The sequence below is a fragment of the Celeribacter baekdonensis genome (assembly GCF_900102315.1).
In the GTDB taxonomy this organism is placed as follows: Bacteria; Pseudomonadota; Alphaproteobacteria; order Rhodobacterales; family Rhodobacteraceae; genus Celeribacter; species Celeribacter baekdonensis.
The window spans coordinates 169696-224894 of sequence record NZ_FNBL01000003.1; the positions used below are offsets into that span (position 1 = coordinate 169696).

57 protein-coding genes, 1 tRNA gene and 1 pseudogene (1 of these 59 running past the window's edge) are annotated in these 55199 nt (G+C 57.8%); 36 read left to right on the forward strand and 23 right to left on the reverse strand.

Translation table 11 applies throughout. From position 1 onward, the window contains the following. Positions 1-156 precede the first annotated feature (156 nt). The 7 genes from ihfB to BLT54_RS07355 all read left to right on the forward strand — a co-directional run bounded on the left by ihfB (position 157) and on the right by BLT54_RS07355 (position 4702). Positions 157-438, forward strand: a complete 282-nt coding sequence (gene ihfB / locus BLT54_RS07325; RefSeq protein WP_009572065.1) for an integration host factor subunit beta — start codon at positions 157-159, stop codon at positions 436-438. A 27-nt stretch (positions 439-465) separates the two neighbouring features. Then, entirely contained in the window at positions 466-813 is a 348-nt protein-coding gene (locus BLT54_RS07330; RefSeq protein WP_074642935.1) for a LapA family protein, read from the forward strand. Between the two features lie 18 nt (positions 814-831). After that, positions 832-1473, forward strand: a complete 642-nt coding sequence (locus BLT54_RS07335; RefSeq protein ID WP_074642938.1) for a phosphoribosylanthranilate isomerase — start codon at positions 832-834, stop codon at positions 1471-1473. A gap of 99 nt (positions 1474-1572) precedes the next feature. Beyond that, a complete protein-coding gene (gene trpB, locus BLT54_RS07340) occupies positions 1573-2823 on the forward strand; it encodes a tryptophan synthase subunit beta (RefSeq protein ID WP_074642941.1) in 1251 nt (416 codons plus the stop codon). Positions 2824-3040: 217 nt separating this feature from the next. Beyond that, on the forward strand, positions 3041-3550 hold the full coding sequence (locus BLT54_RS22515) for a hypothetical protein (RefSeq protein WP_074642943.1): 510 nt from the start codon (positions 3041-3043) through the stop codon (positions 3548-3550). A 108-nt stretch (positions 3551-3658) separates the two neighbouring features. After that, on the forward strand, positions 3659-4141 hold the full coding sequence (locus tag BLT54_RS22520) for a PepSY domain-containing protein (protein WP_176832841.1): 483 nt from the start codon (positions 3659-3661) through the stop codon (positions 4139-4141). A gap of 39 nt (positions 4142-4180) precedes the next feature. Beyond that, positions 4181-4702 carry a helix-turn-helix transcriptional regulator gene (locus BLT54_RS07355; RefSeq protein ID WP_074642949.1) on the forward strand — a complete coding sequence of 174 codons (522 nt, stop codon included), beginning with the start codon at positions 4181-4183 and terminating at the stop codon, positions 4700-4702. On the opposite strand, the gene BLT54_RS07360 is transcribed toward BLT54_RS07355, so the two are convergent. The 4 genes from BLT54_RS07360 to BLT54_RS07375 all read right to left on the reverse strand — a co-directional run bounded on the left by BLT54_RS07360 (position 4699) and on the right by BLT54_RS07375 (position 7334). Beyond that, positions 4699-5079, reverse strand: a complete 381-nt coding sequence (locus BLT54_RS07360) for a DUF2237 family protein (protein ID WP_074642953.1) — start codon at positions 5077-5079, stop codon at positions 4699-4701. The genes BLT54_RS07355 and BLT54_RS07360 overlap by 4 nt on opposite strands. 58 nt (positions 5080-5137) lie before the next feature. Then, the gene (gene pth, locus BLT54_RS07365) at positions 5138-5824 is read right to left on the reverse strand and encodes an aminoacyl-tRNA hydrolase (protein WP_074642955.1); all 687 of its coding nucleotides are present in this window, start codon (positions 5822-5824) and stop codon (positions 5138-5140) included. A 30-nt stretch (positions 5825-5854) separates the two neighbouring features. Next, positions 5855-6592, reverse strand: coding sequence for a glycerophosphodiester phosphodiesterase (locus BLT54_RS07370; RefSeq protein ID WP_074642958.1), 738 nt, complete (start codon positions 6590-6592; stop codon positions 5855-5857). A gap of 121 nt (positions 6593-6713) precedes the next feature. Next, positions 6714-7334, reverse strand: coding sequence for a 50S ribosomal protein L25/general stress protein Ctc (locus BLT54_RS07375; RefSeq protein WP_074642961.1), 621 nt, complete (start codon positions 7332-7334; stop codon positions 6714-6716). Positions 7335-7557: 223 nt separating this feature from the next. Between BLT54_RS07375 and BLT54_RS07380 the strand changes: the two genes are divergently transcribed. Further along, entirely contained in the window at positions 7558-8715 is a 1158-nt protein-coding gene (locus tag BLT54_RS07380; protein WP_074642964.1) for an MFS transporter, read from the forward strand. Between the two features lie 15 nt (positions 8716-8730). Here the strand turns inward: BLT54_RS07380 and BLT54_RS07385 are convergent, their stop codons facing one another. The 4 genes from BLT54_RS07385 to BLT54_RS07400 form a co-directional block, all read right to left on the reverse strand. After that, positions 8731-9894: an alpha-hydroxy acid oxidase gene (locus BLT54_RS07385; protein WP_074642966.1), complete on the reverse strand. Its 1164-nt coding sequence runs from the start codon at positions 9892-9894 to the stop codon at positions 8731-8733. A gap of 227 nt (positions 9895-10121) precedes the next feature. Beyond that, positions 10122-11009 carry a hypothetical protein gene (locus tag BLT54_RS07390; protein ID WP_143026771.1) on the reverse strand — a complete coding sequence of 296 codons (888 nt, stop codon included), beginning with the start codon at positions 11007-11009 and terminating at the stop codon, positions 10122-10124. A gap of 124 nt (positions 11010-11133) precedes the next feature. Next, entirely contained in the window at positions 11134-12378 is a 1245-nt protein-coding gene (locus tag BLT54_RS07395) for a saccharopine dehydrogenase family protein (protein ID WP_074642971.1), read from the reverse strand. A gap of 43 nt (positions 12379-12421) precedes the next feature. Continuing rightward, positions 12422-13531: a carboxynorspermidine decarboxylase gene (locus BLT54_RS07400; protein ID WP_074642974.1), complete on the reverse strand. Its 1110-nt coding sequence runs from the start codon at positions 13529-13531 to the stop codon at positions 12422-12424. A 228-nt stretch (positions 13532-13759) separates the two neighbouring features. On the opposite strand from BLT54_RS07400, the gene BLT54_RS07405 reads away from it, so the two are divergent. Next, on the forward strand, positions 13760-14230 hold the full coding sequence (locus tag BLT54_RS07405; RefSeq protein WP_074642976.1) for a GNAT family N-acetyltransferase: 471 nt from the start codon (positions 13760-13762) through the stop codon (positions 14228-14230). 19 nt (positions 14231-14249) lie between these two features. On the opposite strand, the gene trpA is transcribed toward BLT54_RS07405, so the two are convergent. Beyond that, positions 14250-15041 carry a tryptophan synthase subunit alpha gene (gene trpA, locus BLT54_RS07410; RefSeq protein ID WP_074642979.1) on the reverse strand — a complete coding sequence of 264 codons (792 nt, stop codon included), beginning with the start codon at positions 15039-15041 and terminating at the stop codon, positions 14250-14252. A 126-nt stretch (positions 15042-15167) separates the two neighbouring features. Here trpA and ychF point away from each other — a divergent pair, with 126 nt between their 5' ends. After that, positions 15168-16265 (forward strand): redox-regulated ATPase YchF, encoded by a 1098-nt coding sequence (gene ychF, locus BLT54_RS07415; RefSeq protein WP_074642982.1) that lies wholly within the window; start codon positions 15168-15170, stop codon positions 16263-16265. A gap of 58 nt (positions 16266-16323) precedes the next feature. Here the strand turns inward: ychF and BLT54_RS07420 are convergent, their stop codons facing one another. Continuing rightward, positions 16324-17721 carry a coniferyl aldehyde dehydrogenase gene (locus tag BLT54_RS07420; protein WP_074642984.1) on the reverse strand — a complete coding sequence of 466 codons (1398 nt, stop codon included), beginning with the start codon at positions 17719-17721 and terminating at the stop codon, positions 16324-16326. Between the two features lie 384 nt (positions 17722-18105). Here BLT54_RS07420 and BLT54_RS07425 point away from each other — a divergent pair, with 384 nt between their 5' ends. The 4 genes from BLT54_RS07425 to BLT54_RS07440 all read left to right on the forward strand — a co-directional run bounded on the left by BLT54_RS07425 (position 18106) and on the right by BLT54_RS07440 (position 20895). Continuing rightward, positions 18106-18324: a hypothetical protein gene (locus BLT54_RS07425; RefSeq protein WP_074642987.1), complete on the forward strand. Its 219-nt coding sequence runs from the start codon at positions 18106-18108 to the stop codon at positions 18322-18324. A 194-nt stretch (positions 18325-18518) separates the two neighbouring features. Then, complete coding sequence (locus tag BLT54_RS07430) at positions 18519-19685, forward strand: nucleotide sugar dehydrogenase (protein ID WP_074642989.1); 1167 nt, start codon at positions 18519-18521, stop codon at positions 19683-19685. Positions 19686-19696: 11 nt separating this feature from the next. Continuing rightward, positions 19697-20707, forward strand: coding sequence for an NAD-dependent epimerase/dehydratase family protein (locus tag BLT54_RS07435; protein WP_074642992.1), 1011 nt, complete (start codon positions 19697-19699; stop codon positions 20705-20707). Between the two features lie 98 nt (positions 20708-20805). Further along, positions 20806-20895, forward strand: a tRNA-Ser gene (locus tag BLT54_RS07440). Positions 20896-21161: 266 nt separating this feature from the next. On the opposite strand, the gene BLT54_RS07445 is transcribed toward BLT54_RS07440, so the two are convergent. From BLT54_RS07445 to BLT54_RS07460, 4 genes are all read right to left on the reverse strand, one after another. Then, on the reverse strand, positions 21162-21890 hold the full coding sequence (locus BLT54_RS07445; protein WP_074642994.1) for a plasmid recombination protein: 729 nt from the start codon (positions 21888-21890) through the stop codon (positions 21162-21164). 181 nt (positions 21891-22071) lie between these two features. Further along, positions 22072-22317 carry a hypothetical protein gene (locus BLT54_RS07450; RefSeq protein ID WP_143026772.1) on the reverse strand — a complete coding sequence of 82 codons (246 nt, stop codon included), beginning with the start codon at positions 22315-22317 and terminating at the stop codon, positions 22072-22074. Positions 22318-22473: 156 nt separating this feature from the next. Further along, complete coding sequence (locus BLT54_RS07455) at positions 22474-23067, reverse strand: hypothetical protein (RefSeq protein WP_074642999.1); 594 nt, start codon at positions 23065-23067, stop codon at positions 22474-22476. A gap of 77 nt (positions 23068-23144) precedes the next feature. Then, complete coding sequence (locus BLT54_RS07460; protein ID WP_074643001.1) at positions 23145-24104, reverse strand: DUF927 domain-containing protein; 960 nt, start codon at positions 24102-24104, stop codon at positions 23145-23147. 307 nt (positions 24105-24411) lie between these two features. Here BLT54_RS07460 and BLT54_RS07465 point away from each other — a divergent pair, with 307 nt between their 5' ends. The 5 genes and pseudogenes from BLT54_RS07465 to BLT54_RS22145 all read left to right on the forward strand — a co-directional run bounded on the left by BLT54_RS07465 (position 24412) and on the right by BLT54_RS22145 (position 27226). Next, entirely contained in the window at positions 24412-24780 is a 369-nt protein-coding gene (locus BLT54_RS07465) for a DUF6362 family protein (protein WP_245707975.1), read from the forward strand. 424 nt (positions 24781-25204) lie between these two features. Next, positions 25205-25417 (forward strand): annotated as a pseudogene (locus tag BLT54_RS07470) (ParB N-terminal domain-containing protein); the annotation flags it as partial. A gap of 17 nt (positions 25418-25434) precedes the next feature. Continuing rightward, positions 25435-25899 (forward strand): hypothetical protein, encoded by a 465-nt coding sequence (locus BLT54_RS07475; RefSeq protein ID WP_074643004.1) that lies wholly within the window; start codon positions 25435-25437, stop codon positions 25897-25899. Between the two features lie 23 nt (positions 25900-25922). Next, positions 25923-26747, forward strand: a complete 825-nt coding sequence (locus BLT54_RS22140; protein WP_143026774.1) for an RHS repeat-associated core domain-containing protein — start codon at positions 25923-25925, stop codon at positions 26745-26747. Further along, the gene (locus BLT54_RS22145) at positions 26747-27226 is read left to right on the forward strand and encodes a hypothetical protein (RefSeq protein WP_143026775.1); all 480 of its coding nucleotides are present in this window, start codon (positions 26747-26749) and stop codon (positions 27224-27226) included. Before BLT54_RS22140 ends, BLT54_RS22145 begins: the two co-directional genes overlap by 1 nt. 78 nt (positions 27227-27304) lie before the next feature. Here BLT54_RS22145 and BLT54_RS07480 read toward each other — a convergent pair whose 3' ends face one another. The 5 genes from BLT54_RS07480 to BLT54_RS07500 all read right to left on the reverse strand — a co-directional run bounded on the left by BLT54_RS07480 (position 27305) and on the right by BLT54_RS07500 (position 33173). Continuing rightward, on the reverse strand, positions 27305-27748 hold the full coding sequence (locus tag BLT54_RS07480; RefSeq protein WP_074643006.1) for a hypothetical protein: 444 nt from the start codon (positions 27746-27748) through the stop codon (positions 27305-27307). Positions 27749-27894: 146 nt separating this feature from the next. Beyond that, complete coding sequence (locus tag BLT54_RS07485; protein WP_074643536.1) at positions 27895-30321, reverse strand: Tex family protein; 2427 nt, start codon at positions 30319-30321, stop codon at positions 27895-27897. Positions 30322-30459: 138 nt separating this feature from the next. Then, entirely contained in the window at positions 30460-31512 is a 1053-nt protein-coding gene (locus tag BLT54_RS07490) for a TRAP transporter substrate-binding protein (protein WP_074643009.1), read from the reverse strand. Positions 31513-31622: 110 nt separating this feature from the next. Further along, positions 31623-31937, reverse strand: a complete 315-nt coding sequence (locus BLT54_RS07495; RefSeq protein ID WP_074643012.1) for a 2Fe-2S iron-sulfur cluster-binding protein — start codon at positions 31935-31937, stop codon at positions 31623-31625. A gap of 60 nt (positions 31938-31997) precedes the next feature. After that, positions 31998-33173 carry a cytochrome P450 gene (locus BLT54_RS07500; protein WP_074643015.1) on the reverse strand — a complete coding sequence of 392 codons (1176 nt, stop codon included), beginning with the start codon at positions 33171-33173 and terminating at the stop codon, positions 31998-32000. A gap of 136 nt (positions 33174-33309) precedes the next feature. On the opposite strand from BLT54_RS07500, the gene BLT54_RS07505 reads away from it, so the two are divergent. After that, a complete protein-coding gene (locus BLT54_RS07505) occupies positions 33310-34224 on the forward strand; it encodes a LysR family transcriptional regulator (RefSeq protein WP_074643019.1) in 915 nt (304 codons plus the stop codon). A gap of 42 nt (positions 34225-34266) precedes the next feature. Here BLT54_RS07505 and BLT54_RS07510 read toward each other — a convergent pair whose 3' ends face one another. Beyond that, positions 34267-35874, reverse strand: coding sequence for a XylR N-terminal domain-containing protein (locus BLT54_RS07510; protein WP_074643021.1), 1608 nt, complete (start codon positions 35872-35874; stop codon positions 34267-34269). Positions 35875-36112: 238 nt separating this feature from the next. On the opposite strand from BLT54_RS07510, the gene BLT54_RS07515 reads away from it, so the two are divergent. The 8 genes from BLT54_RS07515 (at position 36113) to BLT54_RS07550 (ending at position 43256) form a co-directional block, all read left to right on the forward strand. Beyond that, a complete protein-coding gene (locus BLT54_RS07515; RefSeq protein ID WP_083351737.1) occupies positions 36113-36628 on the forward strand; it encodes a 2,4'-dihydroxyacetophenone dioxygenase family protein in 516 nt (171 codons plus the stop codon). A gap of 28 nt (positions 36629-36656) precedes the next feature. Then, positions 36657-37493: an SDR family NAD(P)-dependent oxidoreductase gene (locus BLT54_RS07520; RefSeq protein ID WP_074643024.1), complete on the forward strand. Its 837-nt coding sequence runs from the start codon at positions 36657-36659 to the stop codon at positions 37491-37493. A gap of 113 nt (positions 37494-37606) precedes the next feature. Continuing rightward, the gene (locus BLT54_RS07525; RefSeq protein WP_074643026.1) at positions 37607-38905 is read left to right on the forward strand and encodes an ABC transporter substrate-binding protein; all 1299 of its coding nucleotides are present in this window, start codon (positions 37607-37609) and stop codon (positions 38903-38905) included. Positions 38906-38914: 9 nt separating this feature from the next. Continuing rightward, on the forward strand, positions 38915-39643 hold the full coding sequence (locus BLT54_RS07530) for an ABC transporter ATP-binding protein (protein ID WP_074643029.1): 729 nt from the start codon (positions 38915-38917) through the stop codon (positions 39641-39643). Further along, positions 39640-40374 (forward strand): ABC transporter ATP-binding protein, encoded by a 735-nt coding sequence (locus BLT54_RS07535; protein ID WP_074643032.1) that lies wholly within the window; start codon positions 39640-39642, stop codon positions 40372-40374. The genes BLT54_RS07530 and BLT54_RS07535 overlap by 4 nt, the downstream gene beginning before the upstream one ends. After that, a complete protein-coding gene (locus BLT54_RS07540; protein WP_074643035.1) occupies positions 40361-41221 on the forward strand; it encodes a branched-chain amino acid ABC transporter permease in 861 nt (286 codons plus the stop codon). The genes BLT54_RS07535 and BLT54_RS07540 overlap by 14 nt, the downstream gene beginning before the upstream one ends. Positions 41222-41232: 11 nt before the next feature. Continuing rightward, the gene (locus BLT54_RS07545) at positions 41233-42243 is read left to right on the forward strand and encodes a branched-chain amino acid ABC transporter permease (RefSeq protein WP_074643037.1); all 1011 of its coding nucleotides are present in this window, start codon (positions 41233-41235) and stop codon (positions 42241-42243) included. Next, a complete protein-coding gene (locus tag BLT54_RS07550) occupies positions 42240-43256 on the forward strand; it encodes a zinc-dependent alcohol dehydrogenase (protein ID WP_074643040.1) in 1017 nt (338 codons plus the stop codon). Before BLT54_RS07545 ends, BLT54_RS07550 begins: the two co-directional genes overlap by 4 nt. Before the next feature lie 92 nt (positions 43257-43348). Here BLT54_RS07550 and BLT54_RS07555 read toward each other — a convergent pair whose 3' ends face one another. Continuing rightward, positions 43349-44260: a LysR substrate-binding domain-containing protein gene (locus BLT54_RS07555; RefSeq protein WP_074643042.1), complete on the reverse strand. Its 912-nt coding sequence runs from the start codon at positions 44258-44260 to the stop codon at positions 43349-43351. Positions 44261-44424: 164 nt separating this feature from the next. Here BLT54_RS07555 and BLT54_RS07560 point away from each other — a divergent pair, with 164 nt between their 5' ends. The 3 genes from BLT54_RS07560 to BLT54_RS07570 all read left to right on the forward strand — a co-directional run bounded on the left by BLT54_RS07560 (position 44425) and on the right by BLT54_RS07570 (position 48302). Continuing rightward, on the forward strand, positions 44425-45717 hold the full coding sequence (locus BLT54_RS07560) for an NAD(P)/FAD-dependent oxidoreductase (protein WP_074643044.1): 1293 nt from the start codon (positions 44425-44427) through the stop codon (positions 45715-45717). Beyond that, positions 45714-47372: a flavin monoamine oxidase family protein gene (locus BLT54_RS07565; protein ID WP_074643047.1), complete on the forward strand. Its 1659-nt coding sequence runs from the start codon at positions 45714-45716 to the stop codon at positions 47370-47372. Before BLT54_RS07560 ends, BLT54_RS07565 begins: the two co-directional genes overlap by 4 nt. 153 nt (positions 47373-47525) lie before the next feature. Further along, entirely contained in the window at positions 47526-48302 is a 777-nt protein-coding gene (locus BLT54_RS07570) for an aspartate dehydrogenase domain-containing protein (RefSeq protein WP_074643049.1), read from the forward strand. Between the two features lie 21 nt (positions 48303-48323). Here the strand turns inward: BLT54_RS07570 and BLT54_RS07575 are convergent, their stop codons facing one another. Both BLT54_RS07575 and BLT54_RS07580 read right to left on the reverse strand, forming a co-directional pair. Then, positions 48324-49148 (reverse strand): sulfite exporter TauE/SafE family protein, encoded by an 825-nt coding sequence (locus BLT54_RS07575; RefSeq protein ID WP_074643052.1) that lies wholly within the window; start codon positions 49146-49148, stop codon positions 48324-48326. An 8-nt stretch (positions 49149-49156) separates the two neighbouring features. Beyond that, positions 49157-49909, reverse strand: coding sequence for an SDR family NAD(P)-dependent oxidoreductase (locus tag BLT54_RS07580; RefSeq protein ID WP_245707977.1), 753 nt, complete (start codon positions 49907-49909; stop codon positions 49157-49159). A 642-nt stretch (positions 49910-50551) separates the two neighbouring features. On the opposite strand from BLT54_RS07580, the gene BLT54_RS07585 reads away from it, so the two are divergent. The 5 genes from BLT54_RS07585 to BLT54_RS07605 form a co-directional block, all read left to right on the forward strand. Next, complete coding sequence (locus tag BLT54_RS07585) at positions 50552-52051, forward strand: ABC transporter substrate-binding protein (RefSeq protein WP_074643055.1); 1500 nt, start codon at positions 50552-50554, stop codon at positions 52049-52051. Between the two features lie 84 nt (positions 52052-52135). Then, on the forward strand, positions 52136-53056 hold the full coding sequence (locus tag BLT54_RS07590) for an ABC transporter permease (RefSeq protein WP_074643058.1): 921 nt from the start codon (positions 52136-52138) through the stop codon (positions 53054-53056). A gap of 84 nt (positions 53057-53140) precedes the next feature. After that, positions 53141-54055, forward strand: a complete 915-nt coding sequence (locus tag BLT54_RS07595; RefSeq protein WP_245707978.1) for an ABC transporter permease — start codon at positions 53141-53143, stop codon at positions 54053-54055. A gap of 27 nt (positions 54056-54082) precedes the next feature. Further along, the gene (locus tag BLT54_RS07600) at positions 54083-55108 is read left to right on the forward strand and encodes an ABC transporter ATP-binding protein (protein ID WP_074643062.1); all 1026 of its coding nucleotides are present in this window, start codon (positions 54083-54085) and stop codon (positions 55106-55108) included. Then, on the forward strand, positions 55105-55199 hold the 5' end (the start) of the coding sequence (locus BLT54_RS07605) for an ABC transporter ATP-binding protein (RefSeq protein ID WP_074643065.1). Its footprint extends 937 nt past the window's final position; only the first 95 of its 1032 coding nucleotides appear in the window; the start codon lies at positions 55105-55107; its stop codon lies beyond the right edge, outside the window. Before BLT54_RS07600 ends, BLT54_RS07605 begins: the two co-directional genes overlap by 4 nt.

The following is a 55199-nucleotide window of genomic DNA, read 5'->3' on the forward strand; positions in this document are numbered from 1 at the left end:
AAATGAGAACGTCAAAGCGTTCCGCCAAAAATCGAAAACTGGGCTTTGGTGCAATGCCGTACGACAATGACTGTTGTCAGCGCTTCACCCGATCCTATATCTCAGATGAAGGGCGTCACGCTTGAAAGAAACGCGCCCAAACCAAGGGGGGACTTCATGATCCGGTCTGAACTGATCCAGAAGATCGCTGATGAGAATCCGCATCTTTATCAACGCGACGTTGAGCGGATCGTGAACACGATCTTTGAAGAGATCATCGAAGCGATGGCGCGTGGCGACCGTGTCGAGCTGCGCGGATTTGGCGCCTTTTCCGTCAAGAAACGGGATGCAAGACTGGGGCGCAATCCGCGCACTGGCGAAAGCGTTCCGGTTGATGAAAAGCATGTGCCGTTTTTCAAAACTGGTAAGCTGTTGCGCGATCGTCTAAACGGCGAGTGAGTTTTGACATAAAGGAAGGGGGCGCTGATGCGCTACATCCGTTACGCGTTTCTCGCGGCGCTTGCCGTTGTGCTGGTGACTGTGGCCTTGGCCAATCGCGATGTCGTTGTGCTCCACCTTTTGCCCGCAGATCTGGCCAGCCTTACAGGCCTGTCCCTGACACTGAGCTTGCCGATGTTTGTGATGATCTTTGGCGCGATCGTGGCCGGGCTTTTGATCGGCTTTGTCTGGGAATATATGCGCGAGTATAAACACCGCTCCGCCGCGTCCGGCCACAAGCGAGAAAAAGAAAAACTGGCCCGTGAAGTCGACAAGCTGAAAACAGCCAAAGCCAAGAGTGAGGGCGACGAAGTCCTGGCACTTTTGGAACACTGATTGCGCTAGAACAGGTCCATGGACACACGCGTCAAAATTTGCGGACTGAGCACGCTGGAGACGGTCGACGTGGCTGTTGAGGCCGGGGCGCAATATCTGGGCTTTGTGTTTTTCCCGAAATCCCCCCGCTATGTCGATATCCCCAAAGCGCGCGCTCTGGCGGTTGAGGTGCCTATGGGCGTGGCCAAGGTCGCTTTGGTGGTGAATGCCACCGATGCGGAACTGGACCGGATCACCGATCAGGTGCCGCTTGATATGCTGCAACTTCATGGCACGGAAAGCCTTGAGCGGGTGTCGGACATCCGTGCGCGCTATGGCTTGCCGGTGATGAAAGCGGTGGGGGTCTCCGGCCCAGAAGATTTGGCCGCTTTGGACGCCTATGGCATGGTCGCGGATCAGATTTTGGTCGACACCAAAGCCCCGAAAGGTGCGGCTATTCCCGGCGGAAATGGTCTTTCCTTTGATTGGCGGCTGATTTCCAAACGCGCCTGGAATGCGCCATGGATGTTGGCCGGTGGCCTGACGGCGGAGAACGTGGTTTCTGCGATCCAAATGACGGGCGCGAAACAGGTTGATCTCTCGTCCGGCGTTGAAAGCGCGCCGGGCGTGAAAGACCCCGCCAAAATCCGCGCCTTTATGGCCGCCATTCGGGGCGCCTGACCGGCTTTTTCGAGTATTTTCCCTGCAATGAAGACGGGCGCGCTTTACCGACCCGCGCCCGTGAGCTACATCCATGTGGATCCGCAAAGGAGCATCGCGATGAACGATCTTTTCAACAGCTTCATGAACGGCCCTGACGAAAAGGGCCGCTTTGGCAATTACGGCGGGCGATTCGTGTCTGAGACACTGATGCCGCTGATCCTCTCGCTCGAAGAGGAATATGAGAAAGCCAAGGTCGATCCCGAATTTTGGGCCGAAATGGAAGATTTGTGGAAACACTATGTCGGTCGCCCGAGCCCGCTCTATTACGCGCAAAAGATGACCGAAGAGTTGGGCGGCGCGAAGATTTATCTCAAGCGTGACGAGCTCAACCACACTGGCGCGCATAAGATCAACAACGTTTTGGGCCAGATCATTTTGGCGCGGCGCATGGGCAAAACCCGGATTATTGCTGAAACCGGCGCGGGCCAACACGGGGTTGCGACGGCGACGGTTTGTGCCAAATTCGGTCTGAAATGCGTGGTCTATATGGGTGCGCATGATGTGGAACGGCAGATGCCGAACGTGTTTCGGATGCAGCTTTTGGGTGCTGAAGTGGTGCCGGTGAAATCCGGTCGTGGCACGTTGAAAGATGCGATGAACGATGCGCTGCGCGATTGGGTGACCAATGTGCGCGACACGTTTTATTGCATCGGCACGGTGGCGGGACCGCACCCGTACCCGGCGATGGTGCGCGATTTCCAATCCATCATCGGCAAAGAGGTCCGGTGGCAGTTGCCCGAGCAAGAGGGGGAGGGCCGTTTGCCCGACACTGTGATCGCGGCGATTGGTGGCGGTTCCAACGCGATGGGGCTGTTCTACCCGTTCCTTGACGACGAGAGTGTCAATATCATTGGCGTCGAAGCGGGTGGCAAGGGCGTGAATGAGAAGATGGAACATTGCGCCTCGCTGACGGGGGGGCGTCCCGGTGTGTTGCACGGCAACCGCACTTATTTGTTGCAAGATGACGATGGGCAGATTCTCGAAGGCTTCTCGATTTCTGCGGGCTTGGATTATCCGGGCATCGGGCCAGAGCACGCGTGGCTCAATGATATTGGCCGCGCCAAATATGTCTCGATCACCGACACAGAGGCTTTGGAAGCGTTTCAGTTTTCCTGCCGGACCGAGGGTATCATTCCGGCGCTTGAGCCGTCGCATGCGCTGGCGCATGTGATGAAACTGGCTCCGACCCTGCCCAAGGACCATATCATCGTGATGAATATGTGTGGGCGCGGCGACAAAGACATCTTTACCGTGGCGCGCCATCTGGGCGTGAATATCGCAGGCTCTGAAGGTCGCGACCTTAAATAATATAAAGAGATCAATGGGCTATGAGGGTCGTTCCAGTGGGAGCGGCCCTTTTTTATACCCTAAACTCAGGTTTAGGGTCGTGGGCCGGGGGTTTATGGTGCCGGGTTTAGGCCCGTGGTTGGTAGAACTCGGTAAGGTTTGTCGGTGAGAGTGCAGTTGTTCCGGGGTGCTCTCGTGCCCCGTTCATTGAAACCTGATCCCTCCGAAAGGAACGACCATGCATAAAGTACTTTTGACTTCCATCGCTTTCCTCGCCGCAGGCGTACCCGTTACGGCATTTGCAGAGATGACCACCGAAGAAATCATCGATATGTTCCCCGGCGCGCAAAAAATCGAAATCAAACGCCGCGCCAACACCACCAAAGTGGAGGTGCTTGTGGATGGTGAAAAAATCGAAGTGACATTTGACAATGCCACCAACCAAATCCGCAAACGTGAGACTGAGCGGCTTTCTGACAATGATTTGGCCGATGAGCTTGATGACATTGAGCAGCATAACGGCGATACTTACGCTGACGAAGATCATGAAGATCATGATGAAGCCGATGATGAAGCCGATGATGACAGCGATGATGATCGTGGCAGCTCTCACGACAGTGACGATGATGACAGTGACGACAGTGACAGCGACGATGACAGCGATAACGACGACAGTGACGATGACAGCGATGATGATGGTGACGATGATGGTGACGACAGCGATGATGACGACGGGGATGATCGCTAAGCCGCGCAGAGAATCCGCCTGTCATACGGCGCATTCCCGCGCCACATGATAACCAACATGACGCCCCCCGCGAAACCGCGCGGGAGGCGTTTAAAGCCGAGGGTAACGATGAATCGAAGACGCTTTTTCATAGGACTGTCTGCGGCGCTCACCATGGGCGGGGCCGCAATGGCGCAGCCTGCCGAAGATATGATCCTCGCGCAATTGCGTCAGCAGGGGTTCAAAAAAATTACAGTCGGTCGCACCCTGTTGGGGCGAACGCGCTTTGTCGCGACGGGCAACGGTCAAAGACGTGAGATCATTCTCAATCCGGTCACGGGAGAAATTTTGCGTGATTTCTGGCAGGATGAGGTGGGGAACAAAGCCCCGCGGATTGTTGACAGTTCGACCGGGCATGATGCCGCAGAGCGGGAAGACACGACGTCTGGGCCGGACAACGAAGACGATGAGGACGATGAGGACAAGGGCTCATCAGACCGCGATGACGACAAAGACGAGTCCGACGACAGCGATGATGACAGCGACGATGACGATGACGGTGACGACGACAGCGACGATGACGATGACGGTGACGACGACAACGAGGACTGAGCAGGGGCCGCACAGCCATTTTATGCGGCAAAGGGAGGGATGCGTTTGCAAGAACGCTATATAATTTTGGCGATTTTCATCGTGCAGGCCATCTGCGCGTTTTTCTTTGTGTCGGACATTCTTGGATCTGTGATCGGTCTTCGTGCCAACCCGATCGCATGGCAAACCCGTGAGCTTATTGAAATTTTGGCCGCTGTTGGGCTGCTCCTTGGCCTTGGGCTGGGGGGCATTGCTCTGAATCGTTCACTGCGTCACCGACAAAGGGCTGAGGACAAATTGCGCCGTGCCTCTTCTGCCTTTGTCGATGTGTTGGAGGAACGGTTTGCGACCTGGTCGCTGACGCCCGCCGAACGCGATGTGGCGTTGTTTTTGATCAAGGGCCTGTCCATTTCCGATATCGCGGCAGTGCGTGCCACGTCGGAAGGCACGGTCAAGGCACAGATGGGCGCAGTCTACCGCAAAGCGGGCGTGAGTGGTGCTGCGCAACTGTTGAGCTTGTTCATTGACGATCTGATGGATGGCGTCACGGTTGAGACAGTGCGCGGTGATGTGGCCGCTTAGAATGTTTCGACAGCGTGGGTTTTGAGCACCTCAAGAGGCACGATTTCAAGCGCGCGGACATGGGTCGAGGCCAAAGAGACTTTGGGCGCACATCCCTCATCATGGGCCTGAAAAAAACGCGCCGCACAGAGGCACCATGCATCCCCCGGTTTGAGGCCGACAAAGCCAAACTCCGGGCGCGGCGTTGAGAGGTCATTGCCAACATATTTCGAATAGGCAAGAAATTCCCCGGTCATCACCGCGCAGACCGTGTGAGACCCGCTGTCCTGCGGGCACGTGTTGCAGGTGCCATCGCGAAAATAGCCCGTCACCGGATCGGTGGAGCAGGGCGCCAAAGCGCCGCCCAGAACATTGATCGAAGGGGAGGGGGTGACCATTACGCGTCTCCTTTTGACCCAAGGTAGAGGGTGTGGCACCGTGGTCAAGGGGAGAGGATCAGCGGAATTTGTCGCGCAGCTTGTCGAAGGGTGATTTGGGTGCTTCAGGCGTGTCTGATTTTGGGGCAGGCGCATCGGTTTTCGGATCGCGGGCTTTGGTCCCGGTCGAAGGCCGGGGCGGGCTTGTGCGCAAGGCGACGGCATTGGAAAACTTTGCAGCCTCGCCAGCCGCCAGAGAGGCCGCCCCATCGGAACAGCCCCGGATCACATCGTCGAGCCAGTCCTGATCGGCTTTGGCAAAGTCTGACAAGACATAGGGGGCAACGCGGTCCTTGTGGCCCGGATGCCCAATGCCCAAACGCACCCGGTCATACTCCGCCCCGATATGTTGATGAATGGAGCGCAACCCGTTGTGCCCGGCATGCCCACCACCGGTTTTGACCCGAACCTTGCCGGGCGCAAGGTCCAGCTCGTCATGAAACACCACCACATCGGCCGGGGTGAGTTTGTAAAATCGCATCGCTTCGCCAACGGATTGGCCGGAGAGATTCATAAAGGTTTCGGGCTTGATCAGGATCACCTTCTCAGACCCAAGTTTGCCCTCAGACACTTGGCCCTGAAATTTGGACCGCCACGGTGCAAACCCGTGATCTTCCTGGACCCGGTCCACAACCATAAAGCCGATATTGTGGCGGTTTCCCGCATATTTCGCGCCCGGATTTCCGAGGCCGACAAACAAACGCATGGCAGTCTCCTTTGGCGAAGACCTAGCGTGTCATGGCGCTTTTGGCGAGTCCTGAGAAGTGCGAAAGGTATGAAAGGCCGAGACGTGATCGGTGTTGAGGCATCCGACGCCCCAATCCCGGATCTGGGCAAAAAGCGCGGGCGAGACTGTGTCGGAATAGACCTGCGTGGCCAACCCTGCCGCCTGTGCCGCCCGGACGTTTTCAAGGGTGAAATCATTCTTGGCGTCATTGCAGGCATAGAATTCGACGATGCTGGCGTCAAATTTTTCAATCAGCGTTTCAGGCGTTGCGCGTCGCCAATGCACCATCTGGGCGACATCGGGGGCTGCGCGCAGCATGTCGAGATGCATCTGTTCCGAAAAGGAGCAGGTGTAACACTGTGCGGCGATGTCGAGGCGATGGATGATTTGGGCGATGGCGTCGCAATCGGCCCATTTGACTTCGATGTAGAAGGCTGCGCGGGATTTGAAGGCGTCCAAAAACGCATCGAGACGCGGAACGGGCGTTGTCGCAAATCGAGCATCGAACCAAGCGCCCGCATCCAGGGCATCGACCTCTTTCGATGTCATGTCGGCGATCGGGCCGGTGCCGTTGGTGGTGCGGTCCACGGTCTCGTCATGCATCACATAAAGCACGCCATCTCGGGTTTGGCGCACGTCGAATTCAAGAACATCCCCGCCCTGCGCCAAAGCCGCCTCGAAGGCGGGAAATGTGTTCTCAGGCGCGCTGAGGCGTGCGCCGCGGTGGCAGGCAATCTGTGTCATCATGCGCTCGTGCTAAATGGGCGAGATCACAGGAGCATGACGTTTGGCGTGGAAATGGGGGTCAAAACGAAAACGCGAGCCCCGAAGGACCCGCGTTTCAATGCCTGAACAGGGCTGCCAAGGATTATTCCTCTGCAGCGGCCTCTTCGGTTTCTTCATCATCAGAGCTGCCAAGGCCAGCCGGTGCGGTGATGTTGGCGATGACGAAATCGCGGTCGATCACGGCTTTGGAGCCTTTGGGGAGTTCGATGTCGGAAATGTGGTACACATCGCCGATTGTGCCTTTCGAGATGTCGAGCGTGATGTGATCGGGGATATCCGCCGCAGTCACGATCAGCTCAACTTCGGTGCGCACATGGGTGACAACACCACCTTTTTTGATGCCCGGGGACACTTCCTCGCCCACAATTTCAACCGGAATGAACAGGTTGATGCGGGAGTTGCGGTGCAGACGCATGAAATCGACGTGAGTCGGAAGGTCTTTCACCACGTCGCGCTGAACGCCGCGGCAGATCACGCGCACATCCTCTTGGCCTTCAACTTTGAGGTTGAACAGCGTGGACAAGAAACGGCCCGCTTTCAGGCGTTTCAACAGCACGTTGAACGGAAGGTTGATCGGCATCGGCTCTTTGTCATCGCCGTAAACGATACCCGGTACGAACCCGTCACGACGAGCTTGGCGAGCGGCGCCCTTGCCTGTCCCCGCGCGTACCGTGGCAATAAGATCAGGAATCTCACCAGCCATTTTAATTCTCCAAATGTTAGGGCGGGACTCCTCCAAGGCTGTAGTCCCGCATGAAGTCGCGCGTATAGGCGAGATTCTCCCAAATTGAAAGCCCCATCTTGCCTGCCCCGGCACGCGATGGTGCAAATGCGACTTGTGGCCCCGGCAGCTTGCGATATACCTTATCCAAAGCGCTTTGAATGAGGCGCGTCTAATCCGATTCAGTACAGCTTTGGAGCCTGATATGGCAAAGACCTTTTTACGCGCGCTTACGGTTTCGCGCGGTCCTATTTTGGCTTTGGGCGCGGTCGGCGTGGTCTGGGGCACGTTCGCCGCGATGGTTCCCGTCATTAAAATTCAGGCGCAGTCCAGTGATGCGGCCTTTGGCGCTGCCCTTTTGGGGTCTGCGGCAGGGGGGATGGTGGCCATGTATATCGCCCCCAAACTCTCCGAGACCCTTGGGCGCTTTGTCTTGCCCCTTTTGGCTGGTCTGTCGATGGTGGTGTTGCAATTGCCGATTTTTGCCGCATCAACCGCCCTGCTTTTCCCCGTGATGGTTGCGCTTGGCATGGCCGTGGCCAGCCTCGACATCAACGCCAACCTGCGGATTTCGCAACTTGAAGAGCGCCATGGCTTGCATCTCATGAACCTCAATCACGCGATGTTTTCCCTGTGTTTCGGGACTGCAGCGCTGTTTGTGGCGGCGTTGCGACAGTCCGGTTGGAGCATCGCGCAGGTCTTGCCTCTCATGGGTGGGGTCGTCTTGGTGTTGGGTCTTCTCACATTTGAAGCGCGCGATCCGGTTGTCCCGGACACCGACGAAGACGGTGCACATGAGACGCCCGGTTTGCCGTGGCGTCCGATCCTGTTGGTTGCTTTGATGTTGTTTGTGTCCTTTGTGGGCGAAAACGCCATCGAATCCTGGTCGGCGCTGTTTCTTGAACGCGAGCTTGGCGGCGCGGCGGGGCAGGGCGGTTTCGGTCCCTCCACCCTTGGCTTTACCATGGCCACGTTTCGTCTTTTGGGGCATTTGGGCACGCAGCGGCTCGGCGAGGCACGTGTGGTGCTGTGGTCAGGCGTTTTGGGGGTGATCGGGGCGCTGATCCTGTCTCAGGCCCAAACCCAACCGATCGCGCTATTTGGGATTGCCGTCACCGCAATCGGCATGGCGGTGATCGTGCCAACCGCGACCTCTCTTTTGGGCAAACGCGTGTCGCGCCGCCATCGCAGTCTCGCCATCTCCCGCGCGTGGATGTTGGGCTTTGTCGGCTTTTTTGTCGGACCCTCGACCATCGGTTTCGTGTCTGACCATTTCGGGTTGCGCGTGGCGTTTTTATGCGTCGCAGGGATGCTTTCTGTGATCATCCCTGCGGTGCTTTCATTGACCCGCACACGGGGCTGAGGTGTTTGTCTGGGATTACGCCCAGCGACCGGCGAAATCTTCAGGCACCAAAACCATATCCCGGTCGACCTGATCCACGGTTCTGCGGCCGCAGAGCGCCATGGTGGTGTCCATTTCCTTTTGGATCACCTCAAGCGCCTTGGTCACGCCAGCTTCGCCCATGGCACCAAGCCCATGGACAAAAGCGCGACCAATATAGGTGCCTTTTGCCCCCAGAGCCAAGGCTTTGAGCACGTCTTGACCCGAGCGAATGCCGCTGTCGAGATGCACCTCGATCTTGTCGCCGACCGCGTCCATGATTTCGGGCAGCATCCGAATGGAGGAGAGCGCGCCATCAAGTTGGCGTCCGCCGTGGTTAGAGACCACAATGGCGTCCGCGCCGATATTGGCCGCCTGTTTGGCATCTTCCGCGTCCAAAATGCCTTTAAGGATGACGGGACCGTCCCACATCCGGCGCAGTTCGGCGATCCGGTTCCAGTCAAGCGATTGATCAAAGGCTTCTGCGGTCCATGCGCTCAGAGAAGACGGGTTGGTGACGCCCTTGGCATGGCCGACGATGTTGCCGAAAAAGCGCCGTTTGGTGCCGAGCATTTCAAGGCCCCATTGCGCCTTGGTCATCATATTGGCGATGGATTTGGGTGTAAGTTTGGGCGGGGCGGAAAGGCCGTTTTTCAAGTCTTTGTGACGCTGGCCCATGATTTGCAAATCGACGGTGATCACCAGAGCGGAACATTTGGCCTCTGTGGCACGGGCAATCAGGCGACGCATGAAATCGTCGTCTTTGAGGGTGTACACCTGAAACCAAAAGGGTTTGTCCGTGTGTTCGGCGACATCTTCGATGGAACAGATCGACATTGTCGACAGGGTGAAAGGCACGCCAAATTTTGCCGCCGCCTTGGCCGCTTTGATCTCGCCATCGGCGCGCTGCATCCCGGTCAGCCCCACAGGGGCAAGGGCCACGGGCATGGCCACATCTTGCCCAATCATTTTAGAGGCGGTCGAGCGGCCCGTCATGTCCACTGCAATGCGTTGGCGCAGGCGGATCTTGTCAAAATCGGTGACATTTTCGCGAAAGGTCTGCTCGGTCCAAGACCCGCTTTCGCAATAGTCATAAAACATCTTTGGCGTGCGTATTTTATGCAGCCGTTTGAGATCATAAATATTGGTGATGACAGGCATTGTTGATCCTATTGGTCGGATTGGTTTTCTTATTTAACCAATTTGCACATATTGTGGCTGAGGCCAAGACCAATTGCTGCGGCGTTTTACGCGGGCATCGCACAGGGGCGGCTTTATGGGGGCATGGGAGGTCTGGGCACTGCATGGGCACAGTCGCCATTTGGTCAACGCAACTCCGCTATGGGTTTGTTGTCTGGAGCCTGGCTTGGACGTAACGGCGCGGTCGATTACAGGCTCATAAAAATGGCAATGTTCTCGTGCAGCTTCGTGTCCAGAAACTCAATGCCAAAGGACATGTCCGGCAACAGGTTGATCATGTCTTGGCTATTTGGGTCTTCAATGATCCCTTGAAACAGAGTTTCAAGGCCGACCCAGTCCTGCCATGTGTTGAAAGCCGCCTGTTCAAGCACATCTGGTTGCGCAATGGGGGATTGTGCCGGGCGCACGAAAGTCAGATCAAAGATATTCTGGTCGAAGGTCGCAAGGATGCCTTTGAGGCTTTCCACTTGGGCGGTCTCTGTTTGCCCAGTTTGCGACGCATGCGCAAGGTGGATGAGGCAGGCCTCTTTGCCCGCCTCTTGCAACAGTTGGCTTTGATTCGTGGCTGTGGTGATAATCCGGGTTCGGGCCAGTTTTTCGGGCGCTTGGTTGACCGAGGTTTGAAGTTCCAAAGATTGGGAAACATTGCGCCAAAGTTTTTCCAGAGATTGAGACTTAAACGTAAGTTTGAGGACCTCTTCATCCGTAAGCCCCGTGCCCGAGAGAAAGGCCACCGCTTTTTTGTCGAGTCCTTTCCAAACCATTGCAACAGAGCCAATTTGGGTGCGGATATTGCCGTTGGTGATCGGGGAGATGGTGTCAGTGCCCTCGGTGAGTGCCAAAAGAGCCGTAGAAATCTTTGTGCGTGTCTGTTCGATCACCCGACGATTGCGTGCGACATCAATTCCGGCCTGCGCGAAACAGATACTGCGGACAAGGCGATGCCCAAGCGCGCTTTGCTCCCCGATCAAGAGCACATGTTGGTCATATGATGTCTCTGCCTGCGCGGCGCGCAGGGGGCCGAGACTGGAGACCACAGTTAAACAAATCACAAAGAGGAGGCGGATGAAGGGCATGGACGTCTCGCTGGTTTCACTGCGCTGACCTTGTGCGATTCGTCTTTCCATTCTCTTAAATTGCGGCCAGATGACATAAAAAAAGCCCGCCAAACAGCGGGCTTTTCAGCGCGGTGAGGCGGGGTTACGCGTCCCAGGCTTTGTCTTCGCCGCCAAGGCCGCCGATCTGAACACGGGTTGGGAGCCCCATCTTGTCGAGCAGCGTAAAGAACGGTTTCGGGTCCATTTCCTCAACGTTTTTCATGGTCTTCGCATCCCATTCGCCAGAGGCCACCAACATCGCAGCCGCCACAGGAGGCACACCCGCCGTGTAGGAAATGCCTTGGCTGCCGACCTCATCAAAGGCCTCTTTGTGATCGGCAACATTGTAGACGAACATCTCGATATCCTTGCCGTCTTTCACGCCTTTCACCAGATCGCCGATACAGGTTTTCCCGGTGTAATCCGGGGCCAAGGACGACGGGTCGGGCAACACGGCTTTGACGACTTTGAGCGGCACGACCTCCTGGCCTTCAGCGGTTGTCACCGGCTGTTCGGACAAAAGGCCGAGGTTTTTCAAAACGGTAAAGACGTTGATGTAATGATCGCCAAAGCCCATCCAGAACCGCACATCGGCTTTGGGGTAATTGGCGGCGAGGCTGTGCACCTCGTCATGGCCGGATTGATAGGCCTTTTGCATCCCCACAACGGGCAGGTCCCATTCGCGGCCAGAGGCGAACATCGACGTCTCTTTCCATTGCTGGTCTTCCCAGTAATAGACCGTGCCGGTGAATTCGCGAAAGTTGATTTCGGGGTCGAAATTGGTGGCGAAATATTTGCCATGCGAGCCGGCGTTGATGTCGACGATGTCGATGGATTTGACCTCGTCCATCTGATCGGCGGCAAAGCGGGCAAAGGCGTTGACCACACCCGGATCAAAGCCCGCGCCAAGGATCGCGGTGACACCTTTCTCGGCGCAGAGGTCGCGCTTTTTCCATTCATAATTGCCATACCACGGCGGGATCTCGCAAATTTTGGCCGGGTCTTCGTGGATCGCCGTGTCGATATAGGCCGCGCCCGTTTCGATACAGGCGTCCATCACTGTCATGTTCACAAAGGCGGAGCCGACGTTGATCACGATCTGGGCACCGGTCTTGCGGATCAGGCTTGCTACCGCCGCGCTGTCCATCGCATCGACCTGATGGGCCGCAAGAACGCCCTCTTGTTTCATCGCGCGTTTTGACTGCACGGACTCAAGGATCGCTTCGCATTTTGCGAGCGTCCGGCTGGCGATATGAATATCCCCCAGCACATCGTTGTTTTGAGCGCATTTATGCGCCACGACCTGAGCGACGCCGCCTGCGCCAATGATGAGTACGTTCCGTTTCAACGGTCGAGACCCCCTATCGTTTGGGTGGTGAGTGAAAGCGGGCTCAGCCGAGCGCCGCGACGAAATCCTGATACCCGAATGTGCGGGCTATGGTGATGGACCCATCCAATTCGCGCAGGGCGATGGAGGGCATTTGCACACCGTTAAACCAGTTCTTTTTAACCATTGTGTAACCGGCTGCGTCCTGAATCGAGATTTTATCGCCAATTTCGAGCGGTTTGTCGAACAAGGCGTCGCCAAATATGTCCCCGGCCAAACAGGTTTTGCCCGCGATTTGATAGGCATGCGTGCCGTTTTGCGGCAATTTTGCCGTCTCACGGTAGATCAACAGATCAAGCATATGCGCCTCGATCGAACTGTCGACGATGGCAACTTTTTTGCCCCGATCTTCACTCTTGGTGTCGATGATGTCGAGGACGGACACTTCCAACGTGGTCGAGCCGGTGATCGACGCCTCGCCGGGTTCAAGATAGACCTGAACGCCCATGGCATCCGAGAAGGCTTTGAGCCGATCCGCGAGCTTGTCCAAAGGATAGTCATCGCCGGTGAAATGAATGCCACCGCCCAAAGAGACCCAGTCCAAACGTTTCAAAAACGTGCCAAACTCGGCCTCGATCCGGGTCAATTGGTCGGAAAACAGATCAAAATCGCGGTTTTCACAATTATAGTGGATCATCACGCCGGTGATGCGATCCAACGCACTTTCCAGACGGTCCATGTCCCATTCGCCCAGCCGTGAAAACGGTCGTGCCGGGTCCGCCAGATCAAATCCCGAGGTTGAAAACCGCGGGTTCAGGCGCAGGCCGGTGGCAATGCCTGTCGCCTTGGCACCGAAACGATCCAACTGCCCGAGAGAGTTGAAAATCAGCTTGTCGGCATGGGTGACAGCCTCGTCAATCTCGTGATCAGCCCAGCCAACGGAATAGCCATGGGTTTCCTTGCCGAATTTCTCCGCGCCAAGTTTCAGCTCATAGAGCGACGACGAGGTCGTCCCGTCCATATAGTCGCGCATGAAATCGAACGCTGGCCATGTGGAAAAACACTTGAGCGCCAAAAGCGCTTTGGCGCCGGAGCGCTCACGCAGCCGGGCGATTTTTTCCATGTTGGGTAACAGGCGGGCCTTGTCGATGAGGTAGTAAGGCGTCTGGATCATCGTGGGTCCCCTCACAGTTTCAAAAGGGATGAACGGTGTGAGGGGCACTTAGGGCGATTCATCCCATGAGGCAAGCAAAACATGGGAGATGAAGTGCGACAGTTTTCTAAGAGAACAGGCGACGAAAACGTGATGGCAAGGTGAGCGGCCTGCGCTTGACCGTCTTGGGCGAGATATGCTCCATAGGTGCTCCGACTTTGGTGTTCCGACGTTACAAGACAGGCCTGCATGACCGATCTTCATTTTGTCCGTTTGACGGAGGTCCCTGCCGCCGACATCTTGGGCCACATGCGCGATCCGCGTGTGGCGGAGCATATGCCGCTGTTGTCTATGCCCTGGACCGAGGAAACCGTCGCCGCGTTTGTGGCCGCCAAGGACGCCTGCTGGACGCGGGACGGGTTGGGGCATTGGGCGTTTCTTGCGGACGGGACCTATGTCGGCTGGGGCGGGTTTCAAAAGGAAGGCGATGAGTGGGATTTCGGTCTCGTTCTGCGCCCGGACCACTTTGGTCTCGGGGTCAAAATCGCGAAAAAGGCGTTGGACTTCGCCCGCAAGGACGCGCGCATCCCCTATGTCACCTTCCTCTTGCCGCCCTCGCGGCGCCGCCTTGGGGCGCTGCGACGGATGGGTGCGCAGCAAGTCGGCGACATCCTCTATGAGGGCAACCGCTTTCTCAAATTCCGGCTGGAAACGAGATGAGAGCGCTCAGAGTTCCACCTCACGCCCGGTGCGCACCATCGGCCAAGGCGGCGACATAGGCGATGATCTCGTCCACCGACTTGCCCTGTGCGATCTCATTGACAATCGCTGACCCGACCACGGTGCCATCCGCGACGGCGGCGATCTCTTGGGCTTTCTCGGGTGTGCGCACGCCGAAGCCCACGATCACGGGCAGGTCGGTTTTGGCCTTGATCCGCGCCACTTCCGGGGCAACATCGGCACCAGAGGCGGCGGCGGCACCGGTGATCCCGGTGATCGAGACGTAATAGACAAAGCCTGAGGTGTTGGTCAGCACTTTCGGCAGGCGTTTGTCATCGGTCGTCGGCGTGGCTAGGCGGATGAAATTCATCCCGGCCTTTTGCGCCGGAATGCACAGCTCGTCATCCTCTTCGGGCGGCAAATCGACGATGATCAACCCGTCAATTCCGGCCGCAACCGCGTCGACCAAAAACTTATCGACACCGCGCGAATAGATCGGGTTGTAATAGCCCATCAAAACGATCGGGGTGGTGTCATCAAGCTTGCGAAATTCTGCTGCCATATCAAGGGTCTTTTGCAAGGTCATGCCATGATCCAGCGCGCGTTGGCCGGCCAGTTGAATGGTTGGACCATCGGCCATCGGATCGGTAAAGGGCAGCCCTAACTCGATGATGTCGACACCCGCACCGGGCAGGGCTTTGACAATCTCAAGCGACTTTTCAACATCGGGATCACCCGCCATCACATAGGCGACAAAGGCTTTTTTGCCCTGAGCTTTCAGTTCGGCGAATTTGGCGTCGATGCGGGTCATAGGGGCCTCCGGCTTGAACTTGTTCACCGGGTTTGGCCGATCTTTGCGCCAAGTGCAATGGGGAAGGCTTGCGCGAGGCCTCTTTGGGCCTTAGACACGCGTGGAATCTGAACAAAGGGACGCGATATGGGCTTTAAAATGGGAATTGTCGGGCTGCCGAACGTGGGCAAATCGACGCTGTTTAATGCTCTGACCAAAACGGCAGCAGCACAGGCGGCGAATTTTCCGTTCTGTACGATTGAACCCAACGTGGGCGAGGTCGCGGTGCCGGATGCGCGTCTGGACAGTTTGGCGGAGATCGCCGGGTCGAAACAGATCATCCCGACACGAATGACATTTGTGGACATCGCGGGACTGGTCAAAGGCGCCTCAAAGGGCGAGGGGCTTGGCAACCAATTCTTGGCCAACATCCGCGAATGCGACGCCATCGCCCATGTGGTCCGCTGTTTTGAAGATGGCGATGTGACCCATGTCGAGGGCCGTGTGGACCCGGTCGATGATGCGCAGGTGATCGAGATGGAATTGATGCTGGCCGATCTGGAAAGCATCGAGAAACGCCGGGCCAATTTGGCGCGCAAACTCAAAGGCAATGACAAAGAGGCGCTTCAACAAGACCGCCTTTTGGCCGCCGCCCAAGCAGCACTTGAGGCTGACAAACCGGCCCGGTCCGTCGAGATCGACCCGGATGACATGAAGCAATGGCGGATGCTGCAACTTTTGACGCAAAAGCCGATCCTCTATGTTTGTAACGTTGAGGAAGAAAACGCCGCCAAGGGCAATGCGCATTCAGAAGCGGTCGCCAAAATGGCCGCGGAGCAGGGCGCGGGCGCGGTGGTGATTTCCGCCAAGATCGAGGAAGAGATTTCTCAGCTTGAAGCGGAAGAAGCGGAAATGTTCTTGGGCGAAATGGGCCTCGAAGAAGCCGGTCTCGACCGTCTGATCCGCGCTGGCTACGAATTGCTGCATCTGGAAACCTATTTCACCGTCGGCCCGAAAGAGGCCCGCGCTTGGACCATTCAAAAAGGCACCGCCGCACCGCAAGCGGCGGGTGTGATCCACGGCGATTTTGAAAAAGGCTTCATCCGCGCGGAAACCATCGCTTTTGCAGACTTTGTGACATTTAAAGGCGAAACTGGCGCGAAAGAAGCCGGTAAAATGCGCGCTGAGGGCAAGAGCTACATCGTCCAAGATGGCGATGTGATGCACTTTTTGTTCAGCCGCTGAGGCGGTTTGCACCAGATCTAAAATCTTTGAGGGCCGTCCGTTTGGGCGGTCCTTTATGTTACATAAAGCGGCGCAGGCGTTTGAGAAGACGGGCTTTGAGGCCTTTGAAAGGCGGCTCCACCAAAGCCATCCCGTTCCATTTCACTTGCCGGACCACAGGTTTGAGATGGGAAAACGTCTCGAACCCGGCGCGGCCATGATAGGCGCCCATGCCAGAGGCGCCAACGCCCCCAAAGGGCAGCGTATCAAAGCCCACATGGATCACAGTGTCATTGACCGTCACACCGCCTGAAATGGAGTGATCGAGCCACAGGGTCTGTTCGGCGCGGTCCTCTGCAAAGACATAAAGCGCCAGCGGATGATCGCGCCCGGCGACGAAATCAAGCGCTTGTTGCGGCGTGTCATAGGGCAGGATCGGCAGGATCGGCCCAAAGATTTCCTCCTGCATCAAGGCGATGTCCAAAGGTGGGTCGAGCACGAGGGCGGGGGCGAATTTGCGGGCATTCCCGGTGCCGCCGTCAAGCCGGATCACCTCGGCCCCGCGCGTTTTTGCCTCCGACAACAGCGCATCAAGCCGGGTCAGGTGACGCTCCGTGATGATCCCGGCAAAATCCGGGCTTTGCGCGCCTTGCGGATAAAACTGCATCATCGCGCCCATCACTGCGTCGGCCATGGGGCCAATCTTATGACGCGGCACCAAAACATAATCGGGCGCGACACAGACCTGACCGGCATTGGCGGTTTTGCCCCAGGCGATGCGCCGCGCGGCGCGGTCCAGATCGGCGGAGGGCATCAGAATGGCGGGGGATTTGCCGCCCAGTTCCAAGGTCACGGGCGTCAAATTGCGCGCTGCCGCTTCGGCCACTTTGCGGCCCACAGCGGTGGAGCCGGTGAAAAAAAGGTGATCAAAGGGCAGGGCGGAAAACGCCGCTGACACATCGGGGCCGCCGGTGATCACGTTGATTTCGTCGGGGGCGAAGGCCTCGGTGATCATATCGCGTAAGACGGCGGAGGTGCGCGGCGTCAATTCCGAAGGTTTCAGCATCACCCGATTGCCCGCAGCCAGAGCCGCCGCGATGGGCGCAAGCGACAGCATCACCGGAAAATTCCATGGTGCGATCACACCGACCACGCCCAAGGGCTGTGGTCGAATTTCGGCGCGAGCAGGTTTGTAAATCAACGGCGTGCGCACGCGCCGGATTTTCATCCAAGCTTTGAGATGGCGCTTGGCGGTGCGAATCTCGCCAAAACTCACGTCGATGTCAAAGGTCCGGCTTTCCTGCGCACTGCGATGGGAAAAATCGTCGGACATGGCGGTGAGCAGCGCGGGCTCTGCTTTGGTCAGGGCGTTCTCCAGCCGTGTGAGGCGGTCGAGGCGCACCTCATAGGATACCACTGGCTCCGCGCGATGGGCACGGCGCATGGCCTCAAAAACGGATGGCATCTCGGTACTCATATGTCGTCTCCCCCGGTCTGTTTGGCATTGAGCCAGAAAACAGGAGCCATAGGAAGGCGGCAGATGCGTTGTGTCGTGACGTCAGAGGCCCAAAAGGCGGCGCATTGTGGCGCGAATGCCGTTTTGCGACGGTTCCAACAGGCATGCCAAAACGAATGCGAAAGGTCTGATCTCGGTCATGTTGCAGGTTCCTACGCCTGGTGGTCTCTCATATGCCCCTGTTATCTCTAAATTGTCTCGATTGCGTGACAGATGGGGCAGGGAGGGGCCAAAAAATCGCCTGTTTCAACGTTTCATTAGGGGCTTTGTGGTTTTGTGGCGGCATGAATTGGCGGGGGCCGATTTTGCGCCTGTGGGCGCAGTTTTGTCACGTGGGGGAATGAAATGTCAAAGATCGAAACAGGCCTGTTTTCACGCCCTCTGTGTCCCGGCTTTGGGATGCTGGTGCTTTTGGGCGTGATGGCGGTGGGCGCGCCGCAGGTGGCACAGGCGGCGTTTCCAAATCTGAAAAACCGCGCGGTTGTGCCGATGGGCGAGGCTGTGGATCAACCGCCCGTGAGTGTCGGACTTGGGGAAGGCGAAATCTCTCCCTTGCCCAAGTGAGGCGCTTGGGGGTTTTATGCCGCCTCGGCCCTCTTGCAGGCGCATACAGGCGCAATATTCTGGGCGTGATCGGCAGGTGACGTGCCGGATTTGCCTCACATATGAGGGTATTGACGATCTGGGCTAGATAGGCGCGTGCGCTTCCTCTATCACTTTCGTGTCTGAGGTTTGTCCTCTCATACGAAAGGGTCCCCATGAAGATCGCAGTCGCTGGTATTGGGTATGTTGGGTTGTCGAACGCGGTTTTATTGGCGCAGAACCATGATGTTGTGGCCGTGGATATTTCTCCCTCTCGTGTCGATATGCTCAACGCGCACAAATCCCCCATCGTCGATGCCGAACTTGAAGAGTTTCTGGCGCATAAGTCGCTTAAATTGAGGGCGACGACGGATGGAAAGGCGGCCTACGCGGACGCAGATTTTGTGATTGTGGCGACGCCGACGAACTATGACGCCAAGTCCAATTATTTCGACACGTCGAGCGTGGAGAAAGTCATTTTACAGGTGCTCGCCGTCAATGAAACGGCGACGATCGTGGTGAAATCGACCATTCCCGTAGGCTTTGTCAGCCGGATCAGAGAGGAATTCGATACCGATCAGGTGATATTCAGCCCTGAGTTTTTGCGCGAAGGCCGCGCGCTTTATGACAACCTGTATCCCTCGCGGATCATCGTTGGCGAACGCTCGGATCGGGCGCGGGTGTTTGCGGATTTGCTGCTTGAAGGGGCGATCAAAAAGGACGTTGAGGTCCTGTTCACCGATGCGGATGAGGCCGAGGCGATCAAGCTTTTTGCCAACACCTATCTCGCGATGCGGGTGGCGTTTTTTAACGAATTGGACAGCTATGCGATGGCCGGCGGGATGGACAGTCGCCAGATCATCGAGGGCATCGGTTTGGACCCGCGCATCGGGTCGCATTACAACAACCCAAGCTTTGGCTATGGCGGTTATTGCCTGCCGAAAGACACAAAGCAACTCTTGGCGAACTATTCGGAAGTGCCACAAAACCTCATCCGCGCCATTGTGGATGCCAATCGTACCCGCAAAGATTTCCTCTCCGATCAGATCATCGCGAAGCGCCCAAAAGTGGTTGGCGTGTACCGTTTGGTGATGAAGGCGGGGTCCGACAATTTCCGCCAATCCTCGATCCAAGGCATCATGAAACGCATCAAAGCCAAGGGAATCGAGGTCATCGTCTATGAACCGGTGATGACGGAAAGCGCGTTTTTTGGCTCGCGTGTGGTCAATGATCTGGCCGCGTTCAAAGCAGAGGCGGACGTGATCGTCGCCAACCGCGTCACCGATGACATCTCTGATGTTTCTGAGAAAATTTTCACCCGCGACCTGTTTGGCGCGGATTGAGGACAGACCCTATGCCCACAGCTCTCGTCACCGGCGCGGCCGGATTTATCGGCTCTTTTGTCTGCCGCACTCTTTTGGAGGACGGCTTTCGTGTCATCGGTCTGGATTGCCTGTCCGATTATTATGATGTGGCCCTCAAAGAGCGCCGTGAAGACACGTTGTTGGCCTATGATGGCTACCGTGCGGTGCATGATAAGGTCGAAACGCCGGGCCTTTTGATGGCGCTGTTCGAAGACGAAAAGCCCGATGTGGTGATCCATCTCGCGGCTCAGGCGGGGGTGCGTTATTCGATCGAGAATCCGCGCTCCTATCTTGAAAGCAACCTCATCGGCACGTTTGAATTGCTGGAAGCGGCGCGCGCCTTTTCCCCAAAACACATGCTTTTGGCCTCGACCTCATCGGCCTACGGGGCCAATACCGAAATGCCGTACCGTGAGACCGACAAGGCCGACCATCAGATGTCGTTCTATGCCGCCACCAAGAAATCCACGGAAAATATGGCGCATTCCTATGCGCATTTGTTTGACCTGCCGATCACCATGTTCCGGTTTTTTACCGTTTATGGTCCCTGGGGGCGCCCCGATATGGCGCTGTTCAAATTCACCAAAGCGATCTTGGAAGACATGCCGATCGACGTCTATAATTTCGGCGATATGAAGCGTGATTTCACCTATGTCGAAGATCTCGTGCATGCCATCCGGCTGTTGATCGACGCGGTGCCAGTACGGCCCGAGGATGGCGTGGTGGAAGAGGGCGACAGCCTGTCGCCTGTTGCGCCTTTCCGGGTGGTGAACATTGGCAACTCCGACGCCGTGCAATTGGTGGAGTTCATCGAAGCCATCGAGGCCGCCACCGGCAAAAAAGCCACGCGCAACCTCATGCCGATGCAAGCGGGCGACGTGCCTGCCACTTGGGCCAATGCCGATCTGTTGCAAAAACTCACCGGATACGCGCCGAAAACCGCGGTTAAAGATGGCGTTGCCAAATTCGTGGGGTGGTATCGGCAGTATTACGACACGTGATCGCCGCCCGCGCACGCAGATCGCACACAGAAAAACATGCGCTCATAGGGTGTCATTTTATCTTGTGTCTCTGAAACGCCTCCATTACACGGGTCGGCGGAGACGTGGCCGAGTGGTCGAAGGCGCTCCCCTGCTAAGGGAGTAGGCCCGGAAGGGTCTCGTGGGTTCGAATCCCATCGTCTCCGCCACCTACGCCCCGGCTAAGGCCCTGCGTGACAAAGAAAAATCCTCACCACCATCGGAAAAACTATTTCCCAGACATCGCACGTCGTGGGGAGAGATTTTGTACATTTGTACAAAGCGAGCTGAATACCGCGAGGTTCGCGGTCTCCGGGGAAAACTCGCTCTGCATCTTTGACTGGGGGCCTTTCAGCTACCCGCTCTGCGAATCAAGCGCCAGTCTGCTCTTCGGGAGGGACAAGTTGGGTCCAGACCCGATCACACGCTGGAGCCACTACGGCGGCACGGGCCCGCCTGAGTTAAGGAACGGCGGGTTCATCAGGCGCAAGTTGCTTGCTCGGCTCACATGCATGCCGAGTCCAACTACCCTCTTCACGGTCCGGTGATAACTGTCTTGCCAACTCCGCATGGCGGATTTCAGGGCCCTGTTCCCAGCCGCGACCTCCTCGCGGGGATCCACCCCTCCAGATTTCAGGCGCGCCTGGACCTCCCGTTTCGCCCGCTTCCTTGGGTGGAGGAGGCTCGCGTCAGCACTAGGGTTATCCGGGAGAAACCAGCAATGAAGATGTGGGTATTGTTCATCAATGTGCGCGAAGGCGACTTTGAGTTGATCACCATACCGCGCCCGGACCCACGCTATCGCCAAATCGACCCACCTCTTGAACCTGTCCAGTTCCTCGGGCGACGCCTCCAGAGCCGCGGTCGGCACAGGGTATGAGGCGACGACCGTAAACAAGCTGTGTCTGTCGGCCCTTATCGCCCTCTTGCTAGTCTTCCCATTTTTCACCGCGAGAGTCCTGCGCTGCGCGACGTGGTCATCGTGTATTTTCTGGAAGCCAGCCGGATCGCCAAAAATCCTGGCCAGAGGTTTCGGGTCCTCGACATGCGGGTGGTAGCCTCCGGAGCGCAGACCTTCCTGAACGACCAGCTGGACGCACTGGCCGGCCCGGTTGGCCTTTCTGGAAAAGGTCTGGCAGTGAATAAATACGATCTCGTCGGGCATCGTGGTTACCTCCTCGGTCTACCCCGACGGTATCGCGACTCCCTGAAAAACCGAAACACTCAGACAGAGAAAGTTATCGAGGTTAACACAATAAAGACCGACTATTATGTTCCTGTCCCGGAGCGCCCGTGGGCCAGAACGCGTGTGGGCGCTCCTGGAAAGCCCCATCACCGATACGATATCACTCCTTGTGAAAGACGCCATCGTTGACATAGTCATCAAAGTCGTGACCCGCGCCGCTCAGCTCGTGCTGCAAGACAGAATTGAGGTCACGGATTTTCACCATCATCTGCTCTTGCAGGCCTGCGTCGGTTTCGCTGTCGAATGCGACGAGCAGTGATTTAACCTCCAGCAGGGTTTCACGGACATTTTCGTCAGTCGTCTGCGTGAGCATATTATCGACATCATCATGTGTGAGATCGGTCATCGTTTTGCCTTTCATGTGTTTCGTTTTTTTCGAAATTTAAGATGCTCCGGCGGATCCGGTAAGCGCGGGTTCGGTTATGGACACCGGACGGGAGCCGTTTTTGATAGCTGTTTCTTTCACCTCCACTTTCCAAATACCCACCTCCTACCAAGGCGCTCAGCGTTTTGTTTTCGTGTCAGTCATCCTGGAATAGGTCTGGGGCAGGACATAGAAAAACTGGTCATCTTGATATCCAAGGGTGTCCTCATTAGAGGCCGTCGTATCGCCGAATAGGTTTATGAAACGTGCTTCATTTTCGATAAGATAATCGTGCACCTTTTCCAGCTCTTCAGACTGATGATTCGGCATGTTCCAGTATTCTTCAAGCCAGCGGTGTGCGATCGTCTTCACAGCAGCGGAGGCAGTACCGGGCTCCCAGCCTGTAAGCCCCCACCTTGTCGCCCATTCTCCGGCGGTGCTGATCAGGGCGAAGGATTTGATTACCCTGCGGATCTCAGATGTCTTGTCGTCACCAGAAACAATACCCAGATTTTCATTGAGATCCTGAGCATGAGCCGTGTGGTCGTTATCGAGCGCTTTTTTGAGATCGTCTTTTGTCATCGCCAGAAGCCGCTCGATGAACTCAATGCTAGGCGGACCTGATGCCTCGTCGAGGGCGTTCTCTAGCTGAGACACGAACGCATCGCTCGTATCAAATCCGTGTAAAACGTCAAAAACGCCATATTCCCCTCTCGCGGGAATATCCAGCATTCGCACCCGTTGACCCCCAGTAGGCGTTGCCCCAAGCTGCCTAAGTGTGTCAACGAATGAGTATTCGCCTGTTGAGATCACATTTGTTTTCCACGTTTCTCGGTCATGAGCCCCCCCTTCTTTTTTCCGCGGGCCTTGCTTGGTTTGTTCGCGAATTTATAGACAACTTCAGGAAGGTCAGGTGTTGCATCGGCGCGAAGCTCATCAAGTCCAAGTAGAATGTTATTTGATTTGACGATTTCCCCTTCCAGGCCGTTACCCGTGCCTTCCCATGTTTTTTCCTCATCGCCTATTTTAGGCCACACAGATAGGGCTGTACGTAAAACAAGTGTCTTTCCTTGGGAGGTGTTTCCGAATAAATGAAAAACAAGTGTGTTTAGTTTGGTGAAGGATATAAGTGCTGTAGAAAAACCGAGTGAAATACCGAACATCATGTTGATATTTCCTTTAGCGAGAGCTGCTACACCCGCTCGCCACTGCGTTAGGGAACCGAGTTCTTCGCCGACTATGTCTCCTCCAGATTGAATTTTTTTCGGTGCCCCCTTGCAGGTGATCACGCGCCCACTCGTCAATATGAACGCGGCCTGATCATCGGTCCATCCCACCTTCTCGATCAAGGTCAAACGTGACTCTGACGGTACTGGCCAGTTTCGTATCAGCTGAGCGATTGCGCGGATCTGGTTGTCGTTGTAGATCTGCAGACCATGGTCCGACAGCTTCGCGACCGCATCTCGCGGTTTCCCAGTAAGGGTACCTGCGGAGAGAATGCATTCGACAAGTTCCCCGTCCGGATCCATCAGTTCGACCACTCGTGACCACAACTTCGACTTCGGGGTCCGGACCATTGCTTTCACCCGAAACAGGGTGCAGAACGTGATAGATCGACCGACTCCTGACCTTTGCTGGATCCCAGCCGTAGAAATCCTGAACTCGGGTGGCAACTCGTCGATTAGCGCGGCATAGAAATCGCGAAGGTGCTCTGGTCGTCTTTCAATAAACTCAGCTCGGGTGACGGCGGTCGCCGCGGATTTCGTCATGGGACAGGCTCGCCTGTTGTGAAGGTGATGTGCATAATTAGGGCGTACCCCAGCGACATAGCGAGCTGAAAAACCCAGCAATCCACAACAATCGACACGGACTGGAAGGATACGAGGTCTCCGATCCCGAAGCCTGTCCAAGTACTGTATCCTTGCGGCCAGCGCGGCACCGCTTCGCGGTATCCATAGAAGGGCGTGCTTGCAGTCTTCGCTGATGACCAGCGCCTCACTTGGCCCGAGCGCGAGTTGGTGCGCCAGATCGGTGAGAAGCTCTACGGGCCGCGCCCTTCCGACAGGGGGGCGCGCCATGGGTGATCGTATCTGGACTGCCGAATGCGTGGCCGATCATTTCGAGGAGGCGTTCCGCACGCTGCGCAAGCTGCCCCCTGTCAAGGCGCAGGGGTTCTTCAACGCTTGGCCGCAGATCGTCCGAACCAGCCGCGAGATTGCGGCGATGGAACCGCAGCCGATGCGGGTATGGCCGTCTGCTGCCGCCATCACACGGCTGGAGCAGACCTCGGACTGGGTGCTGTGGATCGATGAAGCGGAACGCAGACTGGTCTGGTCGCGGGCTGCACATGTGCCTTGGAAGCAGATCAGTGGCGAGTTGGGGGTTGATCGTAGCACTGCGTGGAGGAGATGGCAGTTGCACTCACCAAGATTGCCTCTCGGCTGAATGCATAGCAATTCCAATGTGTTGCAACACTTTTATGTTCGACACATGCAACATATGCGTGCTACCTGTAAGGCATGATGGGGAGAGTGCGTCGGAAGACGGCTCTCCCCGTCCTTGTTGATGGATACCGGCACGGCTTTCTGGCTTCAGCCGGGCATCCAGTCGGCCAATCCACTGATTTTTGGTTCCTTCCTAGCAACATTCGTATGCTGGCGGGCGAAGCGCGGGACATCGCCAGCGACAGGGCCGGATTTTTGGGAAGCCACCCGGAAGCCAGACCCATTCGCGCTCCGCGCAAACACCAATGAACGCTGGTCTTCCGACCGGACACCGCTGGTAGCCGCTGGACCCCGTGTGGAGTCCGGCCGGGCATCCGGAGTCCGGAAGCCACCGACATCCACCCGACTGAGGAACCTTGCCCACCATGACGCTCAGCTTCGCTCCGGACACGATCGAGATGTGGCCGCTGTCGCGCCTCCAGCCCTACGCGAAGAACGTGAAGGCGCATGGTGCGGACCAGGTGGCGAAGATCGCCGCGAGCATGGCTGAGTTCGGCTGGACCGTGCCGTGCCTCGTCGGCGAAGACGGCGAACTGATCGCGGGCCAACGGCTGGGGCTTGATGTGGTGCCCGCCATGGCCCCGCTGATGTCTTCGTGAAATTCACCGACGACGACGGCAAGGTCTGGAACTTGGAAGCCACCAGCGGGGCGGGTGCTGCGCGGGATCAGCATTACCGCGACCTTCTGCCAATCACCGACGAGGCCGTCGCCAATGGCGTGTTCCTGGCACCGCTGACCAACGAGCAATCAGTTGCTGTCATCGCCGCTGTGGTGGTGGAGGAGTTGATCGCCGAGGTGCGCTATCACGACGCCATGGCCGTTGCCGACACTCTGATCGAGCACTACCCAATGTTTGCTTACATCATGGTCAAAAAAACAACGGCATCCTACCATCTGCTGCGCACGGAGTTTCACGAGAAATACCCCACGGCGCAGGACGTTCCAGAGGATCAGCGCCCCTATCTGGCCTACCTTGAACGGGTCAATCAGGGCATGTTTGACAAGGCGGAATCTTTGGGTTGGCGACCGCTGCAAAGATTGGGTAACGTCCTCCTGTAATTACACGTTTTAGGGGAACAGGTATGCTCCGAAATTTGAAACAGCTCGTTTTGACCACGCTTTTTGCGCTTTTTGCTTCGCAAGCGTCAGCGATGTTTATTCAGCCCGATTGGTTTGATCCAACACAGCCGGGTGTGGGAACGAATAGATACGCTTATTCACACAACGATCCAGTAAACATCACTGATCCGAATGGGAACTGCACCAACGACGCAACCTGTGAAGGGGAATGGGATGATCCCACGAAGACCGCCGACGATAGACAATCCGAAGACGGGGTGGCCGACGCTTCAACTTATGACGGAAGAGATACTTATATGCTCGACCCAAAAGAGCTTGGCCTTGATAGAATCCTAGATGTCGGAACTGCTATTCAAAAATACATTTCTAGCGGCAATCCAGCGTATCAAAAAAGCGACCTGAAAAGAGCTATCGACCAAGCCATAGCGTCAGGAAAACCTGTTGAGTTTTCAGTGACAGGTTTGCCAATTTCAGTTTCTCCTCCTGAAAAATCCTTCACGGAAGCTGGGCGAATATACGGAGATTTTCAAGTTGATGTAATTGGTAACATCTCTGTTGACGGAAGCCGCAATTATTCAATCGATGGCGCGACAGCCACAGTAAATCAGAGCGAACAGTACAACTTTGATCGAGACGGTCGAAACCCAATCGTCAATTTTGCCATTGGTGTAGCTGCTGGTCGACCGAATATGAACGGCCAAAATGTACCAAGCCGTGCCCAATCTCGCACTGGAATTGACCCTCGCTACAACTCAACATATGGCGATGCCAACATAAACACTCAAACTAACCGCACCTATAATTTTAGAGCGTGGGGGCGATACTAATGAGGCTTCGTCGCTCTGTCATACTATTTTTTACACTGGTAATTATTGGAGTTTTTGCCGCACCTTCACTCTGGAACTTGTATCTGTGGGCAGGATTTCCAGATTCATCTGTTGAGCGTGTTCAGTTTTTGCAGACAAAGTACGGCACAGGAAGAGAATGTAGCAGTTCGCATATTGGTGCAGTACCACCTAGCGCCAACGACGTGAAAGCCTGCTTTGCAAGCGCATCACAAGAACGTGTTTTTTTGGACGACGAGCGTGCAGGACGGGAATCCATTACGATAACCTACAGATGTGACGGAAACGGCTTCTCAGGCGAAATAGTGTACATGTTTTATTCAACCAATGAACGATACATGTGCTCATATAAAACAGCAGAAAACTGGGAAGATATTCCACAGTATCAGACTGGTGACATCGCAGGTTTCTCACCTGAACCGAGTCATCTAACAAAACTACTTATCCGCATATTTCGATAAAGCATCGTCTTGAAACGGAACGATTTTGCAACGTTTTCTGTAGGGGCAGGAAAGCCACATCTCTGCGCCGCCCAACATTCACCTACCTCCCAACACGCGGCCCCAAAAGCCCCGCCGCGCTGACGTTTCCGCTTTATCACGTTGATCTGTCAAAAGCGCGTTCAGGCGCACCCGCTCAGCCTCCGCTCCGTTCAGACGGGAGCGCAAATCCTCGATCTGATCAACGAGCTGACCGCGCTCCCGGTCACGCTCGACGGTCATGGCGTCGATCTGCTCTCTGAGCATCTTAACTTCGACGCCCAAGGAGCTGTTTTCATGCGTTTCCTCCGGGGTTTCCGATTGGTTTTCATGACTGTTCGGAAACGGGTTCGCAGACATCCACCTAGAAAGCTCTGACGGATCAATCTGCCAGCGCCCCTTGTCGTCCTTCTCCGCAGAGATACCCCCTGAATTAAGGGCTTTTGACAGCGTTCCCTTTGAACGCTTCGCGGTTTTCGCCGCCTGTCCGAATGTCAGTTTCATGGTGTTTCCGCCTGTATTTCACGGGGGTTCCCGCCCACCCCAGCGCCCAGGACGATGTCTGAGGGCTCTTCAGGTATCCTGTTTCCCTCATCGCCGACGAGGCCAAGCGTTATCCCTGACGTCAGAGCGTCGGTGGCAAGGCTGTGTCAGGATTTTTTCTTCATCGCGTCCAACAAGGCGGCTCCAAGGGCGCTGTTGCCGCTTGGGTTTGGAGCGCGGTTCTGTGGCGCGGGGCCTTTTTTGTGATCCTTGGAGCCGCCCGGTTTTCCACCCGCTTTGCCTGATGGTGCGCCCTGCGGTTTGGCGGCAAATTTCCCGCGCGCGGTGGGCGCATCGCTTCGGCGGCCATCGGCGGGGTCAGTCCCGTCTTTGCGCATCGTCAGCCCGATCCGTTTGCGCGCGATGTCGACCTCAGTCACCCGCACCCGCACCACATCCCCGGCTTTCACCACCTCATGTGGGTCTTTCACGAACCGATCCGCCAGTTGACTGACATGCACCAACCCGTCTTGGTGTACGCCGATGTCAACGAAGGCGCCAAAAGCCGCCACATTGGTCACCGTACCCTCAAGGCTCATCCCCGGTTTCAGGTCCTTGATGTCCTCAACCCCGTCGGTGAAGCTCGCGGTTTTGAACTCTGGCCGCGGATCACGGCCCGGTTTTTCCAGCTCGGTGAAAATGTCGCGCACGGTCGGCAGGCCGAAATCGCCGGTGACAAACTCCTCGGCGCGCAGGCCTTTGAGGGCGGCGGTCTGACCCATAATGTCGCGAATGTCACGACCACAGGCTGACACGATTTTGCGCGCCACATCATAGGCTTCGGGGTGCACAGAGGAGGCGTCCAAAGGCTCCGCCCCATCCCGAATGCGCAAGAATCCGGCGCATTGTTCAAAGGCTTTTGGCCCCAAACCGGCAACTTTCAAAAGCGCCTTGCGTGACGGAAACGCCCCATGTTGGTCGCGATGCACGACGATGGCATGAGCCAAAGACGGACCAAGCCCCGCGACCTGCGCCAACAGCGGTGCCGAGGCCATGTTGAGGTCCACGCCCACCGCGTTCACCGCGTCTTCGACCACCGCATCGAGCGCCTGCGACAACCGCCGTTGGTCAACGTCATGTTGATACTGGCCGACGCCGATGGATTGCGGCGTGATCTTGACCAATTCGGCCAATGGGTCCTGAAGACGCCGCGCAATCGAGACCGCGCCGCGCAGGCTCACGTCCAGATCGGGGAATTCCTGTGCGGCCAATTCGGAGGCCGAATAGACCGACGCGCCCGCTTCGGACACGATGACTTTGGTCGGCGCTTTGACGCCCTGCGGCAGGCGTTTGAGCGTGTCTGCCACAAGCCGCTCGGTCTCCCGGCTGGCAGTGCCATTGCCGATGGCGATCAGGGCGATGTTGTGCCGTCCGATCAGCTCGATGAGCTTGGCCTCTGCGCCGCGCACATCCATTTTGGGCTGAAACGGATAGATCGTTGCTGTGTCCAAAACCTTGCCCGTGGCGTCCACAACGGCGGCTTTCACGCCGGTGCGAATGCCCGGATCAAGGCCCAGCGTGGCCTTGGCTCCCGCCGGAGCGGCCAAGAGCAAATCTTTGAGATTGCGGGAAAAGACGTTGATCGCCTCGTCATGGGCGCGCTGACGCAACTCGCCCAACAGGTCGATATAAAGCGAGATCGAAAACTTCACCCGCCACGCCCAACGCGCCACGCCGCGCAGCCACTCATCGCCGGGCAACTGCCCCTCTGTGGCCAAAGCCGCACCGATCATGGCGATGGCGCGCGGTTCACCCTCGTCAGAATCGGGGGCGATTTCCATCGTCACGATGTCTTCTTTCGCGGCGCGCAGGATCGCCAAAGCGCGGTGGGACGGAATATCCGACCAGCGTTCGCGGTGATCAAAATAATCGGAAAACTTCGCGCCCTCCTGGTCCTTGCCAGCAATGAGTTTGGCGGTGACAAAGGCTTCGCGCCGCATGAAATCACGCAGCTTGCCCAAAAGATCGGCGCGTTCCGACAGTTCCTCGGTCAGGATGTCGCGCGCGCCGTTGAGTGCGTCTTTGACGGTGGGCACGGCCTCTGAAACGTAGGCTTCGGCCAAGGTTTCGGGTTGGGCCGCCCGGTTGGCATCAATCGCGCGCAGCAATGGCTCCAAGCCGTTTTCACGCGCGATCATCGCCTTGGTTCGGCGTTTGGGTTTGTAGGGCAGGTAAATGTCCTCAAGCGTCGATTTGCTTTCGGCCCCGGCAATGGATTTTGCCAGATCGGCGGTCAATTTTCCCTGTTCGGAAATGGATTTGAGAATGGTCGCACGGCGTGATTCCAGATCGCGCAAATAGGTCAGCCGATCGGACAACATCCGCAATTGCGTGTCATCCAAGCCGCCCGTGGCCTCTTTGCGGTAGCGCGCGACAAAGGGCACGGTCGCGCCGCCGTCCAAAAGATCGACCGCCGCGCTGACTTGTGACGGGGCGGCGGAAATTTCGGTGGCGATGGTGCGCGCGATGCGGGCGGCGATTGCGGCAGGTGAGGCGGCTGGTGCGGCGGTGGCGTGATCCAAAACAGGCTCCATGTCTAACAGAACCGCAGTCATACCTGCCCTGTCCGGCGAGGCCAAGTCACAAGCCGCGTGGGCCAAGTGAAAACACCTGTTGGGGCGGTCCAACCGAGGCCTGCCCGATTGGACCCGTAGGCGTGTCGCTCAAAGACCTCAGGCCGGTTGATCCGCGTCCAGCAATTCATTGGCGCGGGCCAAAATTGCCGTGCCATCAAGGCCGCGATCATTGAGCTTGTCGATCCAGGCTTGGTGCACCGGCTGCGCGATTTCGCGCCACGCCGAGATTTCTTCGGCCGCGATCTCACCGATGGTGTTGCCCTCTTTGATCACCACCTCTTTGCCCATCTGTTCAAACGTATCAAACTGGCGGCCAATGCGTTGTGACAGGCCAATGCCAGAGTGATCGTCGATCACTTTGCGCAGATCGTCCGAGAGGCCCTCATAGGCGCGTTGGTTCATCAGCATCGAGAAGGTGTTGGCGTAAAGCCCACGCGACGCGGGGGCAGGGGCGGAGGAGAATTTGGTCAGCTCTTGCAGTTTGAACGCGGGCACCACCTCATAGGGCAGGCAACAGCCGTCGATCACCCCATTTGAGAGCCCAACAACCATTTCGGTCACCGGGAAAAACACCGTCTCAGCCCCCATCAGTTCAAGCAGCTTGCCCGTCGCCTGATTGGGCGCGCGCAATTTGAGGCCTCTGAGGTCCTCGGCGGTGTGAATAAGCCCCTCGCGGGTGTGGAATTTGCCGCCGTCATGGGTGTGAAACCCAAGCGTTTTGGTGCCCGGATATTCATCTTGGCCAAACTCATCCATCAGCTTGTGCATGACAACAGAGGTTTTTTCGGCATTGGTGACCATGAAGGGCAGCGCCAGCGTTTCGGCCACCGGGAAGCGATCCGGCGAATACACCGGAAGGGTCCAACTGATGTCGCAAATGCCCTGACGGACCTGATCGGGCAACTGGCCGGGCTTGCCGCCAAGTTGCATCGACGGGAACAGTTGAATGTCAATCGCGCCCTCGGACGCGGTGCGGATTTCCTCGATCCATGGCTCAAAAAACTGCGTGTTCATCGTCGCCGGCGCGGGCAACATCGAATGCAGTTTCAACGTGACTTCGGCGGCATTGGCGCGTTTTAAAAACGCCGGGGTGGCCAGAGCCGCCCCCATGCTCGCCAAAACCGTGCGGCGGGTGAATGATGTGGTCATGTGGGTCTCCTCCCTTGGGGTCCGACGGCGTTGCGCCGGTCATGCGTTGGTGCGCTTAAATCTGGGCCTGTGTTTTGCCACCTCCTCCTGCGGCAAAGGGGCCGTTTCGGTCAGTCTACGGCCACGGGCAAATGCACCACCAGCCCGTCCAAATCCTCCGTCACTTTGATCTGACAGCTCAACCGCGAGCTGGGCCGCACCTCGTCTTCGGCACAGTCCAACAAATCCTCTTCGCCTTGGCTCGCCTGCCCAGTACGCGCGTCTTCAACGTAACAATGGCACGTCGCACACATCATCGCGCCGCCGCATTCGGCGAAAATGCCGTCGATGCTATGGGCCAGCGCCGTTTGCATCACGCTGTCTCCGACACGTGCGCTGACGGTCTGGCTGCGGCCATCGGGTTGGACGAATGTGATTTTCGTCATGGTTTAGTCCTTATTCTATGCGTCATTTTGATTCAGGCCAATTGGTTCAGGCCAATTGATTCAGGCCAAGGTGATCGGCAGGTTCAGCGGGCCACGAAAGCCAAAGCCACTCCAAATCACCTCATGGGGATCGGTCAGGGCCATGTTGGGAAAGCGCTCAAACAAAAGCGGCAACATGATCTGCCCAAGCGTGCGCCGCGCGACCTGCGCCCCGGCGCAATGATGCGGGCCGCTGCCAAAGGCCTGATGCGGATGTTTGTCGCGAAACACGTTGAACGCCTCGCCATCGGCATAGACCGCCTCATCGCGGTTGGCGGAGGCTTGAATGGTCATCACCGTCTCGTTTGGACCGATCACATGATCGCCGATCTGCACCTCTTGCGTGGTGCGCCGCCCCGACACCTGAATGGGGGCCACCCAGCGCACGCCTTCCTCGAATGCGTCAAGCCAGGCGTCTTGGCGTTTGACCTCGTCGAGTTGCTCAGGGTTGGTCAACAGCCCGTAGAGAATGGTTGCCAAAGCATCACGCGGTTCGTTGATGCCGCCGCCAATGGCGATTTTGATATTGGCATACATCTGACGGATCGGGATCGGCGTTTTCGCATTCAACATGACGGAAAAGGCCGAATTGTTTGGCTCCGCGATGTGACGGGGCATGACCTGTTCAAACAGCGCGTTCATTTCGGCATTGGCCGCGTCGGAGAGTGCAAAAAGTTCAGGGTCATTGCCAAAATTACCCGCCCCGTCGATCAGGCGCTGGGACCAGCGTTGCATCTGTTCGTCAGTGGCCTCTTCCAACCCCAACATATGCGCCAGAATGCGCGCGGCGATCGGGCCGCAGAGGTCGGAAAACAGGTCCACCGTCTCACCTTTGGGCAGGCGCGACACATAATCTTCGGCCAGTTTTGTATAGAGATCGGCCCAGTCCGTACGGATCACTTTCGGCGAAAAGGCGGGCTGCATCGCCATGCGTTCGGCCCGGTGTTCGTCGCCGTCTTTGCGCATCAATGTATGCGCCTGAAACGCTGGTTTCATCGGCGTCATCGGATCATCAGAGCTAAAAATCTCCGGGTTTTCCTTGATCCATTTGGTATGCTCAAACCGGGTGACGAAAATCCGATTGGTCTGCGCCACGCGCACCACCGGCGTCTGGGCGCGCATCTGGCGATAGATCGGGTATGGATCTCTGGTGAGATCGGCCAATGTGACCGTCTCATTCACGGGAATGTCCAACATCAACAGATCTCCTCCCAAAGCTGTGATCCTGTCAGGTAAACAGGGCAGAGTTCATCAATCAATGCGATCCATTTGATTTCACATATCTATCAAATAGATTTATAAGGCGACCAACCGAAGCCAAAAGGAGCGGGACATGATCAAACCAGTAAGCAAACCCGCCGACATTCTGGCCACGGATTTTCGCGCGCTTGATATGTTGATCCGGGTCTACCGGTTTGGCTCATTCACGCGCGCCGCCGAAGATCTTGAAATGAATCAATCGGTTGTCAGCTATACCATCGACAAGCTTAGGGCCGTGTTCGACGACCCGCTGTTCGTCCGCGAGGCGCGTCGGTTGATCGCGACCCAGCGCTGCGAAGAGGTGGTGGCGGAAGCGGGTCAGTTGTTGGAACGCTTTTCTCAACTGACCACCAGCCGCGATTTTGATCCGAAAGAAAGCACACAGACGGTGACCATCGCCTGCAACTACTATGAGCGCGAGTTGATCATCCCGCTTCTGGCCCATCTGATCCGGGCCGAAGCGCCGAACCTCAAAATCGAAATCGTCGATTCCTCTTATCTCGGCCATGATAAACTGTTGCGGATGGAGGCGGATTTGCTGATCGGTCCCTTCGTCCAACTCGGGGCTGCGTTTTATACGCGCACGCTCTATGAGGACCATTATGTCTGCATGATGGACCCGGCCCATGCCAAAGCCAAAACGGCGCTGACGATGGAGGATTATCTGGCCCTCGATCATGTCTACATCACCTACGGCGGCAAATGGAAATCGGGCTATATGCAGACCTTGGAACAAGAGGGCCATGAGATTTCCATCGCAATGCGCACGCCCAGCCCGGCGGGCATCCAAAGCCTGATCAAAGGCACCGGACTTGTCGCCACGGTGCCCGAACGCCTGTCACGCAAACTTGGGGCGGGGCTTTTTATAACGGACTGTCCAGTGCCAACGGCTGTGCAGATTCAAATGGTTTGGACCGCGCGCACCCACGCCTCGCGGATGCACAAATGGCTGCGCGATCTGGTGGTGCAAAGCGCGCGCGGGATGTAGCCGCGCACCGTGTCATGCCGTGTCATGCCGTGTCATGCCGTGTCAGGCGGGGTTTTTGAGCCGATAATCCAATTTCGGACGGCTCAGGCCCAACAGGCGGGCGGCGGCGGAGACATTGCCATCGGCGTCCGTCACCGCGCGTTGTTCGATCCGCGACACCAATGTGTCTAGGCCGATCCCCGCTTCAAAGATCGGCACAAGCTGATCCCAAAGCTCAGCAAAATCATCCTCGCCCTGCGACAGCGATGGTGCCGAAGGCTGCGGATCAAGCCGTGCGGAGTCGAGATCGTTGCGGTCAATCATGGGCGGCGCGTCGGCACAGAGCGCAGCGCGCATCAATGTTGCACGCAATTCTGGCAGGTTTCCCGGCCAGGCGGCGGTGCGGATGAGGGCTTTTGCCTCTTCGGTGAGCGCAGGCGCCTCGGCGCCCGGTTTTGGGCGCATCTGGGTCAGATAACACCCTGCCAGATCGGCAATGTCATCCGGGCGCGCGGACAGCGGTGGCATCGTGACCGGCAGGACAGAGAGGGCGTATATCAACTCGGATCGCAGCGCCGTGTCGCGCCGCAACAGTCGCAGCGGCAGATGTGATAACCCGATGACAAGAAGGTTTTCAGGGGGGATACCATCGGTTTTGATCATGTCGATCAAAGCCACCTGAAGATCATCGGTCAATGCGTCGATCCCCTCGATGATCAGCGTCTGCCCGCGCGCGCCGGGGGCGGATATGGTTTGGCGCAAACTGTCCAAAAGCGCGGGCAACCGGGGCGATGTGGCGTGACAACGGTGGGGCTTGCCGTGGCCGAACCGTGCGACGTGAAGCCAATCCGCGGCCATGCGACAGCCCGCCCCCTCAGGCCCGGTGATCAGCGCATTCAATCCGGCATGGGCAATTTTTTCAAGTTCGTGACGTATAGGGGCGACAACCCTGTCTTCCAACCGCGTGCCGCCCATCGGCTCGGCCTTGCCCGCAGCCTTTCGGAGGCGAGAAGGCATTTCGGCCCGATTGACCAAGACCTCATCCAGGAACATCCGCACAAACGGTTCGTCCTTGCCCCACCCGTCCACGGTCTTGCCCACCACACGACAGGATTTGTCACCCATCGCTGCACAGCTCACCTCTTTATAGAGCACGAGTTTGCGGAAAAAGACGCTGGCGTAGCCTGCGGCATAGCCGGTTTGGGCCCAACACACCGGGGCAAGCGCGCGCCCGTGGCGACGTTGGTATTCGACGGCTTCGACGGATTGATGCCACAGAAAATCACCGGAAAACCGATCTGTTTTGAAATCAAAATCGTTGTGCAGTGTCTCCACCCGCACCGTGCCCGTCACCATATGCAGTCGCGTCCCGGCGGTGAACGCGTCGCCAATGTCCAGATTGGGCCAGCCTTGGCGAATGAATTCCGCGTCCTCACGCCCGTTGCGATAGCCCAGGCGCATCATCAAAACCTTGGCCTCGTGTTCGCCGAACCGGCGGACCAATTCGTCCTGAAGATCGGCGCCAAAGGTCGCGCGAGACAGCACCATCCGCGCGCCATGCAGTTCAATCGCGCCTTTCGAGGGGCTGAACTCAAGCGTGTCGATCAGGTCCGCCAGAGTTGGGCGGCCGCCACGGTGCAGGAGTGTTTCTTCGTCATTTGGTGTTTTCATGATGAGATATTACGTAAATGATAAAGTTATTTCACTATATAATTAATCTGCAGCGCAGAAAGGCTGCGACATTCTGGCACAAACCCAAGTTTTTATCGCAGGTAACCCCATGACATAAATCGCAATTCCTGCTCATTTTGCCCGTGCTGCAAAGCGGCGTAAATTATTTGCTTTGACGCATATCCTCCCGACCGATCTGTTGAGTGCTGCCCTTGAAAACGGGCGAAAGGGAGGACCTATGATACAGCAAAACCTTATCACGAAACTGCCCCCGGAGCCGCATGAGGCGATGATCAATCGCTTTGGCAAAGAGGGGGCTTTCATCCCCGGAGATGACAAAAATAACCCTTGGGTGCCGTTTGGCGACAGTGCCGCGATCAAACATCTGGCCTTTGATGTGCGCAGCAATTCGGTGGCCAATATTCTTTGGGTCAAAGGCGGCGGACGGATCGGCACGCACAAACACCGCGGCGTTGTCTCGGCGGTCACATTGGAGGGCTCTTGGGGTTACTACGAATACGACTGGATTTCTCGTCCGGGCGATTTTGTTTATGAATTGCCGGGCACGGCGCATACGCTCTATTCCGACGATCCCAATGGCATGAAAGCGCTGTTTTGGATCAACGGGGCGATCGAATTTTTTGACGATGAGGCCAAGTATGATTTCACGGCGGATGTGTTTTGGTTCATCGACCATTACGTCAAGCATTGTGAGGCCAATGGCCTAGAGATCAACAAAGATATGTTCATCTGATCCTGCGGGACCGAAGGGAGGAGACCGCATGTCTTTGGAGAGCATGTTCGATGTGGCGGGCAAATCCGTCCTTGTGACGGGGGCCGCTTATGGCTTGGGTCGGGCCTATGCCGAGATCATGGCCGCGCAGGGCGCGCATGTGAGTTTGCTTGATCTGAACGCGGATCAGCTTGCGCGCACCATGGCGGAGATCGCCGCCACAGACCCGCGCGGCACGATCCACGCAGAGGTGGTTGACGTGACCGACCGCGCGGCGATGGATGCGGTGTTTGACACCGTCTCAGTGCGTCAGGGCGGCATCGACGTGGTGTTTGCCAATGCGGGTGTAGATGCCGGACCGGGGTTTTTGACCCCCGAAGGCCACCGCAACCCGGACGGCGAGATCGACAATCTCGATGACGCCCATTGGGATAAGGTGATCGGGATCAATCTGACCTCGATCTACTACACGATGAAACTCGCCGCCCGGCACATGAAACGGCAAGGGCGCGGCGGGGCGATCATCGCCACCTCGTCAATCGCGGCCTTTTATGTCGATGGCATCGTCGGCACGCCCTACATGCCCGCAAAGGCCGGGGTCAGCCATCTGGTCAAACAGTTGGCGATGGAGCTTGGGCGCTACGGCATCCGCGTCAATGCGATCTGTCCGGGGCCGTTCATCACCAATATTGCCGGGGGGCGGATGGCGAATGTGGAGGATCGTCAGGCCTTTGTGCGCTGGTCCTGTCTGGGCCGCGTGGCCGAGACCGATGAGATCAAACCACTGGCGCTTTATCTGGCCTCGAACGCCTCCGGCTATGTCACCGGATCGCAAATGGTGATCGACGGCGGGCTGATCCTGCGCCCCGCGCCGGAAATCGACTGACCAAGGCGTGCGGCCCGCAGAGGCCGCTCACACAGCACGACACAGCACAGGCGTCACGACCAAGGGCTTGGAGGAGCCCTGTGATGCGCAAGAAACCCAAGGGAGGACCTAACATGACACTGAACATCCATCCGCACAGCCATCTTGACCGGCGCAGCCTGCTTAAGGGATTGGGGGCGGTCACCGCCGCCACCATCGCACTGCCCCATGCAGCACGGGCCAAGGGCGCAAAGACCATCAAGATCGGTGTGATCAGCCCAATGACCGGACCGCTGTCGCTGTTTGGCGACACCGATGACTACACCGTCACCAAGATCATGGATCTGGTCAAAGACGGGATCGAGATCGGCGGCGAGACCTATAATGTCGAAATCCTGCTGCGCGATGCGCAATCAAACCCAAACAAAGCCGCCGAGCTTGCCGGTGATTTGATCCTCAATGACGAGGTGCATTTCATGTTGCCCGCCTCGGCCACGGACATCAACAACCCGACCGCAGATCAGTGTGAACTCTACGGCGTGCCTTGTATCTCGTCGAATTCGCCATGGCAGGCCTTTGTCATGCCGCGTGGTGGCGCCGAACAGCCGTTTGATTGGACCTATCATTTCTTTTGGGGCCTTGAGGATGTGTTGGGCACCTTCACCGGCATGTGGAAATCCATCGACACCAACGGCAAGGTCGGGATGCTGTTCCCGCGCAACGCCGATGGTGAAACCTGGGGCAGCGACGAATACGGTCTGCCGCCTGCCGTGCGTGCCGCGGGCTTTGACGCCTTCGCGCCCTCGATGTTTGAACCGCGCACAAATGATTTCTCCGCACAGATCGCAGAGTTCAAAAAGAACGAATGCGAGATTGTGGGGGGCATCACCTATGTCGCCGATCTCAAAACCTTTATCACCCAGTGCAACCAACAAAACTATCACCCCAAAGTGGTGACCGTGGCGGCCGCGCTTTTGTTCCCCTCCGGGATCGAAGCGATGGGCGATTTGGGCGTTGGGATGTCCTCGGAAGTCTGGTGGACGCCTGCCTTCCCCTATGTGTCTTCGCTGACCGGCCAAACCAGCCGCGATATTGCGGACGCCTGGGAGGCGGAAACCGGCAATCAATGGACCCAGCCTCTGGGCTATGCGCATGCGCTGTGGGAGGTTGTGCTCGACACCCTCAAACGCTCCGTGGACCCGCTGGACCGCGCGGCCAACCGCGATGCGCTCAAATCCACCGACCTCGCCACGCTTGTCGGCACCATCCGCTTTGGCGATGGCCCGCATCCGAACATTTGCAAAACGCCGATCTTTGGTGGCCAATGGGTCAAGGGTGAAACATGGCCGTTTGATCTTAAGATTGTGGACACGTCGCTTCATCCCGATGTGCTTCAACCCGAAGCGGCGATGCTCCCGCTGGACTGGTCATAAGGCGCAGCCATGACAGATCAGGCGATTTTGTCAGCGAAAGGGCTGACCAAGCGCTTCGGCGCACTCACCGTGGTGGAAGACGTCAGTTTTGACGTTGGCCGCGGTGAGGTGCTGGGCATTCTCGGGCCGAATGGCGCGGGAAAAACCACGTTGTTCAACCTGATCAGTGGCGATTTGGCCGCGAATGGCGGGGAGCTGTCTTTGGATGGCTCTCCGCTGCGGGCCGAGCCGCCGTTCAAACGCTGCAAACGTGGGATTGGGCGCACCTATCAGGTGCCCCAACCCTTTGGCGCGATGACAGCCTTTGAAAACCTGTTGGTGCCGGCAATGATGAGTGCGCGGATGAGCGAGGCGGAGGCCAATGACCATTGCGCCGAGGTGCTGCGTGACTGCGGCCTGTTGCCCTATGCCAACACGGCGGCGGGCAGCCTGACGTTGTTGAACCGCAAACGGCTTGAACTGGCGCGCGCGCTTGCGGGGCGGCCCAAACTTTTGCTGCTCGACGAGATCGCGGGCGGTTTGACCGAAGCGGAAGGCGCCGAACTGGTCGACTTGGTGCGCCGGGTGCGCGACCAAGGGGTGACCATCATTTGGATTGAACATGTGCTGCACGCGCTGATGGCGGTGGCGAACCGGGTCATAGTGCTCAACTTTGGCGTCAAAATCGCCGAAGGCACCCCCGACGCCGTCATGAAAGACGCCGAGGTGCAGCGCGTATACATGGGGATCGAAGCATGAGTGACACACCCATTTTATCGACGCATGGCCTCACAGGAGGCTACGGCGATTTTCAGGCGCTGTTTGGCATCGACATGCACATTGATGCGGGCGAGGTCGTTGCCCTGATTGGTGCGAACGGAGCCGGGAAATCGACGCTCTTGAAATCCATTTTCGGCCTCTTGCCGGTGGGTCGGGATATGGTGAAATTCGAGGGCAACTCTGTTGGCGGCACACCCGCCCATATGATGGTTCGGCGCGGCATCGCCATGGTGCCCGAAGGACGCAGGCTTTTTGTTGGCATGACGGTCGAGGAAAACCTGCGCATCGCGATTGACAATGCGCGCCTGCCGGAAGGCGAGGGGCCATGGACCCGCGAGCACCTGTTCGATCTGTTCCCGATCCTGCGCGAAAAGCGGCGTCAACCGATTGAGGATCTGTCCGGCGGACAACAGCAAATGGTCGCCATTTCGCGCGCGCTTTTGTGCCAGCCCAAGGTGCTGTTGTGCGACGAGATCAGCCTTGGTCTTGCGCCCAAAGTGATCCGTGAGATTTACGAAATCCTCCCGGAAATCAGCGCATTCGGCACCGCTATTGTATTGGTTGAACAAGATGTCGGCCTCGCGCGGGAGGCCTCAAATCGCCTGTATTGTATGCTCGAAGGACGCATCACATTGACCGGTATCTCGAATGACATCCCCCGCGATGCCATCGCGGCGGCTTATTTTGGAGCGTCTCATGCAGTGGCTTGATGCAGTGATCCAAGGCGTCCTTTTGGGCGGAATGTATGCGCAATATGCGCTGGGCATGGCGTTGATGTTTGGCGTGATGCGGATCGTCAATATCGCCCATGGCGATGTGATGATCCTGTTGTCTCTGATCGCCGTCTCATTGGCCGGGGTGCTGCCGTTTGGCAATCTTGGGCTGATCGTCGTGATCGTGCCGATTGCGGTGGTGATCGGGTGGATCTTGCAAAAATTCATCCTCAACAAAGTGGTCGGGGCCGATCCTTTGCCCTCGCTTATTGCCACCTTCGGCCTGTCCATCGCTTTGCAAAATTTCATGTTGGAGATTTGGTCGGCGGACACGCGCAGCCTGCCCAATTCCGACATCGCCAGCGCGAGTTTTCAGATCGGTTCGATCTATGTCGGCCTCTTGCCGGTGATCGTTTTGATCACGGCCCTCGTGCTGACTGGCGGTTTGGACGCAGTGCTGCGGTTTTCGCGCTTTGGCCGGGGCCTGCGCGCCGCCGCCGCCGACACAGAAGCCGCCGCGATGACCGGGGTCGATCCCAAACGCATCTATGCGATCGCCACAGCCATTGCCGTTGGCATTCTGGGGCTGGCCGCCGTGTTTGCCGCATTGCGGGCCACGGTGTCGCCCTCTGATGGCTCGGCTCAGCTGATCTACGCGTTTGAAGCGGTGATCATCGGCGGCATGGGGTCGGTCTGGGGGGCGTTTCTGGGTGCGATGGTGCTTGGCGTGGCTCAGGCCATTGGCCTTCGGATTGATCCGGGCTTGGGCATTCTTTTCGGACATCTCGTCTTTCTCGCGGTGCTGGCCACACGGCCCGAAGGCATCATGGCGCGCAAAAAATGAGGCAGGGACCTATGACATCAAAAACACATCACACCGAGGTCGTCCGCGCAACCCGATCCAGCCGGATCGCCATGACGCTGTGCCTCGCTCTTCTCTTGGCCCTCATCGCCATGCCGTGGTGGGCCAGTTCGGGCAATATCCGCTGGGCCATCGAACTGTCGTGCTACATCGCCATCGCGCAGATGTGGAACTTGCTTGCGGGCTATGCCGGGCTGGTCTCCGTCGGCCAACAGGCCTTTATCGGCGTCTCGGGCTATCTGCTTTTCGTTCTGGCGCAGAATTTTGGCGTGAACCCTTTTGTTGCCGTCCTTCTGTCGCTGATTGCGCCTGCGATTTTGGCGGTGCCGACCTACCTGTTGCTGCGGCGACTGGACGGGCCGTATTTCGCCATCGGCACATGGGTCGTGGCCGAAGCGGTGCGGTTGGCGACCTCGAACATTGATTATGTCAATGCGGGGGCTGGTCTGACCTTGCGGGTGATGACCCAGTACAGCCAGCATGAGCGCGAGGTTGGCTTTGTCCTCCTCTGTGCGCTCTTGCTGCTCACCACCATCGGCGGCAGCTATTGGTTGTTGCGCTCACGCATCGGGCTTGCACTGACGGCGATGCGTGACAATCCGGTGGCCGCCGCCAGCCAGGGCGTGAATGTCGGTCGGCTGCGGTTCTATATCTTTATCGCGGCGGCGGTCGGCACGGGCTTTGCCGGGGCGATTTATTATATGGCGCAGCTCAGGATCACACCCTCGGCGGGCTTTGATCCTTTTTGGGGCTCGATGTCGATTTTCATCGTCATGGTGGGCGGCATTGGCGCAATTGAGGGCGTGTTGATTGGTGCGTTGATCTATTTCCTCGCCGACCGCCTGTTTGGCGAATTTGGCTCGGCCTATTTGATCGTGCTGGGTCTGCTCACCTTGGTGATTGCGCTCTACGCGCGGGGCGGGGTCTGGGGCCTGATGCAAAAATGGGGAGACCACGCGTGGTTCCCCGTCCGGCGCAAATTGATCGTGGAGGACACCCCATGAAGGCCGCCGTTTTCAAGGCTTTGGGCCAACCGCTTTGCGTCAATGAGGTGCCACAGCCCGAAGCGGGGTGGGGGCAGGTGCTGCTTAAAATTTGCCGGTGCGGCATCTGTGGTTCGGATTTGCACATGACCGAAGACGCCACCTTTGGCCTTCAGGGCGGCGAGGTGATTGGTCATGAGTTTTCAGGCGAAGTGATCGACGTGGGCGCAGGTGTGACCCACCTCAAACCCGGCGATCACGTCTCTGCCGCCCCGCTCAAAGGCTGCGGCACCTGTCCCGCGTGTCAGCGCGGCGAACCGGCGTGGTGTGCAAAGTTTGCCCTCATCGGCGGCGGCTTTGCCGAATATGCGGCGTTGGATGAGTTCCAGTGTCGCAAGCTGCCGTGGGGCATTTCCGCCACTGACGGCGCTTTGGCCGAACCTCTGGGCGTGGCGTTACATGGGATCATGCGGGCACGGATGCAGCCGGGGGCGCGGGTGGCAATCGTTGGGGCCGGGGCCATCGGCCTTGCCGTGGCGTTTTGGGCGCGGCGCATGGGCGCGGCGCGCGTCGTCGTGGTCGACATGCATGATCACCAACGCGAGCGGGCCATGCAACTTGGCGCGACGGATTTCATCGTCTCAGATCCCGATCTTGCTCACAGACTGACCCAAACCTGTGGCGGGCCGCCAGAGATGGTGTTTGAATGCGTCGGTAAACCGGGGTTGATTGATCATTGTGTCGACCTTGTCGCGCCTCGGGGCAAGGTTGTTGTGCTGGGGCTTTGCACCGCCCCCGATCACATGAACAGCTTTCGCGCCATCTCCAAAGAGGTCGAGATCGTGATGTCGGTGTTTTTCAACATGTCAGAGTTTGAAATGGCGATCCGCGCGCTTGATGCCGGAACCTATGCGCCGCAACATTTGATTTCGGATACGGTGACGCTAGCGGAGATGCCCAAAGCCTTTGAGGCGCTGCGTCAGCGCACGACCCAATGCAAAGTGATGGTCGATCCAAGCGCCAGTCTCGGCTGACTTAGGAGCGGCGAACCCGGCTGATGCCTCGATGTTGAGTGCGTTAAACCGTTGCGCCTTTAACCTGAACCACGGGTTTATGGCGTGGCGCTTTAAAGAGGGGAAATGCCCGTATTTGGGCGTTTCATGTCGCGTTTGAGCCATGTGACGCAGGCGGTCAGGTGCGGGTGGTGCGCGCGCTCTTCAGGTCGCAAAATCCAATAGCTCTCGGGGGACGTCACCGCTGGCCCAAACGGCTCCCAAAGCCGCCCTTGGCGAAGGTCGTCTTCGACATAAAATCGTGGCACCACGGCCAGACCAAGCCCGGCACAGGCCGCTGGAATGAGAAGGCCGCTGTGCCCCAGTCGCACGCCCCGGATCGCGCCGTTGTGCGGGAGGCCCGAGAGACGCAGCCATGTCATCCAAAGACTCGGGCGCGTCGCATTTTGCAGCGTGGGGAGGCGCGTGAAATCGAGATGGTCCAAAGTCGCGCCGGGGGGGATCAGCTTGGGTGCGGCGACGACGGTGAGTGTTTCGGCGCAGAGCCGATCACTTCGCACATCCGACACCGCACCAGTGCCACGCACAATGGCCAAATCGGCGGGTGAGGTGGAAAAATCACAGGTCCCCTCAGCCTCGATCACCTCCAAAATAACCTCTGGATGGGCGGCGAGAAACCCGCCGAGCCGTGGCAAAAGCCAACATGCGGCAAACCCCGGACTGGTCTGAAGGATCAAAGCCTCCTCAAGCCTTTGCCCGCGCACGGCATCCAACGCCGCCTTTTCCAGCCCGGCCATAAGCGGGCCGATTTCGCGCCAATACTGCGCCCCGATCTCGGTCAGCTCCAGCCGTGATCCAATCCGTTGAAACAGGCGCACCCCGAGAAACTGCTCCAGCGTGCCGATCTGTCGGCTCACCCCGCTTTGGGTGAGGCCAAGGTCTTCGGCGGCGCGGGTAAAGCTGCGATGGCGCGCGGCCAGATCAAAGCACTCAAGTGCGGAGAGAGAGGGAATGAAACGGCGCAAAGGCGCGATCCTTCTGCAAAACACACATGAGTAAAAGTCATGACAGAATGCATATTTCAACCATTTTATTTTCAACGCCATGTGCGATTGTCATGAAAGATTTCAGGTCTTGCCACAGGCAGACGGACCAGATCGCAACATTTCTGATTTCAAACGGACCCGTCATGACACAATCGCAGGGCAAACATATCGCCGTCATTGGCGCGGGAATTGTTGGCGTCAGCACCGCCGCAGCACTTCTTCAAGAGGGCCACCGTGTGACGGTGATTGATCCGGCCTCGCCCGGAGGCCCCCATGCGGCCAGCTACGGCAACGGCGCGTTCATCAGTCCGGCGTCGATCCTGCCGATGTCTCAGCCCGGCCTGTGGCGCAAAGTGCCGAGGATGCTGGCCGATCCGCGCGGGGCGCTGACCATCCGCTGGCGTGATCTGCCTGCGCTGATGCCGTGGCTTGTGCGGTTTCTCTGGGCCGGGGCGACGCAGGACAAGGTGTCGCGAACAGCACGCGCACTTTCTGACCTGCTCGCGGATGCGCCGCAGCGCCATGTCGATCTTGCTGCCCGTGCCGGGCTGTCGTGTATGATCGTCCGAAACGGGTTGCTCTACGCGTTTCGCGAGCGGGCGGAGTATGAAGCGGATGCGTTTGGTTGGAGGCTGCGTCGCGACAATGGTGTGGCGATGGCAGAGATTGCGGGGGAGGCTTTGCGCCGCGCCGCCCCCGCGCTTGATCCTGCGTATCGGTTTGGCATCCTGATCAAAGACGGGGCGCATTGCACCGACCCCGGTGGCTATGTGGACGGGCTTGCCACATGGCAGATCGCTCAGGGCGTTGTGCTTCGGCGGGACCGGGTGATCGGGTTTGACCTGTCCGAGGGGCGGTTGCGTGGGCTGCGCTGTGCCGATGGTGATGTGGCCTGTGAAATGGCGGTGATTGCCGCAGGTATGGCCTCCGCCCCGCTTGCCGCGTCCTTGGGAGACCCGGTGCCTTTGGCCGCCGAGCGCGGCTATCATGTGGAGCTTTCCAATGCTCCGATCACGCTCGACATCCCGATCATGCCGCAGGATGGAAAAATGGCCAATGTCAGCACGCGCGGTGGCCTGCGCGCCGCAGGGCAGGTGGAAATCGCCGCGCCTGATGCGCCGCCAAATTGGACGCGGGTCGAGATCCTTTTTGAGCATCTGAAACAGAGCTATCCGGCTCTTGCTGGGGCGACATTTTCACAGGCGGCGCGCTGGCAAGGCAATCGGCCCTCGACACCAGATGGTAAGCCCGTGATCGGTCGGTCCACCCGGTCCGGTGATGTGGTTTACGCCTTTGGCCATGGCCACATCGGCCTCGCATCGGCGCCGATGACTGCGGCATTGGTTGCGGATTTGGTCGCTGGACGTCAACCCGTCCGCGACCTAACGTCTTTTGCACCGACCCGCTTTTCCTTGAGACAAAGAGAGACCCGATGACATCCTCCAAACCTCTGACCGCTTTTGGCCCTGATTTCACCTTTGCCTACGATGATTGGCTGGCCCATCCGGCGGGATTGGGGACCGTGCCGCGCGACAGCCATGGTGCCCAAGTGGCGATCATTGGCGCCGGTGCGGCGGGCGTGATTGCGGCCTATGAGCTGATGAAACTGGGGCTGCGCCCGGTGATTTATGAGGCCTCCCGCTTTGGCGGGCGGTTGCGCTCTGAGGTGTTTGATGGCACCCAGGATGTGATTGCGGAGATGGGGGGGATGCGGTTTCCGATCTCTTCTGCGAGCTTTTATCATTACCTGAATCTCATGGGGTTGCAGACAAAGCCCTTTCCAAATCCGCTCACCAAGGCGGCGGGGTCCACCGTGATCGACCTTGAGGGAGAAACACTTTTCGCGCGCGATCTCAATGATTTGCCCGATATGTATCGCGAAATTGCCACGGCTTATAACGATGCTTTGGAGCAAGGGGTTGGTTTTAGCGCGTTGCAAGCGGCCATTCGGGACAAGGACGCGGCGCGGGTCAAATCCCTCTGGGCCCCCATCGTCGAGGCCTGGGATGAGCGCACGTTTTATGACTTTGTCACAAGCTCGCAGGCCTTTCAAAATCTGAGCTTTCGCCATCGCGAGGTCTTTGGCCAAGTGGGATTTGGCACCGGCGGTTGGGATTCGGATTTTCCCAATTCCATGCTCGAAATCCTGCGGGTCAATCTTTTGGGCTTTGACGACGATCAACGCTATGTGGTCGGCGGGGTCGAGAGTGTTTTGCGCCGCCTTTGGACCGCCACGCCGCCCTGTGCGCATTGGCCGGAAGGCACCTCTCTGGCCTCTCTGCATGGCGGGGCAACCCGGTCTCGGGTGACGCATATTTCCCGCGCAGCATCTGAAACATCGTTTACGGTGCGCGACCAATGGGACAACGAAGTCGCCTATGAGGCGGTGCTCGCAACCTGCCAGAGCCACCTTTTGACCACAGCGATTGATGTGGAGGAGGACCTGTTTGCTCAACCGCTCTGGATGGCGCTCGATCGCACGCGCTACATGCAGGCGGCGAAGACATTTGTGATGGTGGATCGACCGTTTTGGACTGACATTGACCCGGCGACAGGGCGGCCTTTGTTGTCGATGACATTGACCGACCGGATCACGCGGGGCACCTATTTCTTTGACAACGGGCCGGACGCCCCGGGGGTGATCTGTCTGTCTTATTCATGGATGACGGATGCGCTGAAACTTCTGCCGTTGTCGGATGAAAAACGGGTTGATTTGGCCTTGAACGCTTTGGAGAAAATCTATCCCGGCGTGGATATTGCCTCTCATATCCGGGGTGTGCCGAAATGCATCAGTTGGGAGGCGGACGAGAATTTCCTTGGGGCGTTCAAGGGCGCTTTGCCGGGGCATTATCGCTATAATCGCCGGGTCTATGGTCATTTCATGCAGGCGGATCAGCCCGCGACGCATCGCGGTATGTTCCTTGCGGGCGACAGTGTGAGCTGGACCCCGGCATGGGTCGAAGGCGCGGTTCAGACCGCTTTGAACGCGGTGTGGGGGATCATGACCCATTTTGGCGGCGCCTCAAATGCGGCCAATCCGGGGCCGGGAGACGTCTATGAGGATCAGGGTCCAGTGGCCCTGTCTCAGTAGCGAAACAGGACGTTTTTGCCAGCCGTCTTACCCCTAAGCCCGTGATGGATTTAGGGGTGTTAAATGTGATTTAAGGCATTGTTTTTTATTTACAAAAAATCAGTTTGATGATTGTTTTGGTGAGCTTTTCTCCTGACCAAAAGGCCCGCTTTCATGACCGAACATCACAGTGCTCCGCAGCGTAAAATTGGCATCATTGGGGCCGGTAAAATCGGCTGTGCCATCTACGAGGCCTTGGCCGACATGGCGGGGGTTGAGGTCTCCTATATGTTGGCCGGGCGGCGTCGCCCCGAAGGGGTTCCAGAGGCGCTGATCCTGACGGATATGGCGCAGGCGCTGGCCCGAGAGGTGGATTTGGTGATCGAAGCCGCCGTGCCGGAGGTGATCCATGATCACGGCGCGGCGATCTTGGCCAAAAGCGATCTGTGCGGGTTTAGCTGTACCGCGCTGTCCGTGCTTCAGACCGATGAGGCCCTGCGCGCGGCCTGTGCTACACATGGCACACGGTTTTTTGTCCCCCATGGCGCGGTTCTGGCGCTGGATGGCTTGGCCGATGGGCGCGATGTGATTGAGCGGGTGAGCATCACGACGATCAAAAGCGGGCCGAGCCTTGGTCTGACTGAGACCGCTGAGGGCGCGGTTTTTGAAGGCACCGCGCGTGAGGCCTGTCTCACGTTCCCGCGCAATGTGAACGTGCATGCCGCTGTCGCGCTGGCCGGGATTGGGTTTGACCGCACAGTCAGCCGGGTGGTGGCCGAGCCGGGTAAAAAGACGATGGAGCATCATATTCACGTTGAGGGGCAGGGGCTTGAATGGGACATCCGCGTGGCGTCACAGTCCTTGGGCGGGGTGAGCGGGGCCTATACGCCGCGGTCTGCCGTGGGCACGGTGCGGCGTATTTTGGATGGGACGGGCGTGACCATCGCGTAACGCGCGCCGCGCGCCAAGGGGTCACATCGAAAAGGCTTTTATCAACATCCGCGCCGCAGTGATCAACAGGAACACGGCGAAAATCCGTTTGAGCTTTTTCGCCGGAAGCCGATGTGCCAAAGCCACGCCCATCGGAGCGGAGATCAACGTCATCGAGATGGTGGCGGCAAAGGCCGGAAGATTGATGAGGCCCAGCGAGAAGGGCGGCTTGCCCGCAAGCGCCCAACCGTGCAGCGCGAAACTCACCGAAGACGGCAGCGCGATCAAGAGGCCAAAGCCCGCCGCGGTGCCGACTGCGCGGTGCATCGTAAGGCCCGATAGCGTCAGAACCGGCACCCCAAAAGAGCCGCCACCAATCCCCATGAGTACCGACAAAAAACCAATGCCGGAACTCAATGCCGAGCGAAACGGTTCGCGCGGCAGGCGTTCGGTTGCGATCTCTTTGAGGCCGCCAAAGGCCATTTGGGCCGAAACGATCATGCCCAAGACACCGAAAATGCCCAACAGGATTTGCGAGGATAGCCGGGTGGCGACGAAAGCGCCAATCACCGCACCGATCACGATGCCGGGGGCCCAAGTTTTCAGGATGTCCATATCAACGGTGCCGCGTTTGCGATGCGATTGAACCGAGCGCAGGGAGGTGACGACAATGGTGGCCAAAGAGGTGGCAACGCAGACTTGCATCAGATGCGCGCTCTCATACCCCATTGAGGAAAAAAGAAAATAAAAGGCGGGGACAAGGACGATGCCGCCACCGAGGCCCAAAAGCCCGGCGATAATGCCCGCGATGAAACCGGTGGCGATGAGCACGGCGGCCAATTCGAGATAGAGCGTGATGTCGGTCATGGTCTGGATCAGCCTAGGGTTAAGCCGCCATCGACATGCACGGTCGCGCCGGTGATCTGGCGGGCCTCTGGGGACAGCAAGAAAGCGACGGTAGCAGCGATGTCGGCGGGTTCGGTGAGCCGTCCGGTGGGGGTGGCGGACATGGCGGCGGAAAGCGTGTCTGTTGACACCGCGAGATGCCCGCCGCCTTGTTTGCGGGTGAAGCCCGGCACCACCGCATTCACCGTTGTGCCCGTGGGGGCAAGTTGCAGCGCAAGGGCGGCCACCAAGGCTTCGATGGCGGCCTTGGCGGCGGAGGTGGTGGGGAAACTTGTGCCGGCTTTGCCGTGAACATGGGCGACGAAAGAGCTGATGGCGATCACGCGACCGCAGGGCGAGCGTTCAAGATCGCTTAGAGCCTCTGACACCAAAAGCGCAAATGCACCGGGCATCATCGCAAAGTCGCGCATCAAATCATCATGGGTGAAGCTGCCAAACGGGGCTTTTGAGGCCTTGCCCGCGTTGCTCACAATCTGGTCAATCTGTCCGAACGCGGATTTGGCGGCGGTGATCAGGCGGGTGCATGTGGCGGGATCGGCGAGATCGCCGAGTTCCAAAACGACGTCCGAGCCTGCCGCGCGGCAATCTTGGGCGACCGTCTCAAGGGCGTCGGCGTTTTTGCCCGTGTGCAGCAGGAGGGCGGTGTCAGGACCGGCAGAGCGCCGGGCGATGGCTGCGCCGATGCCACTCGCCGCGCCGGTGATAAGAAGGGTGCGTTTCATTGGGTCAATCATGTCTTCCATTGCGCGTGACCGCCGCAATCTTTCGGTCAGCCACCTTGAAAGCGCCGCGCCGAACGCGTCGGGCGGGGCAGTCATGTGGGATCTGTCAGTCGCAGTGCGGCGCTTTTGGCGGCGTATTTTGGAGCTTGAGGGGTGGGAATGCCTAAACTCAACTTTTTGTATATGGTATACTAAATTGGCTGACAAGTGATTTCGAGACTTTTCAGGCTGCGGGCCTGTTTGATCGAAATATGCACGCTGCCAAACGCTACGTCATGCGGCATGCCTTTATTTTTAACGCACTGAGCACCTCAATGTGCCTGAAACTGTGCGGGACGTCGTTTGGTGAAACACTGCATTCCGATTCTGCCGCGCTGCAATATTGGATACAGATTTTGGGATTTTCTACGATCACGCCCTACGTTTCGTATTCTGTTTCGCGTGTTTGATGCCTGAGGCGTGGTGATTTTGCACAATATTTGTGCGAAAGTTGAAAGCTACCGTCCCCTGACCTTTTTGTTGTCACGAAGTCGTTGACAGTTTTTTCGACTGCTTCCTAGGCTGGATCAGGGAATGTCGGGACTCGTCAAAAAAACACCTGAGCCAATCAGGCCATGACCTCCTTAGCCAACGGGAAAAAAGATGAACGCACTTACACGCACCGCTTTCCGGGCCACGCTTTCGCGTGCGCTCTTATCCTCGCTCTTTCTAAGCGCCGCCGTCCCGCTTTATGCCGCCGGACTGACCATCGCCATCGGGTCTGAGCCGACCACCCTCGATCCGCAACAACGCGACGACGGGGCAGAGCGCGCCATCACCGACAATATTTTTGAAACCCTGCTGGAGCGTACCCCTGACGGCGCGCTCATCCCTGGCCTTGCCGCAGAGATGCCGACACAGGTTGATGCGCTGACCTGGGAATTCAAATTGAAGCCCGATGTCAGTTTTACCAACGGCGAGCCGTTCAATGCCGACGCGGTTGTCACCTCTGTTCTTCGGATCATCCACCCGGATTATAATTCGGAACAAATGGCCTATCTGGGCACGATTGAAAGCGCCACAAAAGTGGACGATCTGACGGTGCATATCATCACCAAATCTCCCGATCCGGTGCTGCCGGCGCGGATGTATTGGATGAAAATGGTTCCGGCAAGCTATTCCGCAGATCCCGAATTTGGCATGAAACCGGTCGGTACAGGTCCTTATGAGATCTCGGATTGGGAGCGCGGCGAAAGCATCACGCTTGTGCGCAATGACGCCTATTGGGGCGATACGCCGGAGATTGACGATGTCACCTATCGCTTTGTCAGCGAGCCGGGCACGCGCCTGTCGGGATTGATGGCGGGGGAGTTGGACGTGATCCGCAACCTCTACCCGGAATTTGCCGCAGCCGTGCCAAAAGCGATCACCGCGCAGGGGCTTGAGACCTCTACGCTTGTGCTGTCCACCGCCAATCCGGTGATGCAAGACCCGAACGTGCGCAAGGCAATGAACCTCGCCATCGACCGCGCGGCCCTGGCCGAGGCGCTGTTTGTCGGCAATGCACAGCCGGTCAAAGGCCAGCTTGTGAACCCGAAAAGCTTTGGCTTCAACACCAGCCTGCCCGCCTACACCTATGATCCGGAGCAAGCCAAGGCGTTGATCGAAGAGGCGGGAGCCACGGGCAAAAAGATCACCCTCGTGGGGGAATCTGGTCGGTGGTTGAAAGACCGCGAATTGATCGAGGCTGTGGGGGCTTATTGGTCAGAAATCGGTCTGGATGTGGACATTCGCATTGAGGAATTCGGCGAATATCTCAATCAGCTCTTTGACAAGAACAGCCGTCCTGACGCGATTTTTGTGACCAATTCCGACGAGTTGCTTGATGCGGACCGTCCGCTGACGGCGGCTTTGGAGTTTGGCGCAAGCTATGCCTCCAACGTCGACGAAGAGATGGCCGCCGCCATTCAGGCCGCCCGTTCCGAGACCGATGTCGAGGCCCGCACAGCGCTGTATGCCGAGATCACCCAGAAAGCCTATGATCTTGATTACTTGGCACCGCTGCTCAATCAAGAAGACGTTTATGGTCTCAGTGAACGGTTGAATTGGACCCCACGCATCGACGCCAAACTTTTGGTCAAAGAGATGTCCGTGACCGAGTGATCGGTCGGCATTTTCCAACCTCACAGGCAGAGCGGACCATAGGTTGGCTCTGCCCCTCGCAATTTTCAGGAATGGAGCGGACTCATGGGGACGTTCATATTAAGGCGATCTCTTCAGGGATTCCTTGTGGTGCTTGGCGTAACGATTGTGGTGTTTGTCGCAACCCGAATGATCGGCGATCCGGCGCAAGTGATGTTGCCGTTGTCGGCCACGGATGCACAACGCGCCGCCTTTGAGCAGCAATTCGGGCTGGATCGTCCGCTGGATGCGCAATTCATCAGTTTTGTTGGCGATCTGATGCGGTTTGATTTCGGTGAAAGCCTGTGGCAGCGCCGTTCGGCGCTTGACGTGGTGCTTGAAAAACTGCCCAAAACCCTTGAGCTGATCGGGGTGGGGCTGTTGCTGGCGACGGTGATTGGTATTCCGCTTGGCGCTTTGGCGGCCGTGCGCCCCGATGGCCTGTTTGATCGCATCGTTGTCGGGCTGAGCCTGACGGGGCTGTCCGTGCCGCAATTCTGGCTTGGGCTTTTGCTGATCATGGTGTTCGCGGTGGGGCTTGGCTGGGTGCCGACCTTTGGCTCCGGTTCGCTCGCCCATATGATCCTTCCGGCGATCACGTTGGCAGTGCCGTCCATGGCGCGGATCATGATGCTGGTGCGCTCCTCAGTGATCAACGAACTAAACCAGCAATATGTGCGCACTGCAAAAGCGCGCGGAATGCCGTTTGGCCGGGTGCTGTTTCAACACGCCATGCGCAACGCGCTTGTGCCGGTTTTGACGCTCGTCGGCTGGGAAGTGATCAGCGCATGGGCGGGTTACACGGTGGTGGTCGAGACGGTTTTTGCCTGGCCCGGCCTTGGATTCACCGCGATGAAGGCGATCAACCACAGCGATCTGTTCTTGTTGCAAGCCATCGTCTTTGTCGTCGCGGTCGGCATCGTCTTGGTCAACATTGGGCTTGATGTGCTGTTTAAGCTGATCGACCCGCGGATCAAGGAGGCCTGACCCATGACGATCACCTCATCCTCGATGTCTGACAGTTCCACGACACACCGTTCCACGACACCCTCCATGACACAAGGGCCCCTCATGTCATTCGCACCCATCGGGCGCTTTCTCAAAGAGCTGTGGCGGGACAAGGCGGGCTTTGCCGGCTTTGCCTTTCTCGTCCTTTTGGGGCTTGCCGCCCTGTTCGCCCCTCTGCTTGCGCCCCATGATCCGGCGGCACAATCGGTGTTGGCGCGGCTCAAACCGCCGATTTGGATGGAGGGCAGCGTCAGCGGTCATCTGCTTGGCACCGACATGCTGGGCCGCGACATTCTATCTCGGCTCTTGTTTGGTGCGCGCTCGTCCTTGTTGGTCTCTGTGTCTGTTGTGGCGCTGGCCGGGTCTTTCGGCGTGATGGCCGGGCTTGTGGCGGGCTACAAAGGCGGGCTGACCGATGCGCTGATCATGCGGGTCGTCGATGTTCAGGTCGCCTTTCCGGGCCTGCTTTTGACCCTGCTTTTGGTCGCTGTGATCGGGCCATCAACCGCGACGATCATCATCGTTTTGGCCTTTTCCAACTGGATGATCTACACCCGCGTCGTGCGCGGGATCGTGATGTCGCTGCGTCAAACGCCCTTTGTCGAAGCGGCCGAGGTCGTCGGCTGCAAAAGCGCGCGGATCATCCTCAAACACATCCTGCCAAACTTGATTTCGCCGCTCCTCACGCTGGCGATCCTTGAGTTCACCAACATTATTTTGGCCGAAGCGGCGCTGTCATTTCTGGGTCTTGGGGTGCAACCCCCGGCGACAAGTTGGGGTCTCGATGTGGCAGGTGGCAAAAACTACATGATGATCGCGTGGTGGCCGATCACCTTCCCGGGGCTTTGCATCGCGATGACGGTGCTTTCAATCAACCTTTTCGCCAATTGGCTGCGCGTCACGACGGAACCTGCCGAACGTGAAAAACGCTACGCCCGTGGCCGTGCCGCCAAAATGCGGCGCGCAAAAAAGACCTGACATCAGATCAGATCGGAAAGTGAAAAAATGGCATACGCACAACCCACTCCCATCCTGGAAGTCCGCGATCTTCATGTGGAATTCGATACAATGTCGGGTCTCGTTCAGGGCCTGCGCGGGGTTTCTTTTTCGGTCATGCCGGGGGAAACTTTGGCACTGGTCGGTGAAAGTGGCTCCGGCAAAAGCGTGACGGCGCAGGCTGTCATGGGGCTTATTGGTCTGCCGGGATCTATTGTCTCGGGGGATATTCTTTGGAAAGGTCAGTCGCTTTTGACGCCGGAAGGGCAAAAAAAGGCGGCCAGTTTGCGCGGCAAGTCCCTGTCGATGGTGTTCCAAGACCCGATGACCTCGCTCAACCCGCTGATGACCATCGGCGCGCATCTGGTTGAGGTGTTGCGGCGGCATATGAAGCTCTCAAAACCCCAAGCCTTTGCGCGCGGGGCTGAGTTGCTTGAGGCCGTTGGCATCACCGAACCGCGTCGCCGTATGGCGCAATACCCGCATGAGTTTTCCGGCGGAATGCGTCAGCGCGTGATGATTGCTCTGGCCATCGCCTGTGAGCCCGACCTTTTGATTGCGGACGAACCCACCACCGCGCTTGATGTGACCATTCAGGCGCAAGTGCTTGATCTTTTGGCCGATTTTCAAAAATCCATGGGCCTGTCCATTGTTTTGATCACCCATGATCTTGGCATTGTGGCCGGGCTATGTGAACGGGTGGCGGTGATGTACGCGGGCTCGATTGTCGAGGCGGGCAGTGCGGCCACTGTGTTTGAGCAGGCCGAACATCCCTACACCCAAGGTCTCATTCGCTCGACCCCGCGTCTGGATGATCGTCGTGATCGGCTTGTGTCCATCGAGGGCGCGCCGCCGAGCCTGTTGCACCCGCCAAAAGGCTGCGCGTTTCAATCGCGTTGCCCGGTCGCCTCGCGTCAATGCGACACCAAACCCGCCCGGCAAGTGACGCCAGCGGGCGGGTCGGTGTCCTGTTGGACGCCGTCGCTTCCGGCATGGGCGGATGTGGCGAAAACCACGGAGGTCCATGCCCGATGACCGATCTGTCCAACCGGTTTGAACCCGCCCAACCTGTGCCATCCGCGCCGCCGATCTTGTCGGTGCGCGGGCTGTGCGTGACCTTCGATGG

What these genes read in the sequence shown, in the direction of transcription:
- BLT54_RS07505 (WP_074643019.1), top strand. Translation starts at nt 33,310, where the DNA reads ATGATCAAACCAGTAAGCAAACCCGCCGACATTCTGGCCACGGATTTT.
- BLT54_RS07480 (WP_074643006.1), bottom strand. Translation starts at nt 27,748, where the DNA reads ATGAAACTGACATTCGGACAGGCGGCGAAAACCGCGAAGCGTTCAAAG.
- BLT54_RS07425 (WP_074642987.1), top strand. Translation starts at nt 18,106, where the DNA reads ATGTCAAAGATCGAAACAGGCCTGTTTTCACGCCCTCTGTGTCCCGGC.
- BLT54_RS07380 (WP_074642964.1), top strand. Translation starts at nt 7,558, where the DNA reads ATGGCAAAGACCTTTTTACGCGCGCTTACGGTTTCGCGCGGTCCTATT.
- BLT54_RS07455 (WP_074642999.1), bottom strand. Translation starts at nt 23,067, where the DNA reads ATGCTGGATATTCCCGCGAGAGGGGAATATGGCGTTTTTGACGTTTTA.
- BLT54_RS07405 (WP_074642976.1), top strand. Translation starts at nt 13,760, where the DNA reads ATGACCGATCTTCATTTTGTCCGTTTGACGGAGGTCCCTGCCGCCGAC.
- BLT54_RS07375 (WP_074642961.1), bottom strand. Translation starts at nt 7,334, where the DNA reads ATGGCTGGTGAGATTCCTGATCTTATTGCCACGGTACGCGCGGGGACA.
- BLT54_RS07530 (WP_074643029.1), top strand. Translation starts at nt 38,915, where the DNA reads ATGACAGATCAGGCGATTTTGTCAGCGAAAGGGCTGACCAAGCGCTTC.
- BLT54_RS07535 (WP_074643032.1), top strand. Translation starts at nt 39,640, where the DNA reads ATGAGTGACACACCCATTTTATCGACGCATGGCCTCACAGGAGGCTAC.
- BLT54_RS07590 (WP_074643058.1), top strand. Translation starts at nt 52,136, where the DNA reads ATGGGGACGTTCATATTAAGGCGATCTCTTCAGGGATTCCTTGTGGTG.
- BLT54_RS07585 (WP_074643055.1), top strand. Translation starts at nt 50,552, where the DNA reads ATGAACGCACTTACACGCACCGCTTTCCGGGCCACGCTTTCGCGTGCG.
- BLT54_RS07570 (WP_074643049.1), top strand. Translation starts at nt 47,526, where the DNA reads ATGACCGAACATCACAGTGCTCCGCAGCGTAAAATTGGCATCATTGGG.
- BLT54_RS07435 (WP_074642992.1), top strand. Translation starts at nt 19,697, where the DNA reads ATGCCCACAGCTCTCGTCACCGGCGCGGCCGGATTTATCGGCTCTTTT.
- BLT54_RS07450 (WP_143026772.1), bottom strand. Translation starts at nt 22,317, where the DNA reads ATGACCGATCTCACACATGATGATGTCGATAATATGCTCACGCAGACG.
- BLT54_RS07525 (WP_074643026.1), top strand. Translation starts at nt 37,607, where the DNA reads ATGACACTGAACATCCATCCGCACAGCCATCTTGACCGGCGCAGCCTG.
- BLT54_RS22145 (WP_143026775.1), top strand. Translation starts at nt 26,747, where the DNA reads ATGAGGCTTCGTCGCTCTGTCATACTATTTTTTACACTGGTAATTATT.
- BLT54_RS07600 (WP_074643062.1), top strand. Translation starts at nt 54,083, where the DNA reads ATGGCATACGCACAACCCACTCCCATCCTGGAAGTCCGCGATCTTCAT.
- BLT54_RS07560 (WP_074643044.1), top strand. Translation starts at nt 44,425, where the DNA reads ATGACACAATCGCAGGGCAAACATATCGCCGTCATTGGCGCGGGAATT.
- BLT54_RS07370 (WP_074642958.1), bottom strand. Translation starts at nt 6,592, where the DNA reads ATGATGACACAGATTGCCTGCCACCGCGGCGCACGCCTCAGCGCGCCT.
- BLT54_RS07575 (WP_074643052.1), bottom strand. Translation starts at nt 49,148, where the DNA reads ATGACCGACATCACGCTCTATCTCGAATTGGCCGCCGTGCTCATCGCC.
- BLT54_RS07490 (WP_074643009.1), bottom strand. Translation starts at nt 31,512, where the DNA reads ATGACCACATCATTCACCCGCCGCACGGTTTTGGCGAGCATGGGGGCG.
- BLT54_RS07500 (WP_074643015.1), bottom strand. Translation starts at nt 33,173, where the DNA reads ATGTTGGACATTCCCGTGAATGAGACGGTCACATTGGCCGATCTCACC.
- BLT54_RS07400 (WP_074642974.1), bottom strand. Translation starts at nt 13,531, where the DNA reads ATGATCCAGACGCCTTACTACCTCATCGACAAGGCCCGCCTGTTACCC.
- BLT54_RS07565 (WP_074643047.1), top strand. Translation starts at nt 45,714, where the DNA reads ATGACATCCTCCAAACCTCTGACCGCTTTTGGCCCTGATTTCACCTTT.
- BLT54_RS22140 (WP_143026774.1), top strand. Translation starts at nt 25,923, where the DNA reads ATGCTCCGAAATTTGAAACAGCTCGTTTTGACCACGCTTTTTGCGCTT.
- trpB (WP_074642941.1), top strand. Translation starts at nt 1,573, where the DNA reads ATGAACGATCTTTTCAACAGCTTCATGAACGGCCCTGACGAAAAGGGC.
- BLT54_RS07460 (WP_074643001.1), bottom strand. Translation starts at nt 24,104, where the DNA reads ATGACGAAATCCGCGGCGACCGCCGTCACCCGAGCTGAGTTTATTGAA.
- BLT54_RS22515 (WP_074642943.1), top strand. Translation starts at nt 3,041, where the DNA reads ATGCATAAAGTACTTTTGACTTCCATCGCTTTCCTCGCCGCAGGCGTA.
- BLT54_RS07545 (WP_074643037.1), top strand. Translation starts at nt 41,233, where the DNA reads ATGACATCAAAAACACATCACACCGAGGTCGTCCGCGCAACCCGATCC.
- BLT54_RS07495 (WP_074643012.1), bottom strand. Translation starts at nt 31,937, where the DNA reads ATGACGAAAATCACATTCGTCCAACCCGATGGCCGCAGCCAGACCGTC.
- BLT54_RS07485 (WP_074643536.1), bottom strand. Translation starts at nt 30,321, where the DNA reads ATGGAGCCTGTTTTGGATCACGCCACCGCCGCACCAGCCGCCTCACCT.
- BLT54_RS07430 (WP_074642989.1), top strand. Translation starts at nt 18,519, where the DNA reads ATGAAGATCGCAGTCGCTGGTATTGGGTATGTTGGGTTGTCGAACGCG.
- BLT54_RS07465 (WP_245707975.1), top strand. Translation starts at nt 24,412, where the DNA reads ATGGGTGATCGTATCTGGACTGCCGAATGCGTGGCCGATCATTTCGAG.
- BLT54_RS07595 (WP_245707978.1), top strand. Translation starts at nt 53,141, where the DNA reads ATGTCATTCGCACCCATCGGGCGCTTTCTCAAAGAGCTGTGGCGGGAC.
- BLT54_RS07520 (WP_074643024.1), top strand. Translation starts at nt 36,657, where the DNA reads ATGTCTTTGGAGAGCATGTTCGATGTGGCGGGCAAATCCGTCCTTGTG.
- BLT54_RS07360 (WP_074642953.1), bottom strand. Translation starts at nt 5,079, where the DNA reads ATGGTCACCCCCTCCCCTTCGATCAATGTTCTGGGCGGCGCTTTGGCG.
- BLT54_RS07330 (WP_074642935.1), top strand. Translation starts at nt 466, where the DNA reads ATGCGCTACATCCGTTACGCGTTTCTCGCGGCGCTTGCCGTTGTGCTG.
- BLT54_RS07445 (WP_074642994.1), bottom strand. Translation starts at nt 21,890, where the DNA reads ATGCCCGACGAGATCGTATTTATTCACTGCCAGACCTTTTCCAGAAAG.
- BLT54_RS07385 (WP_074642966.1), bottom strand. Translation starts at nt 9,894, where the DNA reads ATGCCTGTCATCACCAATATTTATGATCTCAAACGGCTGCATAAAATA.
- ihfB (WP_009572065.1), top strand. Translation starts at nt 157, where the DNA reads ATGATCCGGTCTGAACTGATCCAGAAGATCGCTGATGAGAATCCGCAT.
- BLT54_RS07580 (WP_245707977.1), bottom strand. Translation starts at nt 49,909, where the DNA reads ATGAAACGCACCCTTCTTATCACCGGCGCGGCGAGTGGCATCGGCGCA.
- BLT54_RS07540 (WP_074643035.1), top strand. Translation starts at nt 40,361, where the DNA reads ATGCAGTGGCTTGATGCAGTGATCCAAGGCGTCCTTTTGGGCGGAATG.
- BLT54_RS07355 (WP_074642949.1), top strand. Translation starts at nt 4,181, where the DNA reads ATGCGTTTGCAAGAACGCTATATAATTTTGGCGATTTTCATCGTGCAG.
- BLT54_RS22520 (WP_176832841.1), top strand. Translation starts at nt 3,659, where the DNA reads ATGAATCGAAGACGCTTTTTCATAGGACTGTCTGCGGCGCTCACCATG.
- BLT54_RS07550 (WP_074643040.1), top strand. Translation starts at nt 42,240, where the DNA reads ATGAAGGCCGCCGTTTTCAAGGCTTTGGGCCAACCGCTTTGCGTCAAT.
- BLT54_RS07420 (WP_074642984.1), bottom strand. Translation starts at nt 17,721, where the DNA reads ATGAGTACCGAGATGCCATCCGTTTTTGAGGCCATGCGCCGTGCCCAT.
- BLT54_RS07390 (WP_143026771.1), bottom strand. Translation starts at nt 11,009, where the DNA reads ATGCCCTTCATCCGCCTCCTCTTTGTGATTTGTTTAACTGTGGTCTCC.
- trpA (WP_074642979.1), bottom strand. Translation starts at nt 15,041, where the DNA reads ATGACCCGCATCGACGCCAAATTCGCCGAACTGAAAGCTCAGGGCAAA.
- ychF (WP_074642982.1), top strand. Translation starts at nt 15,168, where the DNA reads ATGGGCTTTAAAATGGGAATTGTCGGGCTGCCGAACGTGGGCAAATCG.
- BLT54_RS07510 (WP_074643021.1), bottom strand. Translation starts at nt 35,874, where the DNA reads ATGAAAACACCAAATGACGAAGAAACACTCCTGCACCGTGGCGGCCGC.
- BLT54_RS07335 (WP_074642938.1), top strand. Translation starts at nt 832, where the DNA reads ATGGACACACGCGTCAAAATTTGCGGACTGAGCACGCTGGAGACGGTC.
- pth (WP_074642955.1), bottom strand. Translation starts at nt 5,824, where the DNA reads ATGCGTTTGTTTGTCGGCCTCGGAAATCCGGGCGCGAAATATGCGGGA.
- BLT54_RS07515 (WP_083351737.1), top strand. Translation starts at nt 36,113, where the DNA reads ATGATACAGCAAAACCTTATCACGAAACTGCCCCCGGAGCCGCATGAG.